Source organism: Arthrobacter sp. AK01 (assembly GCF_021109375.1).
Lineage (GTDB): Bacteria > Actinomycetota > Actinomycetes > Actinomycetales > Micrococcaceae > Arthrobacter.
This window is the reverse complement of sequence record NZ_JAJOHP010000004.1, coordinates 57,672-115,342: the sequence shown is the minus strand read 5'-3', so window position 1 is coordinate 115,342 and position 57,671 is coordinate 57,672. Positions and strand designations below refer to the sequence as shown.

The following is a 57,671-nucleotide window of genomic DNA, read 5'->3' as shown; positions in this document are numbered from 1 at the left end:
AGTGGGGGCCAAAAGCAAGAATCCGGACCTTGCCTTCCAGTTCCTCAGCACAGCACTGAACAAGAAGAACGCGTTGTCTTATGACATTAATAACTCGCAGATCGCCGTCCGTACGGATGTAGCCTCCGAAGCTGAATACCTGGCAGCCAACCCGTTCGTGAAGGATGTTTCGGACTTAGTGGCAGTGACGCATTACAGGCCCGCCACCGCTGACTACCCGAGGATTTCCACTGCTGTCCAGGTGGCCACTGAAACAGTGATCACCGGCAAGCAAAGTCCTGAAGATGCTGCTGCGGAATACGACGCCACCGTCCGGAAGATTGTGGGGGAGGACAGGGTCCTGGAGAAATGACCATCCGCCGCTTCCTGCGGTTCCTGCCGGTAGTCCCCTCCATTCTGCTGCTCCTGCTCTTCCTGCTGGCCCCGGTGGCCTGGTCCTTTTACGCGTCCTTCACCGACGCAGCCCTATCCGGCAAGGCTGCCAGGGATCCGCAATGGGTGGGCGCGGACAACTATGTGCGGATGTTCAGCGAAGACTCCTTCCCGCTGGCTGCCTGGCTGACGGTGGTGTTCGTGGTGGCCTCGGCGGTGATTGGCCAGAACGTCCTCGGCTTGCTGATCGCGCTTCTGATGACGCGGTCCCGGAACGCGGTCTCGGCCTTGGTGGGCACGGCCGTGGTTGCCGCTTGGGTACTTCCGGAAATCGTGGCAGCGTTCGCCGCCTACGCCTATTTCAGCCGGGATGGCACACTGAACCAGGTGGTGGGCCTCCTCGGAGGCCAGGGCCTGGACTGGCTGTATTCGTTCCCCCTCGTGGCCATCATCCTTGCCAATACCTGGCGGGGGACCGCTTTCTCCATGTTGGTGTACAGGGCTGCACTGGCGGAAGTCCCCCGGGACATCGCGGAAGCCGCACTCATGGACGGAGCCCGGGGCTGGCAGAGGCTCGCGTTCATTACCTTGCCGTTGATCCGCAGCAGCATCGCTACGAACCTGATGCTGATCACGCTCCAGACGCTGGCCGTATTCACCCTGATCTGGGTGATGACGGCAGGCGGACCGGCGGGCGCCAGCACTACGCTGCCTGTGTTGGCGTACCAGGAGGCATTCAAGTTCGGCGACATCGGATACGGTACGGCGGTGGCCTCCGTGCTGATCCTGTTGGGCATGGTTTTCGGCGCTGTCTATGTACGGCTCCTGCGGGAGCAGCGCCCATGACCACCAGCAGCCTGCGAGCGCAGGACAGGATGGAAGGCGCGACGGCGGGTGGCCGCTCGCGCTTCAGGGCCAAGCTGGGTGCGGATATCGCCCTTGCGGTGATCGGAATCTGCTTCCTGGCGCCTTTGCTGTGGTTGCTGCTGGCCGCCGTCGATCCCCAGGCCGGCTACCAGACCAAGGTGCCGTCGGCGCCGTCGCTGGCGAACTTCAGCGCCGTGCTGACACCGGAGCTGTTGTTCCAGCCGTTGGCCAACAGTTTCTTATTGTCCGCCGGCACGGCCGCGGTGAACCTGATTGCTGCGGTGCTCGCCGCTTACCCCCTGTCCAGGTACCAGTCCCGGTTCAACAAACCATTCATGTACACGGTCCTGTTCGGTACGTCGTTGCCGGTGACGGCAATCATGGTGCCCGTCTACGGATTGTTCGTCCAACTGCAGATGCTGGATTCCATGGCGGCCACCATCTTCTTCATGGCAACCACTACTTTGCCCATGGCGATATGGATGACCAAGAACTTCATGGACTCGGTCCCCCTGGAGCTGGAGGAGGCGGCTTGGATGGATGGGGCGTCGGCAATGGCGGCGCTGCGGAGAATCGTCCTGCCTTTGATGCGACGGGGGCTCGGTGTGGTGTTCATCTTTGTCTTCATCCAGGCATGGGGAAACTTCTTTGTTCCCTTCATCCTGTTGCTGTCACCGGACAAGCAACCGGCTGCGGTGTCAATTTTTAGTTTCTTCGGCCAGCATGGCGCCATTGCCTACGGCCAGCTGGCTGCATTCTCCATCCTGTACTCCGTGCCGGTGCTGGTGCTCTACGCCCTGGTCTCCCGCGGCATGGGGAACTCGTTTGCCCTGTCCGGGGCCATGAAGGGATAGCTGGAGCCGTGAGGGGGCCGTGGAACCTTAGTCGATGTCTTCGATGATCTCGCCGTAAGGGATGGACTCGTCGAGGTGGGCTTGATGACCGGTTGGTCCCCTGTTGAAGGTGATCCTGACCCCGTGGCGTTGGTCGGCGGCTGATTGCAGGAGAATGGGCCGTACAGCGTCGATGACGTGCTGGTCCTGGGCGGCGAGGTAGTTCTGGTAGGCGGCTGGTAGCTGATGCATGGCAAAAGGATAGACCTCGGACGGCTGCATGGGGAGGGGTCCCCATTGCGGGCTTGAGCAGGGAGGGCTTGGATAGAGTGGCCTCTGCAGGCGGAAGCACTTTGTGCCAGGCACCCGTGCCGGCTGCCTGCCGGGAGACCAAGACGCCAGCGAGGGGACCACGAGTGCAACAGAGAACAGCCACGGCCGGAATCGATGCACCGGATATGGCCCGTGCCCAGCAACTCGTCGGCAGCATCATTCGCAGCTTCGAGAACAAAGTGGTGGGCCAGGCCAGGTTGCGTGAGACCTTGGTGATCGGGTTGCTGACAGGCGGCCACGTGCTGCTGGAAAGTGTTCCCGGCCTTGCCAAGACCACCGCCGCCCAGGCAATCGCGGAGTCGGTCAGTGCGGAGTTCCGCCGGATCCAGTGCACCCCGGACCTGCTGCCCAGCGACATTGCAGGCACGCAGATTTTCGACGCCGCCAAGGGTACGTTTGTCACCCAGTTGGGTCCGGTCCACGCCAATATCGTGTTGCTGGACGAGATCAACAGGTCAAGCGCCAAAACACAGAGCGCCATGCTCGAGGCCATGCAGGAACGGCAGACCTCCATTGGTGGAGAGACCTTCCCCTTGCCGCAACCGTTCCTCGTGCTGGCCACGCAGAATCCCATCGAGCAGGAGGGAACGTATCGCCTTCCCGAAGCGCAAATGGACCGTTTCATGCTCAAGGACGTGTTGGATTACCCCAGTCCGGCTGAAGAAGCGGAGGTCATCCGCAGGATCGACGCCGGCGTGTTCAGCACCGATCAGAAGCCACCCGCCGCTGCTTCGCTCAACGCAGTGGTGCAGGTGCAGGAACTCGTGCGGCGGGTCTATATCGATCCGGCCATCGTCAGATACATCGTGGGTCTGGCCTATGTCACCCGCAATGCTTCGCAGTACTTGGAGCCCAAGCTTGCCAACCTCGTGGAGTTCGGTGCCAGCCCGCGGGCCAGCATCGCCTTCAGCCAGGCAGCAAGGGCGCTGGCTTTGATCCAGGGTCGGGACCATGTCATTCCCGAGGACGTCAAAAGCCTCGCGCACCGTATTCTTCGCCACCGCATCATCCTGGCTTTCGATGCTGTGGTTGAAGGCATTCCGGTGGAATCCGTCATCGATGCCGTCGTGGCATCTGTCCAGACACCGTAGCGGGGACACCGCGTGCCAAGCTTGCTTCGCCGGGTTAAGTCGAAGATGTTCATCTTCGCCCACCGAAGGACCCTCGCCCTGCTCGACGGCGAATACGGTTCCGTCTTCGCAGGCCGCAGCCTGGACTTTGACGAACTCCGTGCGTATGTCCCAGGCGATGAGGTCAGGGACATCGACTGGAAGGCGACAGCACGGCACGGATCGCCCTTGGTCAAGCGCTATGTGGCAGTACGCCGCCACTCTGTCCTGCTGCTGGTGGATACCGGACGGAACATGGCCGCCGAGACCCTGTCAGGTGAGCCGAAGAAGGACATTGCCGTGCACGCAGCCGGGGTTCTGGGATATTTGGCGTGCCGTCACGGTGACGACGTTGGCCTTCTGCACGGGAACGCGGACGCATCACAGTACGTCCCACCCCGTGGCGGCGAAGAGCACCTGGAACGGTTGCTGCGGGTGGTGGATTCGAGCGTAGCTTCGGATGGGCCACCCAGCTCCCTCGCAGAGCAACTCGACTACGTCCTGAAGTACATCAAAGGGCGGCTTCTCATCGTTGCTGTTGCCGACGAATTCATGCCGGACGCCCGCACGGAGGACCTGATGCGCAGGCTTCGGGCCCGGCATGAAGTACTGTGGCTCACCATCAAGGATGCGGAGCTCGCTCCAGGGGCAGGCGGCCCCTACCCGGACAGCACCGACGTGGCAACGGGGCAGGGAATTCCAGCGCCGCTGAGCTCCGACAGCAAGGTCCGGGCGGCGTATGCGGCTGCCATGGTCGAACGAGGCGAACACCGCAGCGGCATTTTTCGTCGCCTGGGCATAGCCGAGGAGCACACCGTCGGGAGCCTGGACGTCCTGTCCGCAGTCTTCGCCCTTCTGGAGAAGCACCGTTCCGGCGCGCTGACCGCCCGGAGCGCCACCAAAGGCGGCACACGTGCAGGATGACGCCGGCTTCTACGCGCCGCTTGCCTACCAGCCCTACTGGCTATGGCTGGGGCTGGTGATCCTGCTGGCCATTGCCGGCTGGTATGCCTGGATCTTCCGCCCCACACGCAGCAAGGAACCTGCCGCCCAAGGAGCGCCCACACCGGACCTTGACGCGCTGCGCTCCGCTTGCCTCACTGCCATCAACGCCACAGCAGAGGAGGCCGACGCCGGACGCCTCCCCGTGCGCGATGCCCACCAAAGACTCAGCTTCCTGGTGCGGGAATTCGCCGGGGCAGCGACAGGGCTACCGGTGACGTCCATGACACTTGAGGAGCTCCGGCACCAAGGACTCGAGGGACTCACCAAAGGAATCGCCGGACTCTATCCCAACGAATTCGCCCCCGTGCCCGTCCACTCCGTGCAGCACTCGGCAGAGACGGCGCGCCAGGTGGTGCTCGAATGGAACTAAGTTACTGGTGGGTCCTTCCTTTCGCCGCAGCAGCGGTGGTGCTCAGCGCCTGGCTGTACCGCCGCCGTCGTCGTCCGCAACAAACCCGACCCGTAGCGCACGGTGACCGGCTCACCGACCTGCCTGAATATCACGGGGCGCTGCGCCGGCACCGCAGAAGACTGGCGCTCGCCGTCGTGCTCGGGGCAGTGTTCCTCGCCGCCACCGCGACAGCCGCTGCCAGGCCCATCCTGCGCACCACGGAGGAACCGGAAATCCGGAACAGGGACATCGTGCTTTGCCTGGACGTCTCCGGCTCCATGACCAGCACCGACGCCGCCATAGCCACCGTGTTCCAGGAACTCGCCAAGGAATTCGACGGCGAACGCATCGGCATGGTCATCTTCGACAGCAGCAGCGTGCAGCTCTTTCCCCTCACGGACGACTACCACTACGTCGTGGAACAACTCGCCGAAGCCAAGGAAGCCCTGGACAGCGGCGCGGGATCCTTTTTCGACGGCACGTGGAACGGTGAAGGCTCCTCACTGATCGGCGACGGCCTGGCGTCCTGCGTGCAGAGCTTCCCTGACGACAGGGACCCCAAGCGCTCGCGGTCCGTGGTCTTGGCCACTGACAACTTCCTTTCCGGCGAGCCGATCTTCACCCTGGGTGAAGCCGGAACACTGGCGGCCGCCAAAAATATCAAGGTCTATGCCCTGAACCCCGGCGACATGGACTACGGAGACCGCCCCGATGAGCCGGGTGCCCGTCTCAGGGCCGCCGCAGAGCGGACCGGGGGCGCCTACTTCACCGTGGACAGCGCCGAGGCCGTTCCTGGCATCGTCGGTAACGTCCAGGAATCAGAGGCCACTGGCTACCATTCAGCACCCCAAGCGGTGATAACGGACGCTCCCGCCTGGCCCCTCGGGATCGCATTGATGGCCGGTACAGGAATGCTGGTGCTCGGATGGCGGATGGAGCCATGACCTTCGCCCCCATTATTCCGTGGCCCCTGCTGGTGTTGGCCATCGTCGCAGTGCTGGCCCTCACCGTATTGGCCTTCACGCCGTGGGGTCCCTTGCGAAGGGGACGAAGCCAACCACAACGGTCCATGAGGCCGGCAGCGTTCCGATGTGCCGCCGTCGTCCTTCTGCTTCTGGCCGCCATGCGACCTGGCTGGGCCGGTGGCCAAGCGCAAACTGCGGCGTCGGACATGGACGTGTTTTTTGTAGTGGACACCAGCACCAGCATGGCTGCGGAAGACTACAACGGCACCCAGACGCGGCTGGCCGGTGCCACACAGGACGTCATGGCGATAGCCAAAGAGCTTGCCGGCGCCAAGTTCGCCCTGATCACTTTCGACAACAAAGCCAACCTCCGGATGCCCCTCACCCGTGACGCCACAGCGTTGCAGACAGCCATGACCACGCTCCAGCCCCAAAACGCGCGCTATGCCACGGGCAGCAGCGTGACCGGCGCCAGCCAACTCCTGAAGGAAAAGCTCGCGGCAGCCACGGAGCAGCACCCTGGACGCCCCGCGCTGGTCTTCTACGCCGGCGATGGCGAAAACACCAGCGCCGAACGGCCCTCGGCCATGGATGCCGCCAACGTGGCCGGGGGAGCAGTCCTCGGATACGGCACCATACAGGGCGGGCGCATGAAGGAAACCTCGGACACTGACGCCGGTTACCTCAAGGACCGCAGCGCAGATAGCGCGCGCGACGCCGTTTCACGAATCGACGAAGGGCAACTTCGCACTATCGCCGACCAACTCCACGTTCCGTACACACTTCGGAACGGCACCGGGGCAACGTCCGACATGCTCGGCAAAGCCCAACCCGGTGCCCTCACCATCACCGACGGCGACCCCCCTGGACGTATTGAGCTGTACTGGTTGCTCGCCATGGTCGCCTTCCTGCTGGCATTGCACGAGCCCCTTCGCCACCTTGCCGCGCTCATCAATCTCCGCACTCCAGCACGAAAGGAGCCCTCCCCATGACAAGCAACACCGCACGACGACGGCGACTCCGGCGTGCGCTGTGGTCCGCACCTCCGGCCCTTGTGGCGCTCGCAGTAGCGGCCAAACTCCTGAGCGTGGGTGCCTTGGGTGGTGCAGCAGCTGAGACATTTTCCGCCAAGGAGCAGGGCAAGCTGGCCGGAGTTGCCACGTGGCTTCAGATCGCGAACGTTGTGGAGCCCCACAAAGCGTTGTTTGCCGCCGGAGATGCGCATGCGATGGCGGGGGAGTTCGACGACGCCCGGAGGTACTTCGACGCCGCGCTCCAAGCCGGACCCGGCGTCGACGACTGCAAAGTCCGCGTCAACCTCGTGCTGAGCATCGAGAAGCTGGGGGACTCAACAGGGGACCGGGATGCTGCGGCCCTGCTGTTCCGGGAGGCTCTTAGCACGGCGGAGGCCGCGCCATCTCAATGCCATGTAGCCGGTCCGGCGAACGCAGACGGGGAAGGGGACACGCTGAACGCTGCCGGTGAACGGCTCAGCGGGAAAATCTCCGAAGGCGCATCCCAAAGTGGTGATGAAGAGCAGCCCGGCCAGGAAACTCCGGCCGCCCCGCAAGAGGACCAACTCAAGCAGCTGGAGGAAATCGCCCAACAGGCCCAGCGGGAGCGCTCCGAGGGGCAGGAACGGGGAGAATACCTGCGCAGCCCTGACGATGGGCCACGCGTTGACAGGCCATGGTGACACTTTCGGCGAACAAAGTTCGTAAAGCCTGTTTACGACTCCCACAGGATTTCGTCGTCCACCACGCCGTCTTCGTCTGCGGCGACGACCAGGAGCTCGTCCGTGAAATGCGATCCGAGGGTGAAATCCAACACAAAGTACCGCTCGGGTTGGCCGGGGTAGATGGCGACGTGGCCGAGTTTGAGGGCCTTCAGGAAGACGTCGTTGGTGAGCTGGCCCTTGTCGCGGACACCGAAGACCGATTCAAGCTGCTCTTCCTTGAGCTGTGAACTGTGGAAATGCAGGAACTGTTGGGGGTTGGTGCCGTCCTGGTCAAGCTCATCGGCGATCATTTCCCGGACTTGGTCCACGAGCTCCGGCAGGAAGCGCAGCCGGTAGTCCACCTTGCGCATGGCGGCCTCGTCAAAGTGATCGTGCGCGGTGACGTTGAGGTCCAATTCCAGCTGGTTGCCGGCCAGCTCATGTCTGGCGACGAAGCAATGCTCACGCCCGTGGTTGAGCTCGATCTCCCCAAAATGTTTGCTCGCTACCTTGCCCATGTGATCAATCTAACCCCATCAACGGGCGGGTTCCAGCACTTGGGGATAATTCACCTGCGTCGCTGCGGACCCTTGACAGGCGCGGGTTTCAGGGGGTGGAGACCGCTCTTTCCCGACGTGTCCCTGAGGGTGTCGGCAAGCAGTTGCGTGAACAACTGCACTTGGGCTGTGCGCTTTTCGTTGATGAGCAGCGCGAACACGTTTCGAGCCAGCCGGATGTCCGGTACGTCAAGGACCACGACGCCGGGTGGCCGGTTCCGCAGCGCCAGTTCCGGAACCAGCGAGGCACCCAGGCCGGCGGCGGTCATCTCCAGGCTCGCGTGAAAGTCGTCGCTGTAGGCCACCACGCGGGGGTGGAGGTTGCAGCTGGCAAAGAGGCGCTCAATCACCAACGCATCGCTGGTGCCGGGGTGGTGGACGATCCAGGGCATGTCCGAAAGATGGGCCGCTTCAATCTCGGCATCCTCGCGGATCTTCCATGAGGCCGGCAGCACCACGCGGAAGTCGTCGTCGCCGATCCACTGCCTCTCCAACGAATGCGGCCACGCCAAACCGGATTGCCCCACCTGGTAGACCAATGCCACGTCCAGTTCGCCGCCGCTGCGCAAGCCCTGGATGGTTTGGGCGGGTTCAGCAACGGAGACACGAAGTTCGATGCCCAGCCCGTTCCAACGCTCATTTCGCAGGATGTCCGGCAGAACGTAGGTGGCCAGGCTCGGAAAGATGCCCAGCCGGAGTTCCTGGGCGGGGGAGTCGTTCGTCCTCGACGCCGCCGCCATGAGGGCCTCTACATCCGTCAGCACTTTGGACGCATGTCGGGTCATGGTCACGGCAGCTTCGGTAGGGACGACACTGCGGGCCGACCGCTGGAAGAGCTCGACGCCGGTATCACGCTCCAGCGCGGCCATCTGTTGGGAGACTGCCGAGGCTGTGTAGCCAAGCTGGGCGGCGGCAGCAGCAAAGGAACCCAAGCGGGTTACTTCCATCAGCGTCCGGAGGTGGAGGAGATTGACCATCAGCAGATTTTAGCTGTTCGCCACGCCACATTTTCAAAGTGCCACGACACGCCGTATCCCGGCGACACGCTGGAGATTAAATGTGGCTAAGTAGTCCACAGGGTGTGGATGACATCTCTCAATTTGGCGGAATCACGGACATTTTGAGGGCCCTCGCCTGTGGACGAGCAGTGGATTGAATGACATACTTGTAATACATCATCTTGGGGTTCCAGTTCGGCGCTTGCACTACATGTAGTATCGATTTACGGATTGAGCGGGGAACCAGCACAAGACAAAATCAGAGCGTGTTGGCTGTCACGGCAGCCCGCGGGCCGGTATCGGATTCAGTAGCTAGTTCCGGTTGAGCCCGCCAGATACGAAGAGCGACAGACTTCAACTAAGGGGACAGGGATCATGACCGTAACGGTTTACACGAAGCCGGCCTGTGTTCAGTGCAACGCAACCTACCGGGCACTCGACAAGAAGGGCATTGCCTACCAGAGTGTCGACATCTCCCAGGATGCCGAGGCCCTTGAGCGCCTCAAGGCACTGGGTTACATGCAGGCTCCGGTTGTCGTCACCGAGCAGGACCACTGGTCTGGTTTCCGCCCGGACAAGATCGAGGAACTGGCCCAGGCCGTTTCCTCCGTGGCCTAAGTTTCATTCAAACTTCGCCACCACAACACACTAAGAATTCCTATGTAGTCGAGGTGACTCCCATGGCACCGCTGGCAGCGGCACCCGTACGCGATGCTGCGGAAGCTGTGACCACGAGGAGTCACCTCATCTACTTTTCCTCGACCTCCGAGAACACCAAACGATTCGTCCAGAAACTGGGTACGGATGCAGCACGCATCCCGCTCTACGCCCAGGATGCTCCGCTTCAAGCCCTCGAACCTTTCGTCCTTGTACTGCCTACCTACGGTGGAACAAACGGCGAAGGTTCCGTGCCGAAGCAAGTCATCAGATTTCTCAACGATCCCGGGAACAGGGAACTGATCCGCGGTGTTATCGGAGCGGGGAATACCAATTTCGCGGACAACTACTGCGCAGCGGGGGACATCATCTCCGTCAAGTGCAAGGTGCCGCATCTTTACAAATTTGAACTCATGGGGACGCCGGAAGACGTTCAGCGGGTCAACGAAGGGCTGGAAAAGTTTTGGACACAACTGTCGCAGAAACAGAAGTAACCGGGGGCGCTGTGGACACGGTCAAGAAGCCGCTGCCTGAGGCTTTCAAGGGCCTGGGCTATCACGAGCTCAACGCCATGCTGAACCTGTACGGACCCAACGGCGAGATCCAGTTCGAAGCTGACCGTGAAGCTGCGCACCAGTACTTCCTGCAGCACGTGAACAACAACACGGTGTTCTTCCACGACCTGGAAGAGAAGCTCGACTACCTGGTGAAGAACCAGTACTACGAGCGCGAAACCCTTGACCAGTACACGATGAACTTCATCCGCGACCTCTTCAACCGCGCGTACAAGAAGAAGTTCCGTTTTGAGACCTTCCTCGGCGCCTTCAAGTTCTACACGTCCTACACGCTGAAGACTTTTGATGGCAAGCGCTTCCTGGAGCGTTACGAAGACCGCGTCTGCATGGTTGCCCTCCACCTTGCCCGTGGCAACGAAGACCTTGCCAACCGTTTGGTCGACGAAATCATCGATGGCCGATTCCAGCCGGCAACCCCTACGTTCCTCAACGCCGGCAAGGCACAGCGTGGCGAACTCGTCTCCTGCTTCCTGCTCCGCATCGAGGACAACATGGAGTCGATTGCCCGCGCCATCAACTCCGCGCTGCAGCTCTCAAAGCGCGGCGGCGGTGTGGCCCTTTCGCTCACCAACATCCGTGAGCACGGCGCCCCGATCAAGCAGATCGAGAACCAGTCCTCCGGCGTCATCCCCGTCATGAAGCTCCTCGAAGACAGCTTCTCCTACGCCAACCAGCTCGGTGCCCGCCAGGGTGCAGGCGCCGTATACCTGCACGCCCACCACCCGGACATCCACCGCTTCCTGGACACCAAGCGCGAGAACGCCGACGAGAAGATCCGTATCAAGACCCTCTCCTTGGGCGTTGTGGTCCCGGACATCACGTTCGAACTCGCCAAGAAGAACGAGGACATGTACCTCTTCTCCCCGTACGACGTCGAGAAGGTCTACGGAGTTCCGTTCTCCGATATTTCGGTGACCGAGAAGTACTACGAGATGGTTGACGATTCCCGGATCAAGAAGACCAAGATCAGTGCCCGCGAGTTCTTCCAGACCCTTGCGGAGATCCAGTTCGAGTCCGGTTACCCGTACATCATGTTCGAAGACACCGTGAACCGGGCCAACCCGATCGACGGCAAGATCACCATGAGCAACCTTTGCTCTGAGATCCTGCAGGTCTCCTCGCCGTCCATCTACGCGGAAGACCTCAGTTACGAGACCGTGGGTAAGGACATTTCCTGCAACCTCGGTTCCATGAACATTGCCAAGACCATGGATTCGCCGGACTTTGGTCGCTCCATTGAGACGTCCATCCGCGCCCTCAGCGCTGTATCCGACATGTCCTACATCAACTCGGTGCCGTCCATCGCCCAGGGCAACGCCCAGAGCCACGCGATCGGCCTCGGCCAGATGAACCTCCACGGTTACCTTGCCCGCGAGCACGTCCACTACGGTTCCGAAGAGGGCCTGGACTTCACCAACATCTACTTCTACACGGTGCTGTTCCACGCGCTGCGCGCCTCCAACCGCCTAGCTATCGAGACCGGCCAGACGTTCGGCGGCTTCGAGAAGTCCACCTATGCTTCCGGCGAGTTCTTCGACAAGTACACCGAGCAGGAATGGGTTCCGGAAACGGAGCGCGTTCAGGAGCTCTTCGCCGGCCACCACATCCCCACCCAGGATGACTGGCGCGAGCTGAAGGCTTCGGTCATGGAGCACGGCATCTACAACCAGAACCTGCAGGCCGTACCGCCCACCGGTTCCATCAGCTACATCAACAACTCCACGTCTTCCATCCACCCGGTGGCCGCCAAGATCGAAATCCGCAAGGAAGGCAAGATCGGCCGCGTCTACTACCCGGCTCCGTACCTGACCAACGACAACCTGGAGTACTACCAGGATGCCTACGAAATCGGCTACGAGAAGATCATCGACACCTACGCCGCTGCCACGCAGCACGTGGACCAGGGCCTGTCCCTGACGCTGTTCTTCAAAGACACCGCCACCACGCGCGACATCAACAAGGCGCAGATCTACGCATGGCGCAAGGGCATCAAGACTCTCTACTACATCCGTCTCCGCCAGCTCGCGCTGGAGGGCACGGAGGTGGAAGGCTGCGTCAGTTGCATGTTGTAATCAGCCTCTATTGGTTGATTAATTGCGGCCCCGGCCGTACTCAAAACTAAAGAGCACGACGGCGGGTTTCCACCCGCCGTCGTAGGCTTATCTCAAGAAAACCATCGCTTAAGGGGATGAAATGACCGAAAAGGTCAAGCTGCTGACACACGTCGAGGCCATCAACTGGAACAAGATCCAGGACGACAAGGACGTGGAAGTCTGGAACCGGCTGGTCAACAACTTCTGGCTCCCGGAGAAGGTGCCGCTGTCCAACGACGTCCAGTCGTGGCACACGCTGACGCCTGATGAGCAGCAGCTCACCATGCGCGTTTTCACCGGCCTCACCCTGCTGGACACCATCCAGGGCACCGTCGGCGCCGTTTCGTTGATCCCGGACGCGATTACCCCGCACGAAGAAGCTGTGTACACCAACATCGCCTTCATGGAGTCGGTGCACGCCAAGTCCTACTCGTCCATCTTCTCCACCCTGTGCTCCACCAAGGAGATTGACGACGCCTTCCGCTGGTCCCTCGAGAACGAGAACCTGCAGAAGAAAGCCCAGATCGTCATGGATTACTACCAGGGCGACGATCCCCTGAAGCGCAAGGTTGCCTCCACCTTGCTGGAAAGCTTCCTGTTCTACTCGGGCTTCTACCTGCCCATGTACTGGTCTTCCCGCGCCAAGCTCACGAACACGGCTGACCTCATTCGCCTCATCATCCGCGACGAGGCAGTGCACGGCTACTACATCGGCTACAAGTTCCAGAAGGGCTTGGAGAAGGTTTCCGAGGCCCGCAAGCAGGAAATCAAGGACTACACGTTCGAGCTGCTCTTCGAGCTGTACGAAAACGAAGTCCAATACACGCACGACCTCTACGACGGAGTAGGCCTGGCCGAGGACGTCAAGAAGTTCCTGCACTACAACGCCAACAAGGCCCTCATGAACCTCGGCTACGAGGCCATGTTCCCGGCGTCCGTCACCGACGTAAACCCGGCCATCCTGTCGGCTCTGTCCCCGAACGCCGACGAGAACCACGACTTCTTCTCCGGTTCGGGCTCCTCCTACGTGATTGGCAAGGCTGTCAACACGGAAGATGAGGACTGGGAGTTCTAGTAGTCATTGTGAGATGACAGGCTAGTTGGCCATTATGACAACTTAGGTGGCCAATGGCCAGACAAGGTGGCCAACGGACAGGCTATTTGGCCGCTTTCGAGTCCTATGGACAATTTAGTTGGCCATTTCTCCTAAGCTCCCGTCGATCGGTCCGTATGTTTTGGTGCCCCTGTCACTCTCTGACGGGGGCACCCCGACTGGTGTTGGAACATGAGGGCTGAGGAAATGATGGAGCATGGCCCCGTGCGGTGCGCTGTGTGTGCGGCGTTCAGGGTTGGCTCCTAGAGGTTGCTCGGCCACGTGACATGTTCCAGGGTGCTACAGCTGTTGGTTCCACGTTCATCCGTATAGGTCGGCGTGGAACTCCGCGGCCTGCAGGGGTTGGTTTGCGTTCCGCAGTCAAGCCGGCATTGCGTGTAGAAGCACCGGGGACAACAGATGCGTTGGTGTCCCTTTATCATCAAATTTTGTCCGTCGCGCTGACAGATGCGCGCGCCTAGAGTCTAGGCTTCCGGGGTCACGGAAGATGCTCTCCTGCTAGGTCAGTCGGCGGCTCTTAGCAGGGGGACAGGACCGTGGCTTTTAGGACTACGAAAATTCAGTCAGTAGCGGCAGCCGACCCGGAGGCTCTCTACAGGCAGATCGCCAAGACCAATGCAGGTCCGGCCTATCTTTGGGGACATCAGCAGGAACTTCTCCTCGGCTGGCACGAACACTTCCGGGGCCACGAAAATGTTGCTCTGGAGCTTCCCACCGGTGCTGGGAAGACCTTGGTGGGCGGCTTGATCGCGGAGTGGATCAGGCGGGAAGAGCATAAGCCGGTGGCATATCTTTGCCCAACCCGGCAATTGGCCAAGCAAGCCCACGAGAAACTGGTGTCCTACGGTATCTCCGCCGTAGACCTGACCGGAAAATCGTCGGGCTGGCCGCCGGCGGACCGGGCAAAGTTCACCAGTGCCCAGTCTGTTGCGGTCGCCACCTATAGCCACGTCTTCAACGCATACCCGAAAATCCGGGACACCGGCACGTTGATTTTCGATGACGCCCACGCCGGCGCCAGCTATGTCTCGTCCGCCTGGACCGTCTCAGTTCCGCGGTCAGAATCCCTTTACTTCACCTTACTGACTGCGCTCTCTGCCGGTCTGGACTCCGCGACGGTCGAAAGCCTCCGCGACGACGGATCCAGCCTCCGGAACGACGGCAGCGTCTACCTGGTCTCACCCCGAGCTGTCCTCGCGGCTCAGCCCCAGCTGCAGGCTGCCATCGCGGCGGATGGGAACAAGGACCGCGGATACAGAACGTCCATGATCGGGGGCAACCTTGGACTTTGCATGGTCTACGCATCCCACTCAAAGTTGGAGATTCGACCTCTTATCTGCCCCACAGCAACACACGATGCTTTCAGTTCGCCCCAGCGCCGGATCTTCATGAGCGCAACATTGGGGGAGGGGGGCGAGCTTGAGCGTTCTTTCGGAGTCCCGGACATCGCCAGGATGCCCATCCCGCGGGGTTGGGACAAAGAAGGCACGGGCCGAAGGTTCTTTGTGTTCCCGGCTGTCACCAATGAGTTGAATGATGACCCAGACCTTCTCGCTCCGTGGGTGAAGCAGACTGTCGAAGTCCATGGCCGTACGGCACTTCTTACTCCCAGCGCAACTGAATCTTCAAACGTGCTCGAAAAATCAATTCCTGAAGGTTTTACACGTCTGAGCGGGCACACCGTCGAGAATGACATGGCAATCTTCACGAACGATGAGAAGTCGATCCTTGATCTCGCAAACCGCTACGACGGGGTCGATCTCCCCAACGAAGCATGCCGGCTGGTCATTTTGTCCGGCCTCCCCACTCAAAGCGATTTGCAGGAGAAGTTCCAATACAACTCACTCGGCGCCCAGAACGTCCTTCAGGAACGGATCAGGACCCGGCTGGTGCAGGGCATGGGCCGGGCCACGAGGAATCAACACGATTTTTCTACCGTAGTCGTTCTCGGCACTGAGTTGACGAACTTCATGTACCGCCCTGAGGTCTTGCAGGCGTTCCGGGAAGAAATCCAGGCTGAAATAGAGTTTGGCCGCGAGGAGAGCCTTGGCCGTGACATCGCAGACGTCAACGAGAACATGGCTGCCTTCCTGGCACAGAGCGAAGCCTGGTCCGCCGTCAACGCTCAAATCGCGACTGACCGCCTGATGAAGAAACGTGTCAGTCCCCACGGAACTGCTGAATTGGCCAGTGCCGCCTCCTACGAAGTGCAGGCAATGGACGCCTTGTGGTCAGGGGATCTTGAGAGCGCGCTGCGGCAGGCACGCGCGGTGCTGGATGAACTGGCCCGTAACCCGAAAACCGGACGCTACGCTGCGCTATGGTTCCTGCTGGCCTGCAGTTGGACTCAGATGCTGGCCGATCAGCGAGGAGACTCTGAACGCTCACTGCATCGGGCCGCGGTTAAGCATTTCGCCAACGTGCGGGAGCACGCCCGCGGGACAACTTGGTTCAGGCACCTCGACCCGGAAGACCAGGACGGGGTGTCCGTCGAATCCTACGACGAACTGGACCGCTTCGCCGCCGCCCAGATTGTAGACAGGATCAAGGCGAAGACGTGGGGGCGAGAAACCCGGGATCAGCTGGACCAGGCCGTGCGGGGGCTCAACCAAAACAGCTACAAGCCTTTCGAGGGCGGTCTAGTCACCTTGGGAATGCTGGCCGGTGCAAGCGAGTCGTTCGGCAACAATGGAGAGCAAGCAGCACCCGATGCTGTATGGATCTTCGGGGACCTGCTGTGGGTAGCCTGGGAGGCGAAGAGCGAAGCAAAGCCGGGAGGAAAGGTTCCCGCCCGCTACTCCCGGGAGGCTAGTTCTCATCTGACCTTTACCGCCACCAAACGTACGGAAGAGGCCCCCGAGTCGTCCTTCATCTGCTACGTCACCCCTCAAACGAGTGCCGATGCGGGCGCCATGGCCGTCGCGGGCGAGGACGTATTCATGTTGCCGCTCCATGAGCCTTCAACTCTGCTGGCCCGGTTGGAAAAGGCGTGGACCACTGCCCGGGCGATGGGTGACGGAGTAGAAGTCCTGACAGTGTTGCAAGCTCTAAAGCAAGAAGGGTGCCTACCGAGTCAGTGGATTGCGCACTACATGAGGCATCCTCTCAAGTATTTTTCGATGGAGTCGGTCTCAGGTGGGACGAAGGCGGAAGTGACTCCGGACAACGTCCAAGAGTCGACTCCCGCCGAGGCTAAGGCCGAGTCCGGAAGTGAAAAGGGCATCCACAAGAAAAAGGCCGGCGCAAGTCCCAGCGCAGATCCCAAGGCGCCAGCAACCAGCCCGCAAGATTCTCCGCCGAACAAGTAAGTCGACTCTCCAGGAATCCACCACAGTGATTGAGAGCCCGTTCTAAGCTGCTCGCGTGCGAAAATGATGCCGTGGATCACACCCAGCCTCCAGACCAACCGGTTGTCAGCGAATTAGCTCCATTGCCTGAGGACGAATTTGGGGCGGCCGATTCCGGGCCCATCAGCGCTGATGATGCGAATTGTTGTCTGCTGTTTCAGGGCACGAACGGGGAGTCGTCCGGGCGGTATCTCCCGGGCGGCTACACGCTGAGTCTGAAAGGAAGCGTCACCGCACAGCATCACCTTACGGTCCTTCATGAGATCCACCACAAAGGATTGAACGACGACACGGCGTGGGGATCACTCATCCATTTCACCGCCGAACACCCCGGTTGGGACACTGCCCTTCTCGCGCAGCTCGTGGGAAGCTGCAGCGTCATCCATGAAGCATTCGCCAGCTTCATGTCAGCCTCATATGCCGGGCTACGCCACGAGAACGTCGAAGAGGTTTTAGAAGCGTATCCCATCTACCGTCCCTTGATGGTGCGCATGGAGCGACTCCTCACGCATGTACCCCAAGGGCACCGGAAAGAGATAGCCGCCACTGCCGTCGCCCGATTCTGCATGAGCCCTCCGGTGCTGGCGCTCGTATCTGATCTGTACCCTCGCAGAGTGAGGCTGGCTGACATCCCATCCGCGTGGCACCCCGACCAGCGCTTTCGCCGCTTCGGCTGTGTTCGCCCGGAAACCATCATTGACGCGGTGAACGCGGCAGACGCAGGATTTCTCCGCACCTATGGACAACCAATCGATGCGCTGACTCTCGAGGCGAGCGATGACCTGCTCGAGGCTGCGTGGAAAACCTGGGAGGAAACGTTTATCAACAGCGTCGTATCCTCAACCCCCCGGCTGCGCGATTTGGCCCACGTCCCGGCCAACGACCACCTGGCCGGGGTTGGGCAACTTGTTCACGCGGCTACCAGTCGCGGCATCCCCATGTCTCTCACCCAGGACGCGGGTGAGCAGGCGCTCAGTGATGCCGAATCTGTGCAGCGTATCCTCAGTGCGACGGAGCTGCGACTTCGCGAGGAGCCGTGGTCATCGGCTCTTGCCGAGGTCGGCACTGACGTGGACAGTGCTGATGTGATGGGTCTGAGCGCAGCAGGTCCGGTAGCGTTCTTGCTGATTCATGGGCGTATGCCGGTGCAGCTATCCGAAGCGTTCACGTTCTTGGCTGCCGACCCTGTCGACCACGAGGACCAACGGACGCCGATCTTTGCGGTGCGCTTGCTCGTAGATCACGCTGGGCAGGACCTCATACTGAATGCGACGATTCCAAGCACGAATGCCTACCGAGAACTGGCAGAGGCTTGGCCGGAAGAATACCTCATCGCGAACTGCATCACAGCCAGCTGTTTCGCCCAGGGCGGGTGGCAGAAAGTGTGGTTGCCCGTACTGAACCCCCGTCCAACGGTGGTGCTGCTGGACACAGGATTCCTGGGAACTATCGGTGCCGGCCGTTTGCTCGGTGCTGACGAGAGGGTCTATGGGGCATACATGGGGGTCGCCGACCCCACCGTAAAAGCCCTCATTCTCCACGTGGACGGCCACCCCCACGTCATCCTGGCCATCGCCGACGACCTCACCATCCAACTTCTTGCCGGACAGCTCGCGGACCTTCTCGGTGAGCGCCTCATCATGGACGACGCCGACTGGTCCGAGTGGATGTCGGTACTGTCCGCTGTATCCGCTTCAGTGCTCGGCACGGAGTCATCGCTGCGCTTCAACGGCACGGCGTCCACCTGATGCGACAGGTTTCCGGTCTGTACCATCACCGCGGCTGGCGCATCGAGGTCGGTGACGACGCAGAGGCAGCGGACGTACTCGTTGCTTCAATGCACGAAGCGATGCACGACAGGCTTCAAATGACGACTATTTACGGCTGCACAGTGGCTCTGCTCCAGGAACGGGCAACACGAGATCAAAAGGAGCAGGCTCTCGCGCAGGCCATGGCGCTGCAGCGCGGTTCCGCCCGAGTACATGAAGAATACGCCACCTGGATGTCCACGATTCCTGCCGGATGGGGAGTCGAAACTCTGAGGCAAGCGTTTCCCATCTATGCACTGCACCTGGTCCGTTCTCAAAGGCGCGTGCAAGCCCTGCATGGCCCATATCTGGCCATGCACGCTACTCAAGCGGTCGCCCGCGCTTGTATGCAACCGGCCGCCCTTACTGGACTTCTTGCTGCTGAGGACCCTTCGACGCTCACGGCGGGCATGCTTGATCACACCATGCGGCCAGATGTCAGACTGCAACGCCTGGAGCGTGCGCTTTCCCAGCATGGCTGGGGACCATTGGAGGGCTGGGTCGGCGATGCTGTCGACATGAGCCCGGAGCGTTTCGCAGATGAGAGCGACCCGGGGTGGGGTGAGCTCAACCGGGCAGCCTATGAATGGTGCCGCGCGCTCCTTGAGTCTTCGGGTTGCCCGACGCTGCCTTACGATGGGCACCTTCCACACGTGGATTCGCTTCGCGAGGCTATAGGGCTTCCTGAGAACCCTGCCGACGTGCCGTCTTCGTTGATTGCGTTGATGTCCGTCGAATCGGAGACGCTGGTCCTTGAGGACCCACTGCCTGCAGTTGTTCTGCCCGCGGGCACACCGCCCGCTGAACTTCTCGCCGGGGACGGTGACCGCAGGCACCTTTTTCTCGCTATCCGCCCCCGGCAGCGCCTGCTCGTGCAGTATCAGCTGAACGGTGGTTCCCTCAGCGAGGCACCCCACGTGGCTGTTCTGCGCCGCGTACGTGAAGATGGCACCGTCGAAATCCTCGACGTGACGGACCAGAGCCCAGCCGCGATTTCCGGCGCCGGGGCCGTGGTTGTCAGCATTGCCATGTCCTCCCTGGCCCAGGAGACCATCCAGCAGTACTGGAAGCCGCTCCTCGGACGAGAACAGGCCTCCGTTCTGTGCGATCTACGCCCGTCCGTGAACCTGCAGGGGTGGTTGCGGGAGACTGCCTTGACGGTGAGATATGCGATGGTTGGGATCGAGACCAGGGTCGGGATGGTTCGTCTGCTGGTGTTCCAGATCGAAGACGGCGCCAGCTCATCGCGCATTTACATCTCTCCGGTGAGCCGGCTGTACAGTTCCGGACTGTTGCTGTGGCTCAACGAATCCCAGAGCACGGTGGGGAGGGCCCGGCATGACGACACGCTAGGGGACCTGCCGCTGGTCCGATTCTCTGCTGCCCATATCCTTCTTGAAGAACGACTCTTTTCCTTCGCCGCAGGAGACACCCGATGACGACCACCGTTAACCTGTATGACTATTTCTCGGAACGGGACATTCCTGAAGAGTTCGGCCGCGAATGGCTTAGCTCAGATGTGCTCGCGCCGCTCGGCATCAAAGCCGACAACTACATGGCGGACATTTGCGAAGACATCCTGGTAGGCGCTGCCGACAACAGCGCCGGGGAACTCCACATGCGACCCGGAGGCTGGCGGATAAATCTTGGCACGTCCGTCGTGCGTACGTTCGTCACATCAGCTGTCGTGGGTGCCGGCCTGTTCGTTGCTGGGGCCGATCAGATACCGCTGGAGCTTCTTCCCGCGGTCCTACCCCTTCTGGTGGACCTTAAACAGGTGCGCTTGAACCGACAGGACCGGGAACTCTTCATTCCCCTTCAAAAGGCCGCTGCCGGGCTCGAAGGGTTCGCTTTGCATCCCGAAGTGCTCTACAACCGACTTGAGCCAGTCGTTAGGGACCGGCTCAACTACGGTGACTATTTGGCCTTCACGGAGCGGCTCATCGAGGCAGGGAAGCTCGACAACGCCGGCGGGAACGACATCCGACCTCGCCGCGATACTGCCTGGATCCGGATCACTCTGGAATGAACTGGTTGCTCAGCCTGAACCGGGGTGCATCGTCGCCCAGCCGTGGAACAGAAGAATGACTAATGCGCGTTAGTTCAGCCCCGGTGATGGACCCAGATCCACAGCCGGACGGGAGCGTAAGTTAGTCCTCGCTTGTCACTGGCGGCAAGGCCTCGATGCTGACTACAGGCGAAGTCGTTCGCAGAGTTGGCACGTGATCTTCACGGATTTGTATCCAGAACTGAGCTGACTCGCCAACGATGCAGGATACAACCATGAGCAGGTCGAGCACGTCGCCATCGCGCCGCAATTGCGTCAGTTCCACGACCTGGAACTCCGGAATTGGGGCGTTGACGGAGCCGTGCCTTTCCATTGTCCTGCCCGTCAGGTCAAGAACGTATTGGCTGCCCGTTGCTGTGCTTATCAGGAATCGGCCCAAGTCATCATTGCTCAGCTCCTGAGTCATGCCTTGAGCTTAGCGGTCATTACAAGGCAAAAGCATCGCAGCGACGAAGCCGGCTTTGTCGTCCCCCGCGGTCCTGTCTGCTTGTGCGCGCCACATAAACTTAGTTGGTTATGCCCTGACGGCGGGACAGGAGGGATGCAGAGGATATGGGCGCTGATGATGCGCAGGCCTGCTTGAACGATGATGGACTCGTTGTGGCTCTGGTGAATATGCTTGCCGCCGGACCAAAGCAAGCGGCCCGTGAGGTCGTGGCTGTACGTTCCGAGTCGGCACCTCCAGTAACGGCATCGGCTTCGGGGATGCCCCAATCCTGGGATCATCAGCTCGTTGACCCTGCGGCCATGCCAGCGATTACACAAGACTTGCTCAGCGACCGACATCTCGTTTTGATGGTGCCGCCCTGGGGGCTGCCGCCCGGGTCCAAACGCAGAAGGGTTCTCATTCGTGACGGGGCGCCGGTGGAACCCGAACCTCCGGGCTGGGAAGAACAAATTCCTTTGGCAGTATCCGTTCCGCAGTCGGACGTGCACTTGTTTGTGTTGCTGCCGGTCGTCGCGGTGAGGACCGAACGATACCGCGCCTTCCGGGCCGGGCTTATGGCGAAATGGAGCATCACCGACGTTGTTGTGCTGCAGGGCGCGATCCCCGGCGTCGCCGCGCGATTTGAATGTGTCCTCCTTGGGCTCAGGCCGGAAGCCTTCGCCGACGGGAGCACGCGGTTCTTCGAACCCGGCCACCCGAATGACACTGACCCCTCCAGCGTCATCGCCGATTTTGCCCGACTGCAGCGTATGGCCGGTGGCTACACGGATTTCGGCTACGTTCTCAGGGGAGGGTTTGAGGCCGGAGATATTCTCACCCATGGGTTGCGGGACCCGAAGCTGCAGGCGACGCGGACTGACCTTGCCAACTTCGGACGGACTGTCGCGCTGAAGGACCTCTTTGAGATCCGTCGCATAAGATTCCGGGATCAAGATTTTTGTCGGGCGGATACTCCAGGAGCAGCGCGCATCATTTGGAGCCGCGACATTACGGAAAGCCCATTGCAATCGGATCGGGATCGCCCACAATGGGCAACCGTGGACCCGGGGCAGTTGCTGGAACCGGGAGACTTCCTCACCCCCGGCTTTACGCCCAGATCCAACGGCAAGGGCTTCACCGTGGTCGCCCACTCGCCTTGCGATGGGCCAGCCGTTGCCGGGCCTACCATGGTCGTTCTCCGGCCGCGTGAATCCGTTGCCCCCGAAATCATTGATTTCTCCCTGCGGTACCTTCGATCTCCGGCAGCCAGACGTGTGTACCTGAAAATGAACCCTGAAATCCGGCTCGGCAGGGGCTTTGATGAAATGGTTGTGCCGGTCGCTGATGAGGAGATTTTGGCTGCCTTGCAAAATCTTCGGGATGCCCAAAGTAACTTTCTTGAGTGGGCCGACGAAGCCGGGGCGGTCATCGATTCGATCTTCGATTATCCATCCGTCGAAAAAGCGAGACCCCGCATCATCGAAGCTGGGCGCAGCGTCCGCTCGCGAAGTCGTGAAGCCCGCAACCTTGATGACCCCGACTTCGCTGTCCGCCGTGCATTTCCTTACCCGGTAGCGCACAGATGGAGGGTCATGGAAGCGGCCCTTTCTGGCGCGGCAACACCTCAGGAGGGGTACACCTCGATCCTGGACACCACAGAATCCTTACTGGCGCTCCTAGCCCAACTGACGCTGGTTCTGGCTCAAGCGTCGAACATTGAGGTGAAGGCGAAGGCCGCGATCCAGCGCAAGTTCAAGGCAGGGTCCGGTCCAGGCATGGGGGATTGGGCGGCAGTACTTCAGGAGACTACGTCGAAGCATTTTGCTCAATCGCAGGGTGCCCTTGCAGAAATCCGAGGCATGTTCCGTCTACCCGGGGTTGAAGCCGCTCGCGTGAGACTGAACGCACGAAGGAATGATGAAGCACACAACCGCAGGGTTGAGGCCGTCGAAGTACGCGACGAGATACAGACCGCTCTCGGGGACCTGCGCACCCTGGCCCATGCGGCGAGGTTCTTGGTGGACATGCCACTGCTGCACGTGACAGGTACGTCCTGGGACTCCTATGCCCGTGAGGCGATCATAACCTTCCGGGAAATGGTAGGCGATCATTGGGTCGTCAAGTCCCAGACGACATCGGTGGCTTCCAATGAGATCGAGCGTGACAGCCTCTACGTCGTTGATCCGGAGGGCCACTGGCACCTGCTGCGTCCATACCTGGTCGTTAGAGACTGTCCACTGTGCCGCACCATCTCGACCTTCCATGTCGACACAGTGACGAAAGGCGGCCAGGTGCGGATGAAAAGTCTGGAGAACGGACACACTCTGATCGAGGATCGCGAATACGAAACCTTGGTGCAGGTCGGCATGTGCTGAAGCGCCCGGGGTGCATGGTCGAGGTCTGCAGAGCATATCAGCGGCACAACCATGGCTGTATACCCAACCCGCGCCGTCCACCGCACAACGATCCGCCATCCTGGGGGTGGACAAAGGGCCACGATTTTACCGTGGCCCTTCTATCGCTGTTGCGTGGTTGCAGCCACAGCAACTGTTCATAACAGGATGCCGACGCGGGATGCATGATCTACATGCGCTCCGACCCGGCCAGAGTAGGCGGCCACGGCTCGAACGTCAAGGAAATTGACAAGACCGTTGACGTGCCCCGCGCCTTGGATCACTCTGGAGGGACGGGGTAAGTTTTCCCGGACCGGCCCGGCCGGATTAGTGGATTTGCAGATCCTTCGGCTTTAGAACCGGTCTCATGACAGGAACCAGGGACCAGGAGCTCGGACAACGGCGCAGTAAGCCCATCTAACACTCATGAGCAAACCTTCAATCGTGTCCAAACTTTCCTGTGCCTTGCGGCGAAAGGAATCACACGATGGCACTTCTCTCAAGGTTGCCTAAGTCCCGCACGGCACAGGACGTATCTCCTCCGGTGTCGTAAGCGGAAGATGCGACCCTAAATTCGGGATGCATTCGACCAGTTCGAAGGAAACTGCACCGGCCCCGGGGGATGAACGCCTCAACGCCTGCGTCCTCTTCAAGTTCTTGGTCTCATGAACTTGTTCAAGGATGCAGCAACTTCGGCGTGCTGTTTGCTGCCCTGATTCCCTGCCCGCTCTCCGGCGTGCCGCGCCGCCCAGGTGCCCGGTCACGAGCCGGAAGCCCCACGGATATTTCCCGTGCCTCAGAACCACCAATTGAGCTAATCCCGGCCGTCCGCCAAACGGCGCCACCCGTGAATTCCGGAACCGCATAGGAATCCGTGAAGGAGGAACGGTACATGAACAAGAAAGCCACGAATCACGAGGCTTTGAGCACTCTGGGGTTCGAAAACGGGGAGGACGTGATCTCCTGGATTGATTCTTCCGGGGAGATCCGCAGCAGAAAGGCCTCCGGTGCCTGTACGCCAATGGACTTGCATCTGGCGATGCCGGCCAGGGTCGGACATCGTTACAGGCATCAAAGGAACTATCACGGCCTTTACTGGTGCGCCGGTACCCGGTCGCACGTCTGGTACGAGTCCATGTCCGAGTACAGCGCCCTCATGAACCAGGATCATCAGAGCAGCCTGGTTGCCATCGCGGCACAGCCAGCACTGATTCAGTTCGCTGACGGTACGCGGCACTACCCGGACTACTTCGCTCTCCATGACTCGGGAGTGAGAGTGATGTATGACGTGCGGCCATTGTCGTTGGTTGATGAAACGACGGTCGGACAGTTCCAGAAGACAGCCCAACTCTGTGAACGGGTTGGGTGGGGCTACGAAATATTGCATGGGCTCGAGGGCGTCCAACGGCACAATCTCGAATGGATTGCCGGATACCGTCACCCGTGGGTCCGGCCCAGCGAGGACATATCAGAGCGCATACACGAGATACTGATCCAGCCCCGGTCCTTGGACGACGTCAGTGCTCTGCTGAATCCCGGTGAGCCCTCGAAGGGCATGCCGGCGATTTTTCATCTCCTGTGGGCGCGCGAGATCGCCTACGACAACACCGTCCCATTGTCGTGGGGCACAGAACTAAGAAGGTACCAAAGTGGCTGATTTCCGCATCGGCGACACCCTTGAACTTGCCGATGGAGACTATCTGGTTGAGTCCATGGCAGGTGGAACGCTGCGCCTGCGAAACCTGCGCAGTCAGGAACTGAACATGATCCACGTCTCCGCGGTGCCGCGCCTGCTGGCGCTGCCGCCCGTGCTGGGGCCTGACCGTCCAGGCCCCAGAAGTTTCGATTCCCTGCCTGCGGAGGTGGCCGAAGGCACCAGAACCATGGCCCGACATATCGAGGAGGTCATCTACGGTAAGCCCCATGGGGAAGAGACCTGCCGGGAGGAGTATGACCCTGAGCACGTCGGCTTGTTGGAGCGCCAGCGGCGCAAAGCGGTAGAACTGTCCCGCCTCGGCCATCCGGTTTCGGAGAGAACCATCCGGCGGTGGGTGGATCTATACCGGCAATCCGGGCCGGCAGGCTTGGTCGACGGACGACAATCACGAAAGGATGTACCTCTTGGGAACTTGGACATCCGGGTCCGGGATGCCTTGGTTGCAGCAATCACCAAAGCCACCAACCGCTCCACGGGCACCGGTATTCGGCTCATCCACGAGGCGAAGGCTGAGCTTTTGCGCAAATATCCGGGAGAGGAAATTCCGATCCCCTCGGACAGGTCCCTGCGGCGCCACATAGGCGTTCTCACCAAAGGCAAATACACCGCCGGTAGCGCGGCGAACCGCAGGAGTGCCGACAACGCACCCAAGCGCATGTTCAGCGCCCGGCCGGCTATCAGTCCCGGCCACGAAGTCCAGATCGATTCCTCGCCATTCGATGTACTGGCACGGGGCATCGACGGCAGGCCAGTGAGGGCAAAACTCACGATCATGCTGTGCAAGGCAACGCAAAGCATCATCGCGACCAGCGTCAACGTGCGAGGCGTGAAAGGTGTCGACCTTGCCTTCATGTTGGCCCAATGCCTGGTTCCCCCGCCCCCCCCCCCGGGGGGGGGGGGGGTTGCCCACGCGACCGCACAGCAGGGCCTGCCCTGGTGGTGGAGCGTTGCCCAACGAGACCGAACTGAAGGCCATGCCGTGGGCCAGGCACCTCAGCCTTGATGAGGTGGCCGCTTATGACCTGACCCGTCCCTTCATCAAGCCGCAACGCATCATGACGGACAACGGCAAGGATTATCTCTCAAGTACGTTCATGTCCGCCTGTGAAACCTTTGGCGTGGACATCACCCGCTCCGCCATCCATACACCTACAGACAAACCAAACGTCGAACGGGCGTTCCACACGATCAAAACGAAGTTCGTTCAGTACCTGCCGGGAAACACGGGCGGCAGCGTTGACCGACGCGGCGCGGCAGTCGAAAAGGAAGACCTTCTGGACATCTACACCTTGGCGGAACTTTTTGATCGCTGGGTCAGCGTGGTCTGGCAAAACATGACCCATGAGGCGCTCAGGGATCCGTTGGATCCGAGGGTCATTCATTCACCCAACAGCATGTACATGGCGATGTTTGATATGACAGGTTTCGTGCCGGTGCCCCTCTCGCCGGAGGACTACATTGCCCTGCTTCCCACTCTGGAACGGACTATCCAGGCGGACGGGATCAACGTCGACTACAGACGCTACGACTCGCCCGAACTGGGTCCTTACCGGCTGCAACCGTCGGGACGTTCCGACACCGGAGGAAAATGGGTGATCCATTACAACCCCCACAACCCGGCCGCGGTGTGGGTCCGCCACCCCGAGACGGGGGAGTGGATGGAATGCCGATGGATGAACAAGGACGCCTTCGAGAAGCCCTTCTCAGCCTCCATCCGACGTTCTGCCCGGCAAATTACCGAAGCATTCGGGGTCTTGGGAGACCAGGAAAGCACTGAGGCCACCGTCGAGATGATCGCCCAAACGCAGAACGCAAAGATCGGCAAGGCCCGGCGTGACGCGGCAGAAGCCATGGAACAAGTGTTGGCTGAACGATCGAGCAAACAATTTCCGCGGGCGACGACTCCTTTGGTAGTTGTCCCCGACGTCGACATCCTCGATGACGAATCGTATGAAGAGTACAGCGTATTCAACCCTATGAAGGGCAGCAGGTAAATGCAGTTCACAGACAACACCACAGTTACTTTGAACACCTGGGAGGCCCTGACCCGGTTGGTTTCCGCGGACTATGAGCCTTTCCAGATGCCCGACATCGAAGAGTATCGGGTTCTGGACACCATCGGCATTGGGTCCTTCAACGCACGCCGTAAACGTCTTCTCAGCGGAGAAATCACCATCGAGACACCGCAACTGGACGATCTGATCCGAGCCACCGAAATGGCCATGGCACAGAATCACGCCGCCCCTGCAGGCCGGCGTGGTGTCATGGTCACCGGGCCTTCGTCGGTAGGCAAGACAACCGCCTGCATAGCGTTGATGAGGTACGTCTACGCGGAATTCAATCGCCAATGCCCGGAGTATGTTGCTGACGGGGCAATCCCAGTCGCCTACGTCGAAGTGCCACCGAGTTCAACCCCGAAGGGCGTCATGCAACGGTTCGCCGACTTCTATGCACTCCCTTACGCCGAACGCACCTCACTGAACGCACTGCGGAAAATGGTGGTTTCGGCCGTCAGGCAATGCAGAACACAAGTGATCGTCGTGGACGAACTCCACAACCTTTCCAGAATCAGTCAAGTGAACGGGCAAAGCGTAGACACGCTCAAAGACCTGTCCAACGACTGCCCGGCTACCTTCGTATATGCCGGAATCCATCTGGACCGCGGCGGTTTGCTTGCCGGTGAACGGGGCGATCAAGTTTCCCGACGTTTCAGCAGGGTCTCCATGCAGGTTTATGGTTACGCGACGCCGGAGCAACGTAGGTCATGGAGAAGCGTGGTCATGGGCTTCTCCAAAGCACTCCCACTGTTCAATCACGAACCGAAGTCGCTCCTGGTGGAGGCCGAATGGTTGCACGAGCGAAGCGGCGGCAATATCGGCACGCTTCAGAGCATCCTTGTGCAGTCAGCGTTCAGGGTGATCGATGCTGATGATCCGGAGAACGAACGCTTGAGCCGCGAACTGATGAGTGAAGCCCTGCGGGATCTGCGGGCCGAAGCGGGAGAGGCAACACTTTTGCGCACCCGCGCGGCCGCCAAAGCCAGGGCTAAACTCTCATCAAGGAAACCTCATGCAGCATAGGCAGCTGCCAGGGCCCATGCGGCTTAGCCCCTACCCATTGGAAACCTCACGCAGTTTCAGCAGGCGCCTGGAGGGTGCCTTGGGATTGGGGAACGGCGGCCTGCACTCAGTTGCGGGCTCGACCGCAGCCCGGTCCCAGGCGACCCGGCCCAACCATGACGATATTGACGCAGTGACTCTCATAGCCGCTCAACTATGCGGTATTGAGAACGGGTGGTTCGCTGCTGAAGAACGTTTATACGCCATACCCGGTACGGGCATTCGACTGCTGTGCGCGGACTGTGCCAACCACGAACTGGTCGAAACGCTTCCCCATATGCAGAGAAACTGCTGCCTTGTCCACCATAAATGGACGGGCCCGGAACCGGGGCGGCTGGCCGGCCAGCGGAAAGTACCCATGGCTCCTGGTCGATGGTCATCTGTATCTATAAGTAAAGAAATCCTCACGTCTGAGGGCACATATCGCGATCTGGTGAGCCAAGGCCGGACCAACCTCACTTTGATCAAAGCGATCATCGGCATCGTGGACACCTCGCATGGAAGGGCCACCGAGCACATCGTCACTCCGTCGAACTACACTGAGGTCGTTAAGCTCCTGCAATTCCTCACGGACAATACCGCTCTGGAACCGCTACTGGATCCACGACAAACCTTCGCGGAGGCATACCGCCAGCTGACTGAGTCGATCACCACGCTGATCCCTCAGGTACGACCGGCCACGGTAGACGGAGTCTGGCTGCTGCTCCGACCGACGTTCCTAGCCGTACGGGATTCTATGCTGGGGGCCTTCCCCGGAAATGAGTTCGCACCCATCATCTCCCCGAGCTGCGACCCAGCCCTCGCCAGCCAGGTGATCCGCCCCTTGGAACCCTTCGGCCGGTATCTCCGACAGGGTGCACGACAAAACGAACTGGAATCCTGGGTCGAAACTTATGCTGTACCGGGCAATAGGGCTGCGAAATCAGGTGACCTCCCCAAGGGAACGGCAACTCTCATCATCTGCAAAGAAGGGCACGTCATCGAGCGTTCCCGAGGCAAGATTGTTCAGTCCATAAGTTCCGGCGGTGCGCTCTGCTCGATCTGCAGCGGTCAGACGCCTTTGCCTGGGTACAACACTTTGGCCGACACACACCCATACCTTGCACTTCAGTGGGACACCCCCGGCAACGAAGGCCGAGGACCCGAAACCGTGATCCCCGGCAGCAACAAGCGTGCCGCATGGATGTGCCCTGTAGGCCATAGGTTTGTGGCTATCATCGTCAACCGGACACGAAATGGGTCCGGATGCCCTGTCTGCGCCAACTTCCTCCTACAGCCTGGGGTCAACGACTTAGCAACCACGCATCCCGGGTTAGCAGCGGAATGGCATCCCGAGCTGAACAATGGGCTGACGCCGGACCAGTTCATAGGGGGCCAGAAAGGCAGGTTTGCCTGGTTGTGCCCGGAGGGGCACACGTACTACAAGCCAATCAGCAAACGAAAGTCCGGCCAAGGATGCCCGGTCTGCAGTGGACGTACAGTGATGCCTGGGATCAACGACCTGGCCACCACCCATCCGAAGCTGGCAGCCCAGTGGGATAAGGAACTCAACGGAGAACTCACACCAGAGGCAGTATCGGCAGGAAGTGAAAAGAGCGTGTATTGGAGGTGCCCCCGGGGGCACTCGTACGACGCCTTCCCCGTGAACAGGACCGGATACAAGAAAGCAGGGTGCCCGTACTGCTCGAAAAGGAAGCTGCTCGTAGGCTTCAACGACCTCGCAACCCAGTATCCGGCCCTCGCCAAAGATTGGAACAGTGCACGGAACGGGGGCCTTTCGGCGGAGGATGTCCTACCGGGCAGCAGACTTTGGTGGTGGACATGCAGTTACGGCCATGATCAGCACATGATGTTCCGCAACAGGCTTCGCGCCGGGGGGTGTACAGCCTGCCCACCGGATCGGAGGCGATCAGCCGAGACCGAACCGGCCGATCCAGCCTTGACTCCCAGGTAGTGCCGCAGGACTCTTATGAAGAGGACAGGCGAAGACGAATCAGTCCTGGAGAAAGGCTGCGGGTGATGGCTGGCAGGCATACGAGAGGATCCGTCGATACCGGGGAGCTTCACACCTATAGTGAACATGACCTTTGTCTCTGCGGCCGCAAAGCCCCTCAGGCAATATCCCGTGCCGAGCTTGCTGCCGAAGCGAACGGGTGGCGCCGTGTCGAGCGTGCCGCCGCGAAGCTCCGGGTCACCCTGGATGCGAGACTCAACCGAGCGACCCCGACATCAGCGCTCGATTTGGCCAGGGAGTCAGGGGAACCCGTCCTGGGGCAGGGCTGGGAAGAAGTCACGGTGCGGCGCCTTGAAGCGGAAGCGCGCCGCCGCTGCGCCTGCAGCTGCCACAGCTCGTTGACATTGAATTCATGACGACCGGATGGCATGGTGTGCCTGGCCCGCACCCTCCTGGCCCTCATCCTGCATGAGCTGCTGAGGTGACCGGCGCAGGTGACTACTCGCGGTTCCGAGGAATTTAACGATCCGGACATGCGACTTGCCGACAGGTGATTGCGGAAATGAATGTGCGCAGGTTTAGCGTGATTCTTACCGGGCCGAGCACCCCCAACAAGTTTGGCGACAAGGGAAGGGGTGCCCGGCCAAAGAGCAGTAGATAGAGGTCCGCTGCTGGCTTCATGGTACGCAGGCTGTTCGCCGACGGGCAACAACCAAGTGGCCGTGTTTCTGGTCGGTTGGCCTCGGAAACGAGGTGTGCGATGGGCAGACATTCCAAACCCAGACCCGGGTTGGCAAAGTGGACTCCCAAGGACTGGGCTTACCTGCTGACTTCTGTTGGCTACCTTGCCGAGAAAGCGTGGAAGATCTTGAAGGACTGGGGAATGTCCTAGCCGGACCAAGGCATGGCCGCGGCGCCCGGCGGCCATGCACCGGTGTACAGCACCCGTGTTTCCTGGAATTTAGACCCCGCACTCCTGACGCGCTGCCTTCTCCGTGGCGAAAAATGCGAAAGGTGGCTGCCAGTACCACTCCCGCAGACCAGTAGGTGCCGTGCAAATCGTCCGTTCTCCCAAGTCATCTTCTCCGATCCATGTGATGTCAGTCTGTTTCATATTTACAACCATGGTTTGCTTTCCTTGCGTACCGATGACATAGCCGTAAACCGTCCTGGTTTCTGCTCCACTTTTGACGGCTATCTTCTCGGATGGAACCCAAGGCCTCCACGTGATGAAAATGACCATACTTAGTACGCTCAGCGTGACTCCCCACAAGAAGAGGTTCCTGAGTATCTTTGGGAGTCTCTTCGGTTCCTTGTTCATCTTCCGCAGCACAAGCTGGATCAATGAGATCAGAATGAAAAGTATGAGCCCTGCGAAAGCTACCACAATGAAAAGCGTGGGAACTGCCATGAAGATCAGCGGCACGCAGAGAGCTAACAAGGCTCCTTGAGTGCCGGCGACCTTCCATGACCTCTTAGGGTTGGTTTCCGGGGACAGGTACCGACTGATGCTGGGAAGAAAGTATGCCAGCACCGCTGCAATGGGTAAGGCCGTAAATAGAGTTGACGTCAGAATTGTGAACTGCTGGCCGACGCTCAGAATGGCCAGCGCCATGGAAGAGTCTCCTCGCGAGAACATCAAGATGCGAGTAACACAAAGCACAATGAGCGCGCTCGACAGTAGCAGGCCAGCGTGCTGCTGGAGGGTCGATTTGAACGCTTGCGCTTTGGTTTGCTGATCCAGGAGAGTCACGTTGCCTATTGTCCCTTGCCGACTATCGTGCACCCACATTTGGATGCTCCGTCTGTGATCTCGTCATGCGTGATGGCCGCAAGTGGCACAGCGACCAGAGCTCACCAGGTTCCCGTGGTGGCGAACAGGCTTGTTCGGCTTGTGGCGCCATGGGAAGTGGACAGTGCACGGCTGGACAGTTCCTGTATGGCGGGTGGTCGTTACTCAGGTTGTCGACGGCGAGCTCATCTGAGCATGTCCAGGCCCCCGGGTGCCGGAGCAGGGCACTCCGGTACGGGCGGGTCGCGAATGCTTGGAGGTGGTCCCGTGCTGGGCAGTCCGCCCGGTTACCGCTGAATCTCGCCTTTCTTCGCGGAGGAATCCCGGTTGCCCAGTTGTGCCAGCCGTGCGGCCACTTTATCCTTGGGCCGGGGATGGCTCTGCGTACAAACATCATCAGTAAGAGCCATGGGCTGTCCGCACTGCCAGCATGTCCAGGACGTTGCTTCCTGGATGACGGTCGGAAGTTGGTCGATCAGTTCCTTCGGCCACTCAGGGACCGGGAGAGATTCATTCCTGATTTCAAGATCACTGTCCTGGAAGTTCTGTATCAACGTTGGATAGTCCTTCTTCTCCCAAGCACGAATGGTTTGAACCCGTCTGGCCCCGCTTCGGCATAGCGCGTCTTCATCGACCCACTTCATGCCGGGGCGATGCCATTCGGTAACGATGCCGAGTTCCTTCTTTGCCTGGGGCGTTACCGCCGCCACAAGATGCTCCAGCTCTTTAATGGCTGAATCTGAGACCTCCGTAGCGGCCAGAAACAAGGTGAAGGCCAAACGGCCAAGCCAATTGTTTCGCGACCGCCAAGCTGACAGGGCGTCGTCTTCCCACCCGGCAGAAGGGGACAGTGTGGCTTTTGGTGTTCTTGGCGATGGGACGGTAAGCCTTAGTCCCTCATCGGGCCCTACCGCAAGCACCGCCCTTATCTGGGCTGCGACTTGGCCTGTGGGGAGGGAGGAGTCGTCTACAAGCCTTCGGATTGTTTGGCACGCCAGCGCGTGATGCTTCTCCGCCGCCCAGTAGAGCTGTCCGAACGGCAAATCGTTGATGCGAAGCAAAGTGTAAGCAGCCGATGCAGCATCCAAATGCCAGAGGTCAGCGGCTGAGCACGCTTCAGGCTCCCCTAGGGCATCTCTCATCAATTCGTCGGGCTGCGAGGTTTTGCTGAATGACTCAGGGAAGGCAGCAAGAAAGTCCCCTTCCAGACCGCTGTCGTGGAACGCGACTTCGTCATGAAATCCCTTTGCCCTGAGCAGTTTCCGGACATGGTCGAAACTTTCGGTCGGGCCGATCAAGGAGCCAGCAAGCACTCGGGACGCCAGCCGGCTTTGGGATGGGTCAATGATCTCCGCAGCGTGTTCGGCAACCACCTCTATACCCGAGACATCGATGTCCTGCCAGGCCGTTACGTAGCCGTCAGACCAGGCCTTATCCGGTACGGGAGGCAGCGCTGCTTCGATAAGCTGCCAGGGTTCCTCCGTCTGAGTGTTTTGAGAGTTGCCTATTGCCAGCAGAGCCAAGAGGACGGCCTTTTGCCGGTTCTCCAACTGGAAGTCCGCAAAATCGCGCAGCTGCTGCTTCTGCTTGCTGGACAGGGGCAAGCCAGCGAGCCTGACAGCCAACCGATAGGCAGAATCCTCGGGGCCGCTTAGAAATTTCAGGGCGTCGATTCCGGACGAATCATTGTTAGAATCCGTGCCGCGGGGCATGAATGGAAGCCTTTGCGTTTGCGCATCCAGCACCCGGGCAAAAGTTGCGTCGCTGAGTTTGGCCCCTTCATCAACTGCGTCGAGTACGACATCCAAGAACTCCACCTCGCCGTCGGCCGCGATGGTGGCGATCCATTCCATTGCTTCAGTTTTGAGCCCACACAGTAGGCGCACCGTTACGAAAGACTCCGGATCGGACTTGTTGGCAAGCACCCAGGCCTTCATGACATCGATGTCACGGGCGAGAAGCATGGCAACGCCGATTTCTGCGAAGAGCCTGGAACGTGCACGTAGCAGTCCTTCTTCTGTGGAAGTGACGAAGACTGCCGCAGTAGTGTCCCAAAAGCTCAGGATGGCTCTTGCATAGTCGTAAGTGGCTGGGCCAGGGATGTTCCATGCCTTTTGGAGACGACGTTCTACGGCCTCCAGCGCCGTCGTCCATTCCCCGTCGCCAGCCACAACCCCCGCAATGTCAGCAAAAGTGTCTAAGACGATATGAGCCTGATAATCAAGCGCCAGGCCCGGAGCGATGCTGTCTATTCGCGCCATCTCCCAACGTTTAACGCTGGAGTCCAGTGCGGCCCGGAGCAACCCGGAGCGGGAGCGTGGGACACTTGCGGGTCCGTGGGCGACAAGAACCGAAATCATCAGCATCGCCAGCAACGGCACTGCCCAAAGATCACCATCTTGACGCCGGGATGACCCGACGAAGGCGCGTCGGATTTGCAACCATTCGGCGCGGTCCGTCTTCTTTTTTACCGTCTCAGAGAACCTGACGAGGAGGTCATCATCCAAGGACGACAGATCTTTAGGCGGTAGAAGTTCGACGTGGGGCAGACGGATGCCGCTATCTGCCGCCGCCGGGTAGCGGCTCGAGACAACCAAGTCCGTGTGGCCCTGGAGCCCCCTCAGGAACTTGTTGAGCCAACCCGCCACCAAGGAACGGTGAGTGGAGACCTCGTCCAGGCCGTCAAACAGGTAAATGACGAAGCCCTCCGTCATGGCCGCAAGAAAGGCGCTTTCCAGAACTTGATTCCCACTGGCAAGGAATTGGGCCAAGTCTCGCAGACCCCATTGAACCGTGGAACGGACCTCCATGGCTTTGGCGAGTTCACGAAGGCGGAAGGGCAACGGGAGAGGTGCGGCTTCATTTGCCGCGAAGTTTGCTGCGATCTGGGTCAGCGAAAACGACTTCCCAGTCCCTGGCCCGCCCACCAGAAGGTATCGGCCTTGTCTCCGGGTCACATCTAGCAGGGAGAACTCGTCGCGGGATTTGCTCCTGGGTTCCTCGGACTTAGCCGGTCGATTCAGTCGTACCCTCAGTGCCTGTGAACATTCAGGTCTTGTGAAGGCTTCTAGATGGATTTCAGTGGATGGGAAGTGGACCAAGTCTTTTTGGGCAGCGAGATCGCACCGAAATATGGCTAGTTCGTCGTCCTGTGCCTGTTGGCGGGCGGCGAGAGCGCCCATAGGGTCGGCAAGGACAGGTATGTGTGCGTGACGAAGGACGGCTCGCCAACCGGCAATGTCGCTACCCGCACGCTGGCGGCTCTGATCGTGAAATGAGCTTTCCAGGATTGCAAAGGCGGCGTTTCCACTTCCCGGGGCCACAACTGAAGAGTCCAATAAGGCACTCCCAAGTTGGACTGCCTGTCCCTGGGGGGAGGTGTCGAGAATGACTATGTGTACTTTTCCCAGCAATGATTGCGCAGTGGATTTGCCTAGGTGGTGGTGCTCGGTCAAAAGGCGGATCGCATCTTCGATCGCCGTGTTTTCACCCGACGAGAGCGATGTGTTGGCCCGCTGGTGTTCCAGCGCTTTACCGAGCTTCGTGAGTGACCCGGAGGCCGTGGCCACCAGAAGAATGAACCTGTCTACCGCCGCTGCCGTGCCGTTGAACTCCGCGGCCACCCACTGCGCGACGGACTTTTTGTACTCTTTACCCAGACCACATGAGTTCTTAGCTTGTATGTGGATCGTATTGCCATCGCTGAGTACGACTTCAATGTCGTCGACCTCATTGTCCGTTTCCAGTGAGATTCTTTCAGGCCATGCATCCGGTCCCAGCCAGGGAACGCTCTTGCCGTTCAGCCCGCAGGCGGCGATGAGTGCCGCAGCTATGCTCCGATGGTTGGAGCCGCTTTCTCCCGCGGCTCCTCCGATCGCACCCTGATTCACCAATGCGGACCCCTTACAGCTATACCCGCCGACAGTGGCCAATAATCGCACGCGTGAGGGGCTCATCCAAATATAGGCGAACGAATCAAAGCGGCGTTTTCGTGAGGTGAGCAGTTTCCCTCATTGCGCGAGCAGCCGACGGGGACGCGCCTCGACGGGGGCTCGGTCGGGCGATCTCGGTGCTCATCGTCAGGAGAATTGACCCACAATTAGCCTTCCGACTAAATTTAGCCGTAGGACTAAACGCGTATGAAAGAGAAACCATGCAGGCCATGACTTTCGCCAACCCGTACCGCCCTGGAGCTGGACACATGCCGCCCCATTTGGCCGGCCGAGAGAGCGAGTATCGCGACTTCCAACGCCTATTGGAGCAGGACAGGGTCGTGGACAATCTGATCCTGACAGGGCTTAGGGGCGTCGGTAAAACAGTACTCATGGAGACATTCCGTCCTCGTGCCATTGCTTCGGGGTGGGTGTGGGTCGGCACTGATCTATCGGAATCTGCCAGTGTTACCGAGGCCACCATGGCTACCAGACTCATCACGGATCTGGCAGTGGCAACCTCTTCGGTGTCGGTGGAGCAGGGCGTGGACGTTCCCACGGGGTTCAGTGCGAAGGCACCTTCCCGCGTACGAGTGCCCGTGACCTATCAGATACTGATGAAACTCTACGAGAACACCCCGGGTCTCCCTCTTGACAAGGTTAAGGCCGTTCTTCGGTTTGCCCATGAGTGTCTGGCCTCCATCGGGACGCCCAAGGTGGTCTTTGCCTACGATGAAGCACAAAACCTGGCGGACAACTCTGCCAGAAATGAGTTTCCCCTCTCAGTGCTGTTGGACGCCTTCCAATCGGTGCAGCGGGAAGGGATACCCTTCCTGCTCCTGCTGACTGGGCTGCCGACGCTCTTTCCTAAACTGGTCGAATCCAGAACCTACGCAGAGCGGATGTTTCGTGTTCTGTCGCTTGGCCGGCTCAGCAAAGACGAAAGTAAAGAGGCGATACTGAAGCCTTTGGACGTCGCGGACTGCCCTGTGCTGTTTGACGAGGCGTCCGTGCAAACGTTGATCCGGGAGTCCGGGGGATACCCCTACTTCATCCAGTTCATGTGCAGGGAAGTATTTGACGTCATCATTCAACATGCGGCGCGCGGCGAGATGCAGCCCGTGCCGGTGGACGCCATCCAGCGGAAATTGGACGCCGACTTCTTCGCGGGGCGGTGGGCGAAGGTAACTGACAGGCAGCGTCAACTCCTCTTTGCCGCCACTTCGCTCAACCGCGGTGACGATGAGTTCACGATCCAAGAGTTGGTGGAAGCATCCAAGGCAGTTCTGCATAAAGGCTTCACGCCCAGCCACGTCAACCAGATACTGGGCAGCCTCAGTGATCAGGGGTTGATCTACAAGAACCGTTTCGGCAAGTACTCCTTTGCTGTGCCGTTGCTGAGTGAGTTCATCAAACGAACCACAGAGGGAGCGGTTGACCAAGGCATGTTTTGAAATGCCGTCTTCCGTGCCGCGGGCCGGGGTTGGAGCCGGCAGTATTCTCACAACCTCGTCCCTGTATCCACGTTCGCAGAGGCGGCCGCGAAACGCCGCAGCGGTCTCAGGGATACTGCCGATGGTGACTATGATTACTGCATAGCATTCACCACTCGGCGTGCAGACGCATCATTCGCGACCTAGCGGAGGTAGCCGCGCCGCCGGCGTACTGAGGAGAGCAATGACCGAAAGGTTGGAAGACCTGGCTGCTGATGAGCAGGTCAAGCGCATGAAGTTGATGTCCGATACGATTTCGGACCTGCTCGTGGCCGAAGGCGGGACGATGTCGCTCAAGGCGTCTCGGGAACAAGCTGCAGAAAAGCTTAAGACGACGGTTGATGAAGTCGATTACGGCGTGGTCTATGGGGAAGCCACCCACAGGTTCAGCATGGCGGACAGCGCCGGCTTCCTTACGGCCATCGCTTAAGCTACTTCGCCATGACGATTGGGGACCCATTGGGTGAAGAACTGGAAAAATTGCCCGACGGGTCTCTGGTCGTGGAGAACCAAAAAACAAGTCGCCATAATCGACGTCTTGCCGGTAGCCCGGGCGAGCACGACTTGCGCACGGAGACCGAAAAGGACCGTGGCCGGATAAATTATTCGGGTTTTCTGCGGCGCCTTTCTGGGGTTACACAGGTCGTATCACCGGACCTCGGCACTCCGCGACTTCATTCCCGTGAATCGCATTCGCAGAAAGTTGGCTTGGTCTCACGCGAAATCGCCGAGCAGATAACCCGACAGGCGGCGGTGGATGCAGATCTCGCCAAGGTCATCAAAGGCTTCGGCGGCTTGGACGTGTCCGCAACCGAAGCAGCGGGGTTGGCGCACGATCTCGGGCATCCGCCCTTCGGGCATGTCGGAGAAGTTGTTCTCAACGAGCTCTTAAGACGCAAAGGCGTCGCGGATGGCTTCGAAGGTAACGCCCAGTCGTTTCGTATTGTCACACGCTTGGACTCGCGGCGCATTGACGCCTTGGGAACCGGATTGAATCTTACGGCGGTCACGTTAGCCGCAATCTTGAAGTATCCGTTCATGTGTCCACCCGAACAGATGCTCAAGGGCAGCGATGAACTTAAGGCAGCATCGGTACCACCCAAGTTTGGCGCCTATGTCTCGGACAAGAACGAATTTGAACGGGTCATGAAGCATACGGCCTCCGATGTCCGCGGCGATCGGCAATCGCTGGAAGCATCAATCATGGACTTGGCAGACGATATTACATACGCCATCCACGACCTGGAAGATTTCCACCAGGAAGATGCCATCGACTTTGACGAGGTGCGCGCTGATCTCAGACGAGCCCACAAGAAACTGGGCGAGACTCAGCTGAAAGACATAGACCGCGCGGACCGGAACCCGTTTGTGCAGGCTGCCCTCAAGCTGAATGAGGACTACCCCGAGTACTTCAATAAAGACCGCTACGTCGCCAAACTCACGAGGACTGAGGACATGCTTGAGACTGGCGGCCTTGCCAGTCGGCACAGTGGCAGCCGGCTGCAGGCCAGCCGGATACAGTCGAAGATGGGCGTGACCATCGAGGAGTTCTTCGGGGCCGTCCGGGTCAGTGCCGATCCACAGTGGAAGGGCGGGCCCAGCGTCTACCTGGAGCCGCATGCATGGCATATGATGCAGTGCTTGAAAACGATCACCCGGCGGTATGTCGTCGACACCCCAAAGATCGGCCTCATCCAGCGTGCGCAGCGGAAGGTGCTCACAGAGTTGTTTGAGGGCCTCTGTGAATGGGTGGGGTCAGAGCCCATGTTTGCTGAGTTGCCGCAGCCACTGGCAGACTATTTGAAAGATGCCTCTCCCGGCGCGTCTGGTAAGGTGCCGGGTACTCTTTCGCCGGACCACTTCCGGGCCATCGCCGACTATATCTGCAGTCTGTCAGATCAGGAATGCTATGCACGGTCGAGTTGGATAAGGGGCGTTGAAGTCCCCGGATTGGCTCTTGCGCGCTGATCCGACATGGCATGGCTGTGAAATCCGTAACCTGCCTACTCTAAGCATCTGCTACGCGTAGAAGGCGACGTGGGGCTGGACCCGACGTTGCACGGATTTTCGCGTTCGAGGTTGAGGCTGTTGCGAAGATTCTGTTCCCGCTCTGCCCGCTTTGTTCAGGTTCGCGGACAAAAGCTCCGGAGTTTTCCTTGGTGTCAGTGACTTTGGACAAGATGACGGACTCGTGAAGCGAGGATGAGGACTTTGACTGACGTTTTCAGCACTTCGGAGCTGCAGGCGCTGCGTGGCGAAAAGCTGATGGACGACTTCATGCGGGCCGGCACAGAGCCATGGACCGTGGTCTACGCCGGTGAGGGAGTGGCCACCAGGCCGGTCTCGACAGTCGCCTACTCTGTACTTGCTCCTCCGGCGTTAAGAGCCGAATTCCTGGACGAAGAGGGCTGGGATGTCCTTATTGGCTGGGGTCGACCCGGAATCATCACATCCTTCGGCGAGACGCGTCAAACGTCATACTTAAAATTCGGCAACGACGACGGCTGGGAACCGCTTGTCATCGTCACCGACAGAGCAGGCACCCGTGAGGCCGAGGTAATCCTGAACCAGGAGTTCCGGCTGGTCTTCGACTTGTTCGAAGACAAGGCTTCAGGAAACTTCGTCAGTGTTGAAAAGGATGGCACTGAGACAGTCGTTGTCGAGGTGTCGGGACGAAATGTCCGTATCAGGACTTCCTTCCTCGCTCGCTTCCGAGCCCTCAAACAGCTCGACTTGTGGCTCTACACCGAAACGATCACTCATTTCCCTGCCCTGAGCCAGGATGGTAACTTCGAGCAATTCAACACAAAATGGAAGAACGCCGATTCTGCCGGGCTCAACCATGTAAGCCTCCGCCTCGATTACCCGGCCGCACTCTTCCGGGCCAAAAAGTACCTTGGTCCGGCACCGATCGAACACTGTAACTTGTGGCAGTACGAGGCTCGGGACGAGACATACGAGGACTTCATCATCGGGGAAGATGAAGTCGGTCGGACCATCAAGTTCACCTGTGAAATAGATAAACTGGGCGACTATTTTGGGAAGAACCCTGACGCACCCAACTACCTCACGCCTGTCTTCTTCCGTAGCGAAGTTTTGCAGAAGTACTACAACAACCCCGAGCTGTACACGGTTACGGAAGGTTCCGTATCCTGCAAAGGCCGCTGGCACCTGAGGCTGGACAACGACCACGGCGATCACGTGGCCGTCTTCCTAGGGGATTTGGGCGGGGACCTTCCGGAGTCCGAGCGTCAGTACTGGCGAGCATTCAACGTGGCGCCTTCAGGGGAAATGAGCGGCACATATGTCCGTCGTTCGTTTTTGGGACAGTGGGCCGACGCGGAGCAGCCTGACCATCAATTGAAACGGGCTTACAAGGACCTTCAGTCCCGGTGGCTCCAGGTCCATGGATGGCAGCTCCATCGGAATCCTCACAAGATCGACGAAGGGATCTTGGATAGGTTGCATGTTCCCCTCAATGAAACCCAGACCGAGTTCGAAGACCAGCTGATGATCCTGGCGAAACTTCTTGTTGATTTCCTGAACGACAAAGGGATTGGCAAGGTTGTTGGTAAGGGACCCGAGAACGAAAGAAGCCTGGGAAAGCTTCAACGCTTCTTCGAGAAGGTCGGCTACGACCAAGGCGATGAGGACCTTTCGTTGCTCAGAGAAATACAGGAGCTCCGTTCACGGGTGGCCGCCCATACGAAGGGCTCGGACTACGACAAGTTCATCGCAAGCAAACTCGCAGGGATGTCGAAGAAGGAACTGGTCAGGGACCTCCACCGGAGATCTACACTGATGTTGCGACGGTGGTTTGAGCTTGCCACTGTGGACGGTGGCAAAGAAGTCGCCGAGATATAGCTGCAGCGGCGGTCCTATGTGAATTCCAGGCCTGCCGGTATGGCTCGCGAAGTAAGCAGGGCTTTACACAGCGACTTCTCGGACGCTGCGACACCGGGGGCATGAGGCACCCTTAAAGTTTGCAAACAAGGGGTGTGCAGTAGCCCCGCAGCGTCACATTCATCCCACCAAGCCTCGGTCTGCCCGGTTCGTAGTCAGGCTCCCACGGCGCTGCAGAGTTCACCGCGGTGGGCGACATCGGCTGGGGTGACGCTATATAGGTGAAGGTTTTGGTGGCCTTTCGCCGGGCAGGAGCGTGCCCAGGTTCCGGGATCCTGGGCGTAACTCACGTTTTCGTATTCCGCGTTCGCGAATGATCGTGGAACAAACGTGACCCGTTTTAGGGACTCAATAGAATCGTTCATCACCCACGAAGCGGTGCTGCGGACCCGGTCATATCTATGGTGCGGTCAGCCCGGGGTTGCTTTGATCGAGCAAACCCGGGCTGACGGACTTATTGCCAGGCCTGAACTGCCCGCTCAGACCAGTAGCGGTTTGGGTCCACGGCCAACGGGGCGAGTTCCCGATCGTCCGTTGGAGTTCGGGCGGCCAAGTTCGCCGACAGTTGGGCGGGGGTAACCGCGCCGCTAAGGACGACGTCGGCCCACGGCTGCGCCAAAGCGGCACCGAGCGCGAACGCGTCCGTCGTTTGCCCGTCCCAGCAAGCCAGATCATTCACAGACTCGACGGGACCACCATCGGTGAGCCGTCCATTGGCCAGTGCTTCTTTGACCACCACGAACCACCCCGCCTCGTGGGCTCTCGCCAGTGCCGGTGCCGCTGATTGCTCCAACACGTTCCACGTGGCCTGGACGACCTGAAAGGGTGAGCCTGGCAGTGAGCGGGCCCGATCGATCACTTCGCCTTGAGCTGGACCGCTGGTGGAAATTCCAACCCGTACCCCGGCATGGCTCAATTGTCTGAGCTGTTCGAGCAGACGAGTGTCCGAAAGTGCAGGGCTGTCCGGGGTTACCGAATGGATCAAGTACAAATCCGGTGGGGTGCCCAGCGCCTGAACAGTTTGGGGCCACTGGCGTTCGAACATGGCAGGGGAGTGCTCTTTGCGTTCATGCACGTCCGCGTCCATCGTCCAGTTGCCGACGTACTCGTACCCCCACTTGGAACCGATGACAAGATCCGGACGCCGCCCTGGGTATCCGGCCAGCCAGGATCCGAGAAACTCTTCGGCGTACCCGTAGGAGCGGGCAGCGTCGAAGTACCTTACCCCGGCATCCCATGCGGCATCGAGCAGCTGATGGGCCCGGTTGCGCAGGTGCGCTGGCGTACGTTCGGCTGAATCGCCCAGGTCATTGTCACGTCCTGCGGTGATGTAGGCGGGACGACCGATGGCCGCCAAACCCAACCCGATATGCCCGTGTTTTCTCCCTGTCATGTAGAGGGCCTGCCGGTTGTGTGGTCGGACTGCACTCTGCGCATGGTCCGGGTTCCGCTGCTGAGGATCAGGCTTTCCGTGCGGACCCGGTCGCCTCTTCGTTGCACACCCCGCAGCAGGTCACCATCGGTCAGGCCCGTAGCGATGAACAACGCGTTCGGTCCTTGCACGAGATCCTCTGCCTCCCAGATGCGTGATAGCCCGGCGGCTTCCCCGTCCAGCGGATCTGGTCGGTGAAGCCGGACCTGCATGTAACCTCCGAGGGCTTTCACAGCGCAGGCCGTCAGCACTCCTTCGGGGCTGCCACCGACCCCGAGGGCCATGTCGACTGCGGAGCCCTCGCGGGCGGCGTTGATGCCGGCTGCGACGTCGCCGTCGGGGATGAGCAGTGTGATGGCACCGGATGACCTGATCTCATCGATCAGGGCCTTGTGCCGGGGTCGATCCAGGACGGCGACCTGGATCTGGTTGACCGGTTTCCCTTTCGCGTTAGCCAGGGCTTGTACATTGGCCGCGACGGTGTTGTCCATGTGGACCACTCCGCGCCCGGCCGCGTCGGTGACGATCTTGTCCATATAGAACGTCGCGGAGGCGTCCAGCATAGTGTCCCTCCCGGAAACAGCGATCACGCACAGGGCATTGGGCCTGCCGGCCGCTGTCAGGGTGGTCCCGTCGATGGGGTCCACGGCGATGTCCAACGCCGGCCCCCGGCCGGTGCCGACGAGTTCACCGTTAAAGAGCATGGGGGCGGCGTCTTTCTCTCCTTCCCCGATCACGACCCTTCCCGCGATGTCGACGGTGGACAGATACTCCCGCATGGCATCCACAGCGGCTGCATCCGCGGAGTTCTTGTCCCCGCCGCCGATCCATCGTTGGGCGCTGATCGCTGCAGCTTCGGTGGCGTGTACAAGCTCGAGCGCAACGTAGCGGTCCAGCAGATCGTTGCCCGCGCCTCCGGGCACCACCGGTTCTGGCTTGAGGCGCGTCGTTGAGGCACTCACTACGCGGATGCACCCAGGGGCTGCCACACCCGGGAGTTTCCGGCGGCGTCGGCACCCGCTTCGAAGAACAGAGCGATGGTCACCGCACCCGGGTCCAGGACGCCGCGGGCGAGCTCTCCCACGTAGGTTGCCCTGCCACGGGCGGCGATGAGGTCAGTGGTCGATTCGGCGCCTGCGCGGGCCGCCAGCGCCGCCTCGAGAAGGGCTTCCGCCAACGTGCTGCCACGTTCTGCTGCTGCGGTGAGCGCCACGGACGCCGGTTCCAGTGCGTCGATCATGGTGTTGTCGCCGACTTTGGCTCCACCGAGCTTCTGGATGGTGGCCAGGCCTGAGGCGATGCCTTGGGCGATTTCATGGACAGCTGCGGCATCATTCTTCGTGCTTTTGGCGATGTCACGGAACCACATACCGAACAACGGGCCGCTGGTGCCGCCGGTGGCCATGAAGCCGCGGCTGGCGGCCTGGAAGACACTGATGCAAGTGGCTTCGGCAGCGGCGGGCAGGCCCGCATGGGTGCGTTCCAAGGCGGAGGCGATGTTCGTGCCGAAATCGCCATCACCGGCGAGCCGGTCCAACTCAGTCAGGTAGGCCTGGGTTGAGCCGAACCGTTCGCTGAATGAGGTGATCCACGTCAGTGCAGCGGCGCCGTCGATGAGGTTGTTCATGGTATTTCCTTTAGTTGTTGTTTCGTTTACCAGGTAAGGGCAGGGGTGCGGACGGTGTCGTCCCAGAGGCTGAGCAGTTCCTCGTCGGCCACCGTTAGAGTGACCGACAGGCCATGCATGTTCAGGGACGACACGTAGGTTCCTGCCAGCGAGCGGGCAACAGTGATGCCGCGGCTGTTCAGGAGGTTGTGGACGTGGCGGGCGGCGATGGACAGTTCCAACGGGTAGGCACCCCCGAGGCCATTGACAATCGCGATGACCGACTGTCCGCGTTTGAGGTCAAGGCTGGCCGCAAGGGGGGAGACGAGTTGTTCGACCAGGTCGTCGGCCGGTGCGTACGGGATTCGCCCGGTGCCGCGTTCGCCGTGGATTCCAACACCGAATTCAACTTCGTGGGGTTCGAGTTCGAAGGCTGCTGCAGATTCTCCCGGGTGGGCGCCGGCGTCCAAGGCGATGGCGAGGCTGCGGGAGCGGGCTACCACACCGCGGCCAAGGGCCGCGATGGTGCCGGCGTCGGCGCCGCGTTCGGCCAGGGCGCCGCAGACCTTTTCGACGGTGACCACTGCCGCGGTTCCCCGGCGTCCGGGGCCGTCGCTGCCGTTATCGGAGGCGAGGTCGTCGTCGACCAGGACCTGTTCCACGGCAAAGCCGTCCTCGTCTGCCAAGGCGGCGGCGATCTGGAAGTTCAGGACGTCTCCGGTGTAGTTCTTCACGATCTGTACTACCCCGGCGCCGGTGTTGGCCAGCTGGGTGCCGGCGTGGACCTGATCGGCGGTGGGGCTGGCGAAGACAGCACCGCAGACGGCTACATCGAGCATGCCACTGCCAACGAATCCGGCGTGGAGAGGTTCGTGCCCGGAGCCGCCGCCGGAGACCAGCCCGACTTTTCCGGGTGTCAGGTTTTTGCGGGAGATGAGGTTGTTTTCGTTGTTGAACGTCACCAGTTCGGGATAGGTGAGGGCAAATCCGTCGAGGGCTTCGTCGATGACGTGGTGGGGGTTGTTGACGATGTGGCGGCGCACGGTTGTGGGCATGGGTTTACTCCGGTTCTTATGGTGGGTTGATGTAAGTCGGACGAGAGGTGTTAGAGCTCGCCGAATCCTTGGAGGACGAGTTGTTTGACCGCGTTGACCGCCTGTGGTGCGTCGGGGCCGTTGGCATCGATGCGGATCTGGTCGTTCTTGCTCGCGGCGAGGGACAGGATCCCGATGACACTGGAAGCGTCCACTGGTCCGCGCCCGGCCGTGGTGTTGGTCAGTTCGATCTCGGCACTGAACTCGCCGGCGGTCTTGACCAGCAGTGCTGCAGGCCGCGCGTGCAGACCCATGGGATTGACGAGGCGTTCCTCGGCACTGGCTTCGTGATCGTTTAGAGCAGACGCCGGTGGCATGTCTGTTGGCCCGGTGCCGGGTTGTGACTTTTTCGCATCGAGGGCGTTGCTGGCGTCCACAGCGATGACCTTCAGGGTGGCGCCCGCGGCGGCGCCAACGACAGCCGCTGTTGTCGCCTCCACGAATGGTCCGTCACTGATGATGACGGGGTGGGTGCTTTCGCGCAGGTCCAGGGCCAGGGATGAGCTGAGAACAGCAGACCCCAGGTCGGTGATGACCAGAACACCGTCTGTGTCGGTCAGCTCATCGATCGCCGATGCGATGGCAGTCGCGTCGGTGCCGAAGCCTCCTGCCGCTCCCGCGGCGATCCGGATCGCTGGTCGGGTCTCATGGACCATTTGCAGGGCGAGGTCCCTGGCAGCATGAGCCAGTGCTTCACTGTGTGAGACGAGGACGATACCGATCATCGGGTAGGTCCTTCCTCGACGCTGGCGGCCAAGGCTGCGACCAGGATCGCTGCGGATGCGGCTCCGGGATCGATGTGCCCGGCGCTGCGCTCACCCAGGTACGAAGCCCTACCTTTCCGGGCGACAAGGGGCTTGGTGGAGTCCCTGCCTTTGGACGCCGCGGCTGAGGCGGTGGCGATGGAGCCGCGCAGGTCAGTACCGCTCGCCAGTGATTTCGACAAAACCGTCGTGGCGGGTTCAAGGGCATCGATCATGGTTTTGTCGCCGATCCCGGCGTGGCCCCGGGCGATGACCCCGTCCACGCCGGCGCGGACAGCTTCTTCGAACTCTGTGGCTTTCAACTGCCGTGTTGCAGGGCTGTTGCGGCCCATTTCGAGGAAGAAGGTGCCGTAGAGGGAGCCGCTGGCCCCGCCGACGGTGGAAACGAGTGTCATGCCGACGGTTTTGAGCAGTTCCTGCACGGTGGCGGGGGTGACGGCGTCGAGTTTGTCGATGACAGCGGCGGTGCCGCGGACCATGTTGGTGCCGTGGTCAGCGTCCCCGATGGCTGAATCCAGTTCGGTGAGCCAGTCCGCTTGGGAAGTGATGTCCGCGGCGAAGCGCTGCAGCCAGGCATGAAGGGCTTCGACGGTGAGTGCTTCGGTCATGTCAGGCCTTCCAGCGCAAGGCAGGGGTGTCGACGGGTGCGTCCCAGAGGTGAAGGATTTCCTCATCGGCTTCAACGAGAGTCAAGGAGCAGCCGGCCATGTCCAGGCTGGTGACGTAGTCTCCGACCAGTGATCGTGCGAGCGTGATGTTGCGTTCCTTGAGCCGGTCGGCCACTTCGGCGAACATGCCGTACAGCTCGATCAGCGGGGTTCCGCCGAGGCCGGTCAGCAACGCGATGACGGGTTTACCGGTGAAGGCGTAGTCGGTGGTGATCGATTCGACCAGTTCTTCGGCTAGTTCGGCAGCGGACATGACGGGCACGCGTTTACGTCCAGGTTCGCCGTGGATGCCCACACCAAGTTCCATTTCCCCTTCGGGAAGATCGAAGCTGGGCCTGCCGACGGCCGGCACCGTGCAGCTTGTCAGTGCTGCCCCCATGGAGCGCCCTGCGTGGGCGACCCGTTCGGCTAGGACCTGTACTTTTTCCAGCGGCCAGCCTTGAGCTGCTGCGGCGCCGGCGACCTTTTCCAGGATCAACGTGGTGCCGACGCCGCGGCGCCCGGCGGTCCAGGTTGAGTCTTCGACTGCGACGTCGTCGGCAACGATGACCGTGGCAATTTCGATGCCCTGTTCACGGGCGAGTTCGGCCGCCATCTCGAAGTTGAGCAGGTCCCCTGTGTAGTTCTTGACAACAAAGAGGACGCCGGAGCCAGAGTCCACTCCGCTTGCAGCTGCAAGGATCTGGTCGGGAGTTGGAGAGGTGAAGATTTCACCGGCACAGGCCGCATCCAACATTCCGGCGCCGACGAAACCGCTGTGGAGGGGTTCGTGTCCGGAACCGCCGCCGGAAACCAGTGCGACGCGTCCTTCCCGGGGTGCGGTGCTGAAAACGATCCTGTTCGCGAAATCAACGGCGAGATCGGTATGTGCTGCGGCGACGCCACGCAGTGCGTCAGCCAGCAACGTTTGCGGTGAGTTGATCAATTTCTTCATGCGCGGGACTCCTCTTCGGTCAGCGCTTCGGTGAGGGTGGTGCGGTCGGCCTGGGTGCGGGAGATAACCCCGAACAGCAGGCCTGCGGCGATACCGGCGGCCAGTTCAGCAATGACGTAGACCGGCCACTGCTCCCAGGCAACGGTGCCGCCCATCAGCTGTTGGATGAGCATCGGTCCGGTGGTTCTGGCCGGGTTGATGGAAGCGCCGGTGGCCGGTGCGACGGGAATGATCGCGGCGAAGACGATGAAGCCGATGACAATACCGGCGAATCCTGGTGCGGCCTTGCGGTGGATGACGCCGAAAACGGTGAAGACCAGAAGGAACGTACCGATGAATTCGGCCGAAAATGCCTGCCATACGGGGATGTCGCCGTAGGCCGCAACGCCCAGACCAAGCTCGCTGGCTTTCTGACCAAGGACTGCGATGATCGCGAGGGAACCTGCGACGGCGCCAAGCACCTGTGCGGCCAGATAGCCGGGGACGTCCCGCCATGGGAACTTCCCGGTGGCGGCGAGGGCGACAGTCACCGCGGGGTTGATGTGGTTTCCGGAAATGTAACCGAACACGTACACGGTGCCGATGACAACGGCTCCGAAGGAGAGCGAGATGAATCCGAGTTCCGAACCGGTGAACGGTTCGGTCCCTCGCGCCATAGCGAGGGCAGGTACGGATCCGACGCCCACGAACACGAGGAACGCTGTGCCCAGGAATTCAGCGGCCAGCTTTTGCCAGGTGCGGTTTTCGTCCATTACGAAGTTCTCCTTTGAACAAGTGGGGTGAAGTGAGGCGAAGCAAGCATTCGACATTATCGAATGCCATTTGCTATTATCGAATCATGCCGGTTGGGCTTCGAGCCTGTCAAGGGGCTAAATTTGCTTGTTGAACGTGTAGGCAACGGATGATATGAAAGTGGGTGCTGAGACCTGTGATCCAGTCGATTGACCGCGCAGCCAAGATCCTCGGACTCCTCCAGGGCGCCCGCCGTCTGGGCATCTCGGAGCTGGCTTCGGCACTGAGCCTTCCGCCATCGACGGTCCATGGCCTCGTGAAGTCACTTCAGGAACACGGCTTGGTCGCCCAGGAAATATCAGGCAACCGCTACGTGCTCGGGCCTGCACTACTCAAACTTTCCAGCGTTTACCTCGACACGCTTGATGTCCGGGCGCGTTCAATGCGTTGGATGCACGAGCTGTCGTGGCGGACCGGTTGCGCGACAAGGTTGGGGGTGACTGTTTTGGACGAGGTCCTCATCATTCATCATGACCGGCGCCCCGATGGCACCGAACAGATGCCAGAAACGGGGCTCAATCTGCCCGCCCATGCCTCGGCTTTGGGCAAAGTGTTGCTTGCCTACAGCTCTGAACTTGAAAAGGAAGTCCTCAATAAGCCACTGGTAGAGCTGACCGGTGATACGTTGACTGATCCGGCACAGCTTCACGAGCAGCTCTCGGAAGTACGAAAAACCGGAACCGCCTTCGAATATGAAGAAGCTGTCATCGGTGAAGCGTCCGTGGCGGTTCCCGTCTACGGTGAAAGCGGGGCAGTGGTCGCAGCGCTCTCCGTCGTACTCCCGACAAGTGAGTGGCCAGCAGATGAAGCGACCGTCCGTCAACTGCGGGACGCTGCCCGGACCATCTCCCGCGAACTCGGCGCACCAGGCCGGTCATCCCAAGGCAATCGGTAAGCTGCCTCAACTGACGAACGAAGTATGTCTTTCGTCCGGCTCTGCACGAATTACCGGCAGGTAGGTAATCACGCAGGTAGGTAATCACGCAGGTAGGTAATCACGGGGAGATGCCCGGGCCCCCTCTAGGATGGAGCGGTGTCGGATGAGAAGAAGAAACACAGGTTCCTGACCATTGAACAGGTCGCCGAAGAACTGAACGTCTCCGTATCCCAGGTGCGGGCACTGCTGAAGACAGGTGAGTTGCGCGGGCTCCAGGTCGGCGGGAGGAACGTGTGGCGCATCGGAGCCAACGACGTCGAAGAGTACATCGCCGAAGCGTACAAGCGCACCGCTGAGCACATCGCGGTGGGTGACCTCCCGGACTGAGAGAGTGCGCTAATTCCGTCCACTGTCCCCGACGCCCGCATAATCAACACATGCCTTCCTGCGCTTTCTGCGGCTCCACGCAGCAAATGACCCGCGAACACGTCTTCGGCCAATGGGTCAGTAAAATCGGCCTTGACCTAAGCCCCGTACAGCACAAAGCAGGCCCACTGAACGGACTCCCGCGCGACATGGGCCGTCAACCCCCATACCGCCAGACCGTAAAGAATTTCTGTGCATCGTGCAACAACGGCTGGATGAGCGACCTGGAGGGCACCGCCCAAAGGGTTCTGACACCCTTGATCCTTGGTGAACCAGGAACCATCGACTTCGAAGACCAACCCGCGATTGCCATGTGGATCCACAAGACAGCCCTCACTGCGATGCTTATCTCCAGTGACCAACAACGTGACGAAGGGTACGGCCTGCCGTCGTCCGAGTACTCCGAGTTGTATGCGCGCCGGGATCAGATGCGGCCTTTGGATGCGAGCCGTTTCTGGGTTGGGCGTTATGTAGGAACGGATGGATTTTGGGCCGTGCGGGTTACTCCGGTCACGATGCGCATGTCTGCGTTTCCGGAACCCGACTTTCCCCATGGATATGTCATGACCATCGTGCTCGGTCACCTCATCCTGCAGGCCCTGAGAGTAACCGCACCGGATAGGGATTTTCCCGTCAAGAGCGATCTCGGGATGCCACAGGTGTGGCCCTCCCGCGGAAACCTTACCTGGCCCGCAGGACAGCCTTGTGACAGAACGGGATTTCTCCAGTTCGCCGATGGAAAAATGTTGAGCCCAGCCTTGAAGCATCTTGAACTTCATCCTTGGACCCCGGCAACCAACGTGGCCCGGAGCATCATTGTTGGGGACCGGGTTCAAGTCCCGGCGGTATGCGGAAAGCATGTCCTCCACTACCCGGTAACCCTGCTCCGCGAGGCGAATCGAGGAAGGTTCTACGCCTTTGTGGCGCGATGCGCGTGCGACCTGACCTACCTGATGCAAACGGAGCTGGACGGCACTCACTGCAAAGCGGTAGGGAAAGCTGAAGGGGTCAATGAAATCTACGACGACATATCGGGGGACGAGCGTGTGATGAGCAACAAATCCAGAGTTTTCGTGTGCAAGCGTCTTGTTGCCGACCCCGCGATGAACGGTGTTGTTTGATGTCGTTAACCAACGACGTTTCATGGGCGGACCTGGTCTCGTTGGCCGTAGGTGTGGCTTCCCTCGTGGTTACAGTTGCGATCTTCCACTTGGGTCGGCGTCTGTCTTTCCGGCAACAGCGTGAACGCATAACGGAGCTGGAGGGAAAAGCTTGGGGCGTGCTTGGGCCCATCAGGGTGGAAGGGCTCAACAGCAAAATCATCGTCATGAACGTTGACCGTTACAAGCGCGGATACGACGGAAGCAATGAGTTGACGTGGCGGGGGTGGATGTACACAGGACCGGAGATGATTGACGTTGACCACGCGGGAGTGGTGGTCATCGCCGGAGTCGTTGAAAGCTTCTACGACGACTCTGGAAGGCGGACGTTGAAAAAGTCTCCAACCGCCGCTCCGCCGGTGCTTCGCTGCGGGCACATTCCGTGGCGGTGGATTGAAGACATTTCACCCAACGGTGACGAGTTCGACGGCTCAGCGATCTTTTTCGTGCGTCACGGGTCCCCTGGCCGGGAGCCTTACGACTCTTATACGTACCGTGAGGCAATACCGGTCCCTTTCGGTCCCCACAGTCGCGACTACTATAAACCCATCCCCGACCTGGGGCTGTTGCGGCCGCGCCCCATGAGAGATTGGTGGCGTTTTGCCAGATCACTGAAGCGCCTGCGCACCTCGAGAAGTCGTCGGAGAGGTCTTCGCTAAAAGCCCAGATTGCTTGACGGAATTGCTCTGAACGCACAGCGTCCGGGACCGCTGGCCGTCTGTGGCAGAGCCGGCATTTTCTCGCGGGCTTAGGGGACACAGTCGCTGTTAGCGGTGTTCGGCTAGCGTCGGAACATGGCGGTGAAGGCCGCTGTCGCACAACAGAACGTCCGGGCCGTTGCTGTAGCATTCCTTGGTCTCCACCACACAACCTGGCGGTTCGACGTACTCGCCGTTGGGCTTGCGCTGAGAACATCGCAGACGCATCTGTGCCCGCCGTGGAATTCCTTTACCTACCGGCAATGTCCGCAGTTGGTCCTCTGTAGCGATGATGAATCGGTCCCGCCCCTGAAGCATGATGGCCCGGACTTTGTCCGTCAACGACGTGGTGGCCCGTTTGAACGTGACCTTTTCGCCGGTGAGCTCATTGCTCCAGTCGACAGCCCGGGATGGGCTGATTGGCCACCAGATGGTCCTGGCTTCGTCCAAACCAGGACGCACGCCGCCCACGAACGGATTCTGGACCGGAGCGTCGGAAGTTATGAAACGTCCTTTCGGATCAACCCAAATTTCCAGCTGACGGGTCGTCATGACGTCAGCCGCCTTCCACATGGTGCGGAACAAGATTTCGGTGTGGATGTTGTTCAGACGCAGTGGGTCATGATCAGTTATCGGGCTGGTGAACCCGTCTGCCTGCTGCTCGCCCCACCACAGATCCTGCTGTTGCATAAGCCGGCGGCTCTGAGAGGTCCGCATCCGTTGAAGAGCTGCCGTGACTCCGGCGGCCATGAAGTCTTCGAAGCTGAGGTCGCTTCCCTGATCGAGTGTGAGCAGAATGTATTGGATCCGACGGACCTCTTCATCCACGGCTCCGAACATCAATTCCACGCGGTTGTGGGCTTCGCCGTCCATCCCGACAACCCGGTAGAAATTCTCGGTGACGCAGACGTCGTTGACACCCAGTTGCTTAACGCTCCCGGTCTCGGTGTTTAACGTCCATACCCGCTTCCCATCAGCGGACCAGCGCTTCAAATGCGTCTTCGGCACATAATGGTGGCGGCGGGCCTTCGTGTCTGATGCTTCGGCGGAGTCATGGAGACGTTTGTAATATTGCTTCGCTTGCTGGTTCAGGAAGTCGCCGCCGCCCGTCAGCGGGATTGCGCCCCAAGGATTTGGGATGACCTTCTGGAGCTGCCATTCACCCGGGGAAGTCAAGAGAGTCATTGATCCACAATATGTCTTTCACCGCTCCTTATGATTCAGATCCTTTCTCCAGCTTGGCAAGTCGTTCTCCGATGCGGCTTCCGTCACGGCGCGCCTTCGGGCAGCGGTCCATCCACCTTTTGAGGACGGCGATTTCTTCGCTTTTCTGCCCGAGCTTTCGGTGGACGATTGCGGCCTGCTCCGTGTACCAAGGTGCCGGTTCCCGCCGTCCTGCGTCGCCCTCAGCGGCCTGGATGGCTTTGTAACAAAGGACGAGTGCCTCTTCGTTGCGGCCCTCACGCTTCAGTTGCTTGATCGGCTCAACCAATTCCAGGTAGTGGACTCCATCGACCATGCCCCGTTTGAACTGGGCTGCGCGTTCACCGCCCTCCGCCAACGCCTCCTGCACCATCGCAGCAGCATCGGTGTGGGCTTTGTTGGTTCGGTCGTGGGCCGTGAGTGCTGGCGGGTCCTCGGGTGCGTAAGCCCATTCCGGCTCGCCTTCGCCAAGCCAAACGTAGGCCTTCGCAAGCAGCTTCTGCTCGCGCTGAACATGAAGTTGGTACCGTGCAGGGTGGCTGACGCCTTCAGGCAGCGCGATCTTCTGCGCAATAAAGGAGGGCAGGTATCCGACTCTCTCGCCGCCCACCAGAACGGCCACTGCCTGCGGGTCTGCGGGGTTTTCCGGTTCGCGCTGCAGCTGGGCCGCGCCCTCGTAGTAGCCACCGGTGCCGAAGGCTTCACGGTCAGCCAGTGCCGCTACTGCCTCACGGGCGAAAGTGGTTGTGCCGGCAACTTCAACGCAGGGGTTGAAGGACAGAACCATACGAAAAGCCGGCTGTTCGGTTGTTCGTGGTTTCTTGATCTCCGCTATTGGCGGCGTGACCGTCGCTCCTCCGACTAGCTGCCGAACCCATTTGCCAATCCCCACTGGTTCCCCCTGAAGAAGTCACGATCAGCGGCAACGCCGCGTTGATGACTCTATCAACCGGGGGACAAGGGCTGGTGTCAAACAACTGGCCGGGCTATCACAGGCCAGTGGCGGCCTCTTCCTCCTGTCCGCGCGACAGGATAGATTCTGCGAAAAGGGGAGGGACCATGGTCAACGACGACTTTTCCGGCTCGCAGGAATCCGACGGGCGACCACCCACGGGCGGCCGCGCGTTCATGGATGCAAGCCGCGCCGGCCAGCTCAGTTCGGCCGCCCAGCTCCTTCTTCTGGGGACCTATCTGCTCGGCTCAACTGACCAGATAATTGCCGCGCAACCTGACGCTGATGATCTGTCCGTGCCGTACGTCGAAAGCTTCGATGGTTCACTCGAAAGCTGGAAAAATCCGGATTCGCTCGAGTCCCTCACGAGGATGGCCATGCAGGATCACGGAGTCGCGCGTGAATCTTTGGAATGGCGTCCGGGAATTCCGTGTCGACCTGAGGAGCAATTGGCTTTGTGGCGGGATGTTGAACTGACCCGTCGCGCACTCTCCGCTGTGGCCCTCATTAGCTTGTCCGTATGGAGCGAAAGCGAGATCCAACAGGTCGCCGCATCGGCTGCCGTCCACAGCCTCACGACCGGTACGTACGCCGTTGCGGTCCATGTGTTGGAACGAGCGCTGGCGTCCCGGGACCCCCTCGCGGCCGAGATAGCAGAGGCAGCCCTTGGGGAGAACGCGCGCCGATCGACGGTTAGGGACACTGAGGTGGAGGGCAGCCGCTCGGCTCCGGAACCGGAAACAAGCCTGACCATTCATGGGACGTGGGCCCGGCTGGCCGAACAGCGGTGGTATGCGCCGGGGTCGACGTTGCATTCCCATATCCGCAGCGAGGTCAACAGCAATCTGTTCTCAAACCCCGAGTACTTCAGATGGTCCGGCGGTTACAGCGAACAAGAACGCAGAAGCGGCTCGGATGATTTTCCGCTGTGGAAGCGGGCCCAGGGCGTCAAATCCATCGATACCCTCTACGCCCACAGCCACGGCGGAAACGTTGCGCTCAATCGCATAGCTGCCGGGGAGAAAGTCAAGCTTCTGGTCCTTCTCCACACTCCCGTCTTGCCCCGCTCCGAAGATGAATGGAATGCCATCAGGCCTAACGTCACCAGAGTCCTCCTCATGCGTTCACGGGCAGACCTGGTCATGCTCGCAGATGGCCTGCGTAATCAAAGCTCATTGAATTTTGGCCAGCACCAGCTTCCCCACAGGCGCATATTGCCGCATTGGAAAGGCAAGGATGCGTGGTTCTCCCACAGTCTTTTCGTAGATGACTCGACGTGGACCAAGTACAACCTCGCTAACGAAGTGAAGTACGAGTGGGAGATTGCGAACACGATCAGTCCATCTCCCCGTCCGGGTACTTGGACCTTCTGATGCCGTCACGGTCAGGTCCCTGGGTTGCCGCGCCGGAGACGGGTGGGTGCAGGACAGACGTCCGATGGCCTTCGTCGTGCAGTGGCCAAGGCTCGAGGTCGCAGCAAATTTCTATCCAGATGTGCCATCGACAAGTAATGGAATGCGGATTTTCGGTGGCTTTGAAGAGGTTATGAATGCCGGCCCAAAAATGCGGATGCCCCCAAATTGGGGGCCATGTGATAACCCTCGTCTCTGGAGGAGGAGGTTCGTTCCTCAGGTTATCACATGCATTAAAATGCCGGTCTCTCACGCTCGACCACCATAAGCGGCCAATTCGTTCGGGAATCGACCGCCGGTCGAGTGGCTTGACGGCCCTGCATCCCAGTGCTGGCGGGGAATTTGGGTCCAAAATGACCCCCACTCGACCAAAACGACCATGTGGGGCACATGCCTCTCTAGGGAGATTGCTTTCTTTCTAGAAGAAAGGTGTCCCCTGGTGAAAGAACACTGGCCCCCTTATATATATCTATATTTCTGGTCGTTTAAGTAGAGTAGTAGTAGTAGAGGGGCCTCCTTCCCTTTGTTTGCAAGGGATTTCCCACTCGACCAGCTGGTCGAGTGGTGGTCGTTTCGGACGAGTGCCCGGTCGAGCCACGAATCGTCCCATTCGATTCGTCCTTCGCACGCCGCGGAGTTCACCCATTGATCCCCAGCGCATCCGGGAAAACGGAAACAATGAAGACCCGGCTCTCAGGTATTGTGGGTTTTGTCGGAAGATCCTAAGAAGACCCGGCGTTTGACTTGGTGGCGGAAGATCCTGAGAAGACCTGGCACCAACGCAGTCCCTGTAGGCCTTGGCGAGCATTGAGAACGCATCGAGACTCTTTGCGCGTTGGCGAAACAAAGACGGTTCCGTGCCGGCAGTCCACCGGTGCAGCGGTGCGGCAAGAGTCGCATCTGTTTGGACTTGAAGCCCGGAATGAGCCCGCGGATTGCCCCGGCGCTGAGCGGACGGCCGAAAATACAGCTCATCGTATCACGTCACAATGCGGCCGAGTTCGGGTGTGTTCCTGAAATTTGCATTCAGCGAAACTCAGGGACATTCAGAACCAAAGACAGCTGGGAGCCTCCAACGGACAATTGCAAGTGGCGTGTAGCATCACCAGATGAGCGAAATAGGGCTAGCACTCGCACGGAGAGACTTTCCGATAATTGAACTCGTTCTCCGGCGCACACATAACCTAAGTCAGTTGGAACCTTTTCGGTCAGCACACGAGGAGCATAACGACGGTACGGCAATGAATGGCAGCCATGATGAGGATGACTCGGACTGGTGCGTCGCGACCATTGTTCACTCCGGATCGATTCGCGTCATTTACAGAGATGGGTCTTTCTGGGGTGTCCGAGTGCGGGATCAGCAGCCTGAATGTCTCCAAGAGGAATTTGAAGCCTTCAAAGAACAGATTGCTGCACCCTCGCTGGGAGGCGGAGCTTTGTAGGCCCAACTAAGACGTTATGCAAGGCAATTCATCTGGTTGGACGGACGTGCCGTCTACAGCCGTTCTGAGCTGTGGCGGATCCAGGGAGTTGACCGATTCCGAATGGGCCGTCGCAACCAATTCCACCGTTGACCTGCCGCAGCAGCTTCTTGCCGGCGAAGATCATTCCCCATGCGACGTGCACGACAAGGCCGTAAAAGGTCGTCGGCTGGCTCGTAGCGCTGGCTGAACTGTTAATCGATGGAGCAAAATGTTAATCTGGCTGTATGTGGGATCGGGATGTTCGTATGGCGTTACACGCCGCCTTGGAGCGCCAGCACAGTCATGAGCGCGCGGACACCCGGTTCGTTGATGAACTGAGCTTGGCTGGAGAAGTGCGTGTTGACGTCGCTGTCCTCAACGGCGCTTTTTCCGGCTATGAAATCAAGAGTGCCCAGGATACGTTGCGCCGCCTTCCGAAGCAGGTCGAGGTGTACTCAAAAATGCTCGACCACATGACGTTGGTGGTCGCGGACAAACACCTCGCCCATGCCCTGCCGTTGCTTCCGGAGTGGTGGGGTGTCATGACCGCCGCCATCTCCCCGGATGAGGGTCTGGTCCTTACACAGCTCCGGGAAGCGCAGTACAACCCGGGCATCGATTCGTCGTTTCTCGCCACGCTGCTGTGGCGGG

49 protein-coding genes (2 of these 49 cut by a window edge) are annotated in these 57,671 nt (G+C 60.0%); 33 read left to right on the top strand and 16 right to left on the bottom strand.

Features of this window, described 5'->3' with window-relative positions; genetic code table 11:
• The 3 genes in view from LN996_RS02725 to LN996_RS02715 are tightly spaced (at most 29 nt apart) and all read left to right on the top strand, a layout consistent with a single transcriptional unit that may run on beyond the window.
• A protein-coding gene (locus tag LN996_RS02725) for an extracellular solute-binding protein (protein WP_374202207.1) crosses the window boundary here: on the top strand, positions 1–352 show its end. 1,037 nt of this gene lie to the left of the window's left edge; only the last 352 of its 1,389 coding nucleotides appear in the window; its start codon lies off the left edge, out of view; its stop codon occupies positions 350–352.
• On the top strand, positions 349–1,218 hold the full coding sequence (locus LN996_RS02720) for a carbohydrate ABC transporter permease (RefSeq protein WP_231338656.1): 870 nt from the start codon (positions 349–351) through the stop codon (positions 1,216–1,218). Before LN996_RS02725 ends, LN996_RS02720 begins: the two co-directional genes overlap by 4 nt.
• 29 nt (positions 1,219–1,247) lie before the next feature.
• A complete protein-coding gene (locus LN996_RS02715) occupies positions 1,248–2,093 on the top strand; it encodes a carbohydrate ABC transporter permease (protein ID WP_231338667.1) in 846 nt (281 codons plus the stop codon).
• A 27-nt stretch (positions 2,094–2,120) separates the two neighbouring features.
• On the opposite strand, the gene LN996_RS02710 is transcribed toward LN996_RS02715, so the two are convergent.
• Entirely contained in the window at positions 2,121–2,354 is a 234-nt protein-coding gene (locus LN996_RS02710; RefSeq protein WP_231338655.1) for a hypothetical protein, read from the bottom strand.
• A gap of 134 nt (positions 2,355–2,488) precedes the next feature.
• Here LN996_RS02710 and LN996_RS02705 point away from each other — a divergent pair, with 134 nt between their 5' ends.
• The 6 genes from LN996_RS02705 to LN996_RS02680 are packed head-to-tail and all read left to right on the top strand — an operon-like array spanning position 2,489 to position 7,571.
• Positions 2,489–3,496: a MoxR family ATPase gene (locus tag LN996_RS02705; RefSeq protein ID WP_231338654.1), complete on the top strand. Its 1,008-nt coding sequence runs from the start codon at positions 2,489–2,491 to the stop codon at positions 3,494–3,496.
• Between the two features lie 12 nt (positions 3,497–3,508).
• A complete protein-coding gene (locus LN996_RS02700) occupies positions 3,509–4,438 on the top strand; it encodes a DUF58 domain-containing protein (RefSeq protein WP_231338653.1) in 930 nt (309 codons plus the stop codon).
• The gene (locus tag LN996_RS02695; protein WP_231338652.1) at positions 4,428–4,889 is read left to right on the top strand and encodes a hypothetical protein; all 462 of its coding nucleotides are present in this window, start codon (positions 4,428–4,430) and stop codon (positions 4,887–4,889) included. The genes LN996_RS02700 and LN996_RS02695 overlap by 11 nt, the downstream gene beginning before the upstream one ends.
• Complete coding sequence (locus LN996_RS02690) at positions 4,880–5,854, top strand: VWA domain-containing protein (protein ID WP_231338651.1); 975 nt, start codon at positions 4,880–4,882, stop codon at positions 5,852–5,854. The genes LN996_RS02695 and LN996_RS02690 overlap by 10 nt, the downstream gene beginning before the upstream one ends.
• Positions 5,851–6,867 carry a VWA domain-containing protein gene (locus tag LN996_RS02685; protein WP_231338650.1) on the top strand — a complete coding sequence of 339 codons (1,017 nt, stop codon included), beginning with the start codon at positions 5,851–5,853 and terminating at the stop codon, positions 6,865–6,867. The genes LN996_RS02690 and LN996_RS02685 overlap by 4 nt, the downstream gene beginning before the upstream one ends.
• Positions 6,864–7,571: a tetratricopeptide repeat protein gene (locus LN996_RS02680; RefSeq protein WP_231338649.1), complete on the top strand. Its 708-nt coding sequence runs from the start codon at positions 6,864–6,866 to the stop codon at positions 7,569–7,571. Before LN996_RS02685 ends, LN996_RS02680 begins: the two co-directional genes overlap by 4 nt.
• Before the next feature lie 32 nt (positions 7,572–7,603).
• Here LN996_RS02680 and LN996_RS02675 read toward each other — a convergent pair whose 3' ends face one another.
• Positions 7,604–8,110: a DUF2004 domain-containing protein gene (locus tag LN996_RS02675; RefSeq protein ID WP_159702905.1), complete on the bottom strand. Its 507-nt coding sequence runs from the start codon at positions 8,108–8,110 to the stop codon at positions 7,604–7,606.
• A gap of 50 nt (positions 8,111–8,160) precedes the next feature.
• The gene (locus LN996_RS02670) at positions 8,161–9,126 is read right to left on the bottom strand and encodes a LysR family transcriptional regulator (RefSeq protein ID WP_231338648.1); all 966 of its coding nucleotides are present in this window, start codon (positions 9,124–9,126) and stop codon (positions 8,161–8,163) included.
• Positions 9,127–9,522: 396 nt separating this feature from the next.
• Between LN996_RS02670 and nrdH the strand changes: the two genes are divergently transcribed.
• The 8 genes from nrdH (at position 9,523) to LN996_RS02630 (ending at position 20,770) form a co-directional block, all read left to right on the top strand.
• On the top strand, positions 9,523–9,765 hold the full coding sequence (gene nrdH, locus LN996_RS02665; RefSeq protein WP_011775022.1) for a glutaredoxin-like protein NrdH: 243 nt from the start codon (positions 9,523–9,525) through the stop codon (positions 9,763–9,765).
• Positions 9,766–9,827: 62 nt separating this feature from the next.
• Positions 9,828–10,298: a class Ib ribonucleoside-diphosphate reductase assembly flavoprotein NrdI gene (gene nrdI / locus LN996_RS02660; protein ID WP_231338647.1), complete on the top strand. Its 471-nt coding sequence runs from the start codon at positions 9,828–9,830 to the stop codon at positions 10,296–10,298.
• 11 nt (positions 10,299–10,309) lie between these two features.
• A complete protein-coding gene (gene nrdE / locus LN996_RS02655; RefSeq protein WP_308102689.1) occupies positions 10,310–12,451 on the top strand; it encodes a class 1b ribonucleoside-diphosphate reductase subunit alpha in 2,142 nt (713 codons plus the stop codon).
• A gap of 121 nt (positions 12,452–12,572) precedes the next feature.
• The gene (nrdF, locus tag LN996_RS02650; RefSeq protein ID WP_011775019.1) at positions 12,573–13,547 is read left to right on the top strand and encodes a class 1b ribonucleoside-diphosphate reductase subunit beta; all 975 of its coding nucleotides are present in this window, start codon (positions 12,573–12,575) and stop codon (positions 13,545–13,547) included.
• A 575-nt stretch (positions 13,548–14,122) separates the two neighbouring features.
• Positions 14,123–16,894 (top strand): DEAD/DEAH box helicase, encoded by a 2,772-nt coding sequence (locus tag LN996_RS23770; protein WP_231338646.1) that lies wholly within the window; start codon positions 14,123–14,125, stop codon positions 16,892–16,894.
• A gap of 317 nt (positions 16,895–17,211) precedes the next feature.
• Complete coding sequence (locus tag LN996_RS02640) at positions 17,212–18,681, top strand: hypothetical protein (RefSeq protein WP_231338645.1); 1,470 nt, start codon at positions 17,212–17,214, stop codon at positions 18,679–18,681.
• Entirely contained in the window at positions 18,681–20,180 is a 1,500-nt protein-coding gene (locus tag LN996_RS02635) for a hypothetical protein (RefSeq protein ID WP_231338644.1), read from the top strand. Before LN996_RS02640 ends, LN996_RS02635 begins: the two co-directional genes overlap by 1 nt.
• Positions 20,177–20,770, top strand: coding sequence for a hypothetical protein (locus LN996_RS02630; protein WP_231338643.1), 594 nt, complete (start codon positions 20,177–20,179; stop codon positions 20,768–20,770). Before LN996_RS02635 ends, LN996_RS02630 begins: the two co-directional genes overlap by 4 nt.
• A 121-nt stretch (positions 20,771–20,891) precedes the next feature.
• On the opposite strand, the gene LN996_RS02625 is transcribed toward LN996_RS02630, so the two are convergent.
• On the bottom strand, positions 20,892–21,215 hold the full coding sequence (locus LN996_RS02625) for a hypothetical protein (RefSeq protein WP_231338642.1): 324 nt from the start codon (positions 21,213–21,215) through the stop codon (positions 20,892–20,894).
• 146 nt (positions 21,216–21,361) lie between these two features.
• Between LN996_RS02625 and LN996_RS02620 the strand changes: the two genes are divergently transcribed.
• From LN996_RS02620 to LN996_RS02595, 6 genes are all read left to right on the top strand, one after another.
• Positions 21,362–23,611, top strand: a complete 2,250-nt coding sequence (locus LN996_RS02620; protein WP_231338641.1) for a hypothetical protein — start codon at positions 21,362–21,364, stop codon at positions 23,609–23,611.
• 910 nt (positions 23,612–24,521) lie between these two features.
• The gene (locus LN996_RS02615; RefSeq protein ID WP_231338640.1) at positions 24,522–25,286 is read left to right on the top strand and encodes a TnsA-like heteromeric transposase endonuclease subunit; all 765 of its coding nucleotides are present in this window, start codon (positions 24,522–24,524) and stop codon (positions 25,284–25,286) included.
• Entirely contained in the window at positions 25,279–26,349 is a 1,071-nt protein-coding gene (locus LN996_RS02610) for a helix-turn-helix domain-containing protein (protein WP_231338639.1), read from the top strand. The genes LN996_RS02615 and LN996_RS02610 overlap by 8 nt, the downstream gene beginning before the upstream one ends.
• Complete coding sequence (locus LN996_RS02605) at positions 26,294–27,340, top strand: Mu transposase C-terminal domain-containing protein (protein WP_231338638.1); 1,047 nt, start codon at positions 26,294–26,296, stop codon at positions 27,338–27,340. The genes LN996_RS02610 and LN996_RS02605 overlap by 56 nt, the downstream gene beginning before the upstream one ends.
• A complete protein-coding gene (locus LN996_RS02600) occupies positions 27,341–28,426 on the top strand; it encodes an ATP-binding protein (protein ID WP_231338637.1) in 1,086 nt (361 codons plus the stop codon).
• A 472-nt stretch (positions 28,427–28,898) separates the two neighbouring features.
• Entirely contained in the window at positions 28,899–30,419 is a 1,521-nt protein-coding gene (locus LN996_RS02595) for a zinc-ribbon domain-containing protein (protein WP_231338636.1), read from the top strand.
• A gap of 961 nt (positions 30,420–31,380) precedes the next feature.
• Here LN996_RS02595 and LN996_RS02590 read toward each other — a convergent pair.
• Together LN996_RS02590 and LN996_RS02585 are read right to left on the bottom strand one after the other, a co-directional pair.
• Positions 31,381–32,034, bottom strand: a complete 654-nt coding sequence (locus LN996_RS02590; protein WP_231338635.1) for a hypothetical protein — start codon at positions 32,032–32,034, stop codon at positions 31,381–31,383.
• Between the two features lie 464 nt (positions 32,035–32,498).
• Positions 32,499–36,104 (bottom strand): NACHT domain-containing NTPase, encoded by a 3,606-nt coding sequence (locus LN996_RS02585; protein ID WP_231338634.1) that lies wholly within the window; start codon positions 36,102–36,104, stop codon positions 32,499–32,501.
• Positions 36,105–36,364: 260 nt separating this feature from the next.
• Between LN996_RS02585 and LN996_RS02580 the strand changes: the two genes are divergently transcribed.
• The 4 genes from LN996_RS02580 (at position 36,365) to LN996_RS02565 (ending at position 41,500) form a co-directional block, all read left to right on the top strand.
• Complete coding sequence (locus LN996_RS02580; RefSeq protein WP_308102688.1) at positions 36,365–37,597, top strand: ATP-binding protein; 1,233 nt, start codon at positions 36,365–36,367, stop codon at positions 37,595–37,597.
• Between the two features lie 223 nt (positions 37,598–37,820).
• Positions 37,821–38,066, top strand: coding sequence for a hypothetical protein (locus LN996_RS02575; protein WP_231338632.1), 246 nt, complete (start codon positions 37,821–37,823; stop codon positions 38,064–38,066).
• Between the two features lie 11 nt (positions 38,067–38,077).
• Positions 38,078–39,604, top strand: a complete 1,527-nt coding sequence (locus tag LN996_RS02570) for a deoxyguanosinetriphosphate triphosphohydrolase family protein (protein ID WP_231338631.1) — start codon at positions 38,078–38,080, stop codon at positions 39,602–39,604.
• 243 nt (positions 39,605–39,847) lie between these two features.
• Positions 39,848–41,500, top strand: coding sequence for a hypothetical protein (locus LN996_RS02565; protein WP_231338630.1), 1,653 nt, complete (start codon positions 39,848–39,850; stop codon positions 41,498–41,500).
• A gap of 493 nt (positions 41,501–41,993) precedes the next feature.
• Here LN996_RS02565 and LN996_RS02560 read toward each other — a convergent pair whose 3' ends face one another.
• Genes LN996_RS02560 through LN996_RS02525 form a run of 8 tightly spaced genes read right to left on the bottom strand, consistent with a single transcriptional unit; the run spans position 41,994 to position 48,789 of the window.
• Positions 41,994–42,932: an aldo/keto reductase gene (locus tag LN996_RS02560; protein WP_231338629.1), complete on the bottom strand. Its 939-nt coding sequence runs from the start codon at positions 42,930–42,932 to the stop codon at positions 41,994–41,996.
• Positions 42,929–43,897, bottom strand: a complete 969-nt coding sequence (gene glpX, locus LN996_RS02555) for a class II fructose-bisphosphatase (RefSeq protein WP_231338665.1) — start codon at positions 43,895–43,897, stop codon at positions 42,929–42,931. The genes LN996_RS02560 and glpX overlap by 4 nt, the downstream gene beginning before the upstream one ends.
• 35 nt (positions 43,898–43,932) lie before the next feature.
• Entirely contained in the window at positions 43,933–44,598 is a 666-nt protein-coding gene (dhaL, locus tag LN996_RS02550) for a dihydroxyacetone kinase subunit DhaL (RefSeq protein WP_231338628.1), read from the bottom strand.
• Positions 44,599–44,624: 26 nt separating this feature from the next.
• Positions 44,625–45,632 carry a dihydroxyacetone kinase subunit DhaK gene (locus LN996_RS02545; RefSeq protein WP_231338627.1) on the bottom strand — a complete coding sequence of 336 codons (1,008 nt, stop codon included), beginning with the start codon at positions 45,630–45,632 and terminating at the stop codon, positions 44,625–44,627.
• A 50-nt stretch (positions 45,633–45,682) separates the two neighbouring features.
• Positions 45,683–46,396 (bottom strand): HPr family phosphocarrier protein, encoded by a 714-nt coding sequence (locus LN996_RS02540; protein ID WP_231338626.1) that lies wholly within the window; start codon positions 46,394–46,396, stop codon positions 45,683–45,685.
• Positions 46,393–47,043 carry a dihydroxyacetone kinase subunit DhaL gene (dhaL, locus tag LN996_RS02535; RefSeq protein ID WP_231338625.1) on the bottom strand — a complete coding sequence of 217 codons (651 nt, stop codon included), beginning with the start codon at positions 47,041–47,043 and terminating at the stop codon, positions 46,393–46,395. Before dhaL (LN996_RS02535) ends, LN996_RS02540 begins: the two co-directional genes overlap by 4 nt.
• Position 47,044: 1 nt before the next feature.
• Positions 47,045–48,037, bottom strand: coding sequence for a dihydroxyacetone kinase subunit DhaK (dhaK, locus tag LN996_RS02530; RefSeq protein WP_231338624.1), 993 nt, complete (start codon positions 48,035–48,037; stop codon positions 47,045–47,047).
• Positions 48,034–48,789 (bottom strand): MIP/aquaporin family protein, encoded by a 756-nt coding sequence (locus LN996_RS02525; RefSeq protein WP_231338623.1) that lies wholly within the window; start codon positions 48,787–48,789, stop codon positions 48,034–48,036. Before LN996_RS02525 ends, dhaK begins: the two co-directional genes overlap by 4 nt.
• A gap of 164 nt (positions 48,790–48,953) precedes the next feature.
• Here LN996_RS02525 and LN996_RS02520 point away from each other — a divergent pair, with 164 nt between their 5' ends.
• The 4 genes from LN996_RS02520 (at position 48,954) to LN996_RS02505 (ending at position 51,951) form a co-directional block, all read left to right on the top strand.
• Complete coding sequence (locus tag LN996_RS02520; RefSeq protein WP_231338622.1) at positions 48,954–49,724, top strand: IclR family transcriptional regulator; 771 nt, start codon at positions 48,954–48,956, stop codon at positions 49,722–49,724.
• 138 nt (positions 49,725–49,862) lie between these two features.
• Entirely contained in the window at positions 49,863–50,093 is a 231-nt protein-coding gene (locus LN996_RS02515) for a helix-turn-helix domain-containing protein (RefSeq protein ID WP_231338621.1), read from the top strand.
• Positions 50,094–50,347: 254 nt separating this feature from the next.
• The gene (locus LN996_RS02510; protein ID WP_231338620.1) at positions 50,348–51,253 is read left to right on the top strand and encodes a hypothetical protein; all 906 of its coding nucleotides are present in this window, start codon (positions 50,348–50,350) and stop codon (positions 51,251–51,253) included.
• Complete coding sequence (locus tag LN996_RS02505; protein ID WP_231338619.1) at positions 51,253–51,951, top strand: hypothetical protein; 699 nt, start codon at positions 51,253–51,255, stop codon at positions 51,949–51,951. The genes LN996_RS02510 and LN996_RS02505 overlap by 1 nt, the downstream gene beginning before the upstream one ends.
• Positions 51,952–52,059: 108 nt before the next feature.
• Here LN996_RS02505 and LN996_RS02500 read toward each other — a convergent pair whose 3' ends face one another.
• Positions 52,060–53,175: a DUF4238 domain-containing protein gene (locus LN996_RS02500; RefSeq protein WP_231338618.1), complete on the bottom strand. Its 1,116-nt coding sequence runs from the start codon at positions 53,173–53,175 to the stop codon at positions 52,060–52,062.
• A gap of 28 nt (positions 53,176–53,203) precedes the next feature.
• On the bottom strand, positions 53,204–53,980 hold the full coding sequence (locus LN996_RS02495; protein ID WP_231338617.1) for an HIRAN domain-containing protein: 777 nt from the start codon (positions 53,978–53,980) through the stop codon (positions 53,204–53,206).
• A gap of 272 nt (positions 53,981–54,252) precedes the next feature.
• On the opposite strand from LN996_RS02495, the gene LN996_RS02490 reads away from it, so the two are divergent.
• Positions 54,253–55,518 carry a hypothetical protein gene (locus LN996_RS02490; protein ID WP_231338616.1) on the top strand — a complete coding sequence of 422 codons (1,266 nt, stop codon included), beginning with the start codon at positions 54,253–54,255 and terminating at the stop codon, positions 55,516–55,518.
• Between the two features lie 1,747 nt (positions 55,519–57,265).
• Positions 57,266–57,671 carry the 5' portion of a sce7726 family protein gene (locus LN996_RS02485; RefSeq protein ID WP_269215552.1) on the top strand. The gene runs 170 nt beyond the window's last position, so 406 of the gene's 576 nt are visible here — the first part of the coding sequence; it begins with the start codon at positions 57,266–57,268; its stop codon lies off the right edge, out of view.

What these genes read in the sequence shown, in the direction of transcription:
- LN996_RS02720 (WP_231338656.1), top strand. Translation starts at nt 349, where the DNA reads ATGACCATCCGCCGCTTCCTGCGGTTCCTGCCGGTAGTCCCCTCCATT.
- LN996_RS02715 (WP_231338667.1), top strand. Translation starts at nt 1,248, where the DNA reads ATGGAAGGCGCGACGGCGGGTGGCCGCTCGCGCTTCAGGGCCAAGCTG.
- LN996_RS02710 (WP_231338655.1), bottom strand. Translation starts at nt 2,354, where the DNA reads ATGCAGCCGTCCGAGGTCTATCCTTTTGCCATGCATCAGCTACCAGCC.
- LN996_RS02690 (WP_231338651.1), top strand. Translation starts at nt 4,880, where the DNA reads ATGGAACTAAGTTACTGGTGGGTCCTTCCTTTCGCCGCAGCAGCGGTG.
- LN996_RS02685 (WP_231338650.1), top strand. Translation starts at nt 5,851, where the DNA reads ATGACCTTCGCCCCCATTATTCCGTGGCCCCTGCTGGTGTTGGCCATC.
- LN996_RS02680 (WP_231338649.1), top strand. Translation starts at nt 6,864, where the DNA reads ATGACAAGCAACACCGCACGACGACGGCGACTCCGGCGTGCGCTGTGG.
- LN996_RS02675 (WP_159702905.1), bottom strand. Translation starts at nt 8,110, where the DNA reads ATGGGCAAGGTAGCGAGCAAACATTTTGGGGAGATCGAGCTCAACCAC.
- LN996_RS02670 (WP_231338648.1), bottom strand. Translation starts at nt 9,126, where the DNA reads ATGGTCAATCTCCTCCACCTCCGGACGCTGATGGAAGTAACCCGCTTG.
- nrdH (WP_011775022.1), top strand. Translation starts at nt 9,523, where the DNA reads ATGACCGTAACGGTTTACACGAAGCCGGCCTGTGTTCAGTGCAACGCA.
- nrdI (WP_231338647.1), top strand. Translation starts at nt 9,828, where the DNA reads ATGGCACCGCTGGCAGCGGCACCCGTACGCGATGCTGCGGAAGCTGTG.
- nrdF (WP_011775019.1), top strand. Translation starts at nt 12,573, where the DNA reads ATGACCGAAAAGGTCAAGCTGCTGACACACGTCGAGGCCATCAACTGG.
- LN996_RS02635 (WP_231338644.1), top strand. Translation starts at nt 18,681, where the DNA reads ATGCGACAGGTTTCCGGTCTGTACCATCACCGCGGCTGGCGCATCGAG.
- LN996_RS02630 (WP_231338643.1), top strand. Translation starts at nt 20,177, where the DNA reads ATGACGACCACCGTTAACCTGTATGACTATTTCTCGGAACGGGACATT.
- LN996_RS02625 (WP_231338642.1), bottom strand. Translation starts at nt 21,215, where the DNA reads ATGACTCAGGAGCTGAGCAATGATGACTTGGGCCGATTCCTGATAAGC.
- LN996_RS02620 (WP_231338641.1), top strand. Translation starts at nt 21,362, where the DNA reads ATGGGCGCTGATGATGCGCAGGCCTGCTTGAACGATGATGGACTCGTT.
- LN996_RS02615 (WP_231338640.1), top strand. Translation starts at nt 24,522, where the DNA reads ATGAACAAGAAAGCCACGAATCACGAGGCTTTGAGCACTCTGGGGTTC.
- LN996_RS02600 (WP_231338637.1), top strand. Translation starts at nt 27,341, where the DNA reads ATGCAGTTCACAGACAACACCACAGTTACTTTGAACACCTGGGAGGCC.
- LN996_RS02590 (WP_231338635.1), bottom strand. Translation starts at nt 32,034, where the DNA reads ATGGCGCTGGCCATTCTGAGCGTCGGCCAGCAGTTCACAATTCTGACG.
- LN996_RS02580 (WP_308102688.1), top strand. Translation starts at nt 36,365, where the DNA reads ATGCAGGCCATGACTTTCGCCAACCCGTACCGCCCTGGAGCTGGACAC.
- LN996_RS02575 (WP_231338632.1), top strand. Translation starts at nt 37,821, where the DNA reads ATGACCGAAAGGTTGGAAGACCTGGCTGCTGATGAGCAGGTCAAGCGC.
- LN996_RS02570 (WP_231338631.1), top strand. Translation starts at nt 38,078, where the DNA reads ATGACGATTGGGGACCCATTGGGTGAAGAACTGGAAAAATTGCCCGAC.
- LN996_RS02560 (WP_231338629.1), bottom strand. Translation starts at nt 42,932, where the DNA reads ATGACAGGGAGAAAACACGGGCATATCGGGTTGGGTTTGGCGGCCATC.
- dhaL (WP_231338628.1), bottom strand. Translation starts at nt 44,598, where the DNA reads ATGAACAACCTCATCGACGGCGCCGCTGCACTGACGTGGATCACCTCA.
- LN996_RS02545 (WP_231338627.1), bottom strand. Translation starts at nt 45,632, where the DNA reads ATGCCCACAACCGTGCGCCGCCACATCGTCAACAACCCCCACCACGTC.
- LN996_RS02540 (WP_231338626.1), bottom strand. Translation starts at nt 46,396, where the DNA reads ATGATCGGTATCGTCCTCGTCTCACACAGTGAAGCACTGGCTCATGCT.
- dhaL (WP_231338625.1), bottom strand. Translation starts at nt 47,043, where the DNA reads ATGACCGAAGCACTCACCGTCGAAGCCCTTCATGCCTGGCTGCAGCGC.
- dhaK (WP_231338624.1), bottom strand. Translation starts at nt 48,037, where the DNA reads ATGAAGAAATTGATCAACTCACCGCAAACGTTGCTGGCTGACGCACTG.
- LN996_RS02525 (WP_231338623.1), bottom strand. Translation starts at nt 48,789, where the DNA reads ATGGACGAAAACCGCACCTGGCAAAAGCTGGCCGCTGAATTCCTGGGC.
- LN996_RS02510 (WP_231338620.1), top strand. Translation starts at nt 50,348, where the DNA reads ATGAGCGACCTGGAGGGCACCGCCCAAAGGGTTCTGACACCCTTGATC.
- LN996_RS02505 (WP_231338619.1), top strand. Translation starts at nt 51,253, where the DNA reads ATGTCGTTAACCAACGACGTTTCATGGGCGGACCTGGTCTCGTTGGCC.
- LN996_RS02500 (WP_231338618.1), bottom strand. Translation starts at nt 53,175, where the DNA reads ATGACTCTCTTGACTTCCCCGGGTGAATGGCAGCTCCAGAAGGTCATC.
- LN996_RS02495 (WP_231338617.1), bottom strand. Translation starts at nt 53,980, where the DNA reads ATGGTTCTGTCCTTCAACCCCTGCGTTGAAGTTGCCGGCACAACCACT.
- LN996_RS02490 (WP_231338616.1), top strand. Translation starts at nt 54,253, where the DNA reads ATGGTCAACGACGACTTTTCCGGCTCGCAGGAATCCGACGGGCGACCA.